Here is a 55,184-nt window from a genome sequence, read left to right on the forward strand (position 1 = left end):
CCCGCCCGCCTCGCCGCCCGCGCCGCGTCCGGTGGTCGCCGCCCAGCCGACGATCGCCACGCCCGAGGCGATCGCGCCCCTGGCGCCGCTGGTGATCAACGCCGGCAAGCGCTCGCCCCGCCTGGGCGCCCTGCCCGGCGGCGTCAGTGTCATCGCCTCGCCGCAGCTGCAGGACACCGGCGTCGGCGAGACCGCCTCGGTGGCCCGCCAGACGGCCGGCTTCATGACCACCAACCTGGGGGCGGCGCGCAACAAGATCCTGCTGCGCGGCCTGTCCGACGGCACCTTCACCGGCCGCACCCAGTCGACGGTCGGCACCTATCTCGACGAGGTGCCGGTCAACTACAACGCCCCCGACCCGGACCTGCGGCTGATCGATGTCGACCGGGTCGAGGTGCTGCGCGGTCCGCAAGGCTCGCTCTATGGCGGCGGCTCGCTGTCGGGCATCTACCGCATCGTCACCCGCCAGCCCGAGCTGGGGACCTATTCGGCCTCGGTCGGCTCGACCATCGCGACCACCGAGTCCGGCTCGAACAGCTATCGCGCCGAAGGCGTCGTCAACGCGCCGATCGGCCAGCTCTCGGCCGTCCGGGTCGCGGCTTACTACGATGTCGATGGCGGCTATCTCGACGACGTCAACCTGCGCCTGTCCAACGTCGACAAGACCACGCGCCGGGGCGGCCGCGCGGCCTGGCGCGTGAACCTGGGCGACTGGCAGGTCAAGCTGGGCACGGCCCTGCAGAGCGTCTCGTCCAAGGACACCCAGTACGTCACCCTGACGCCTGGCGGCCCCCGCCGCGCCAACCAGGTGCGCGAGATCCACCGCAACCGCCTGGCTCAGACCTCGGTCAAGGTCAGCGGCTCGGGCGACTGGGGCCAGTTCGAGTCGGTGACCGGCTACGTCACCCACCGCTACGCCAGCCGCTACGACGCCACCGTCTCGCTCAGCGAGTTCTCCGAAGAGGCCCTGGAGCTGGGCGTCTACGACGAATCCGCCCGTGTGCGCATGGTGGTGGAGGACATGATCTACACCGCGCCGGCCGTGGGTCGGCTGCGCTGGATGATCGGCGGCTTCCTTGCCACCAGCATCGAGGAAGGCGACTACGACCTGCGGGCCCGCGCCAACAACGTCACCCGCAGCGTCTATGACGAGAACCGCAAGGATCGGCTGAACGAGTACGCCCTCTATGGCGAAGCGACCTACGACCTGGGTCGCAACTGGAAGGTCGCGCTGGGCGGACGGTCGTTCAAGACCACGGTCCACACCCGCTCCTACGTCACCGCCCCAGCCCCAGGCCAGTCGCGCGACCTGGACCGCGAGGCCTCGTTCAGCGGCTTTTCGCCAAAGGTCTCGATCCAGCGCGACCTGGCGCGCGGCGGCATGATCTACGCCCTGAGTTCGGAAGGCTACCGCGCCGGCGGCTTCAATTCCGGGGGCCTGGCCACGCCGTCCGAGAACCGGCGCGTGTTCCAGCCCGACCACCTGCGCAACTACGAGATCGGCGCGACGCTGAACCCGTTCGACGGGCGGGTGAACCTGCGCGCGGCGCTGTTCTACGACGACTGGCGCGACATCCAGACCGATCAGTACTTCGCCTCGGGCCTGTCCTACACCGCCAATATCGGCGACGGCCGCAACCGGGGCCTGGAGCTTGAAGCGGGCTGGAAGGTCACGCCGCACCTGACCCTGAAGGGCAACGCCCTCTTCAACGCGCCGAAGCTGACCCGCATCGCGCCAGGCTACGGCATCACCGACAGCGCCAGCCTGCCCGGCGTGCCGGACGTCTCGTTCGGCAGCCTGGTCACCTACCAGCGGCCGATCACCGCCGACGCTAACCTGATGCTGACGGCCGAGACCGGATACATCGGCGAGTCCCGCCTGACCTTCGACCCGCGCTTCTCGCCGACCATGGGCGGCTACTACACCGGCAAGCTGTCGGCCCAGATGCTGACCGACCGCTGGCGCGCGGCCCTGTTCGTCAGCAATCCCTGGAACAGCTCCAGCGACACCTTCGCCTATGGCAACCCGTTCAGCTTCGGCCAGGTCCGCCAGGTGACGCCGCAACGCCCGCGCACGTGGAGCCTGGCCCTGTCGGCCAACTTCTAGGCGTCGCCGCCTCCCCCACTTTGGGGGCAATTTGTTGCAAAGCTTAAACATTTGTCATGCGCGGGACCGGAGGGCGGCCGCGTGCGGCGGCGTCTTCTCATCGAAGCGGCTGCGGGGGCGTGGTCGTTCGATCGAGGATACTGTGATGGCCAAGATTTCGGCCCTGATCTGCGTTCACAACGAAGAGCAGCGTCTGCACGCCTGCCTGTCGGCTTTGGCGTTCTGCGACGAGATCGTCGTGGTCGCCGACCGCTGCAGCGACGGCACCGAGGCCATCGCCCGCCACTATGGCGCCGTGGTGGTCGCCGGCATCTTCCCGATCGAAGGCCCGCGCAAGCACGCCGGCATCGCCCGCTGCACCGGCGACTGGATCCTGGAGCTGGACGCCGACGAAGGCGTCACCCCGGCCTTCGCCAAGGAAATCCGCGAGACCGTCGAGCGCGCCGACGCCGCCGACTGGTACCAGATCCCGATCGACAACTATGTCGGCGAGCAGCTCGTCCGCCACGGCTGGGGCGGCTCGTTCGGCACGGCCTCGGCCGCGCGTCTGTTCCGCCGCGGCGTCAAGTCGTGGAAGGCCGAGCGAGTCCATCCCGGCGCCAAGCTGGACGGCGCCTATGGCGGCCGCCTGAAGACGCCTCTGGTCCACATGGTCGACGAGGACATCGCCGACATGTTCGCGCGCCTGGGCCGCTACACTGCCCTGAAGGCCCAGGACCTGGCCGACAACGGCAAGATCAAGGGCCTGGCCGACGACGCCTTCCGCGGCGTGCGCCGGTTCTTCAAGTGCTACGTCTCGCGCAAGGGCTACAAGGAAGGCGACCTGGGCTTCCTCATTTCGCTGATGGCCGGCCTCTATCCGATCCTGTCGAACCTGCGGGCTCGCGAGATCCTGCGCACCCGCGCCAAGGCGGCCAAGGCCGAGCGCCCGGCCGCCGCCGCGCTGCCGCTGCGCCGCGTCGAGGCCGCCGGCCAGTAAGCCCTATGGCCGGTCTGCCGCTCGCCTTCCGCCTGGTCCTGGGGTCCGAGCTCGCGCTCTGGGCCAAGGCCGGCCATGCGCCGGTGCTGTGGTGGCGCGATGACGACGCCCGCGCGCCGACCGGCGCGCTGGAGCGGCTGATCAGCCTGTCGCGCCGCCGTGACGCGCCGCTGACCCTGGCCGCGATCGCTGGTCCCAACCTGCCGTCTCTGGCCCGCCGCCTGGACGACGAGCCGGACGTCGAGCTGGCGGTCCACGGCTTCACCCACGTCAACCGCCAGCCGGAAGGCCAGGGGTTCGGCGAGATCATCGACAGCGACGACATCGATTGGGTCCGCGCTCAACTACGCGCCACCGTGGCGGCCTTCCACCGCGCCGGCGCCGCCCCGACGCTGTTCGTGCCGCCGTGGAACAATCTGCAGCCGCAACTGCTGGAGGTCCTGCCCGACTCGTCCATTTCGGTGGTGTCAGCCTTTGACTTCAACAGCGGGTCGGACGGCGGCGTCACGCGTCTCGACGCACACCTGGACGTCCTACGCTGGAAGGGCGGCGGCCGGTTCCGGGGGACCTGGAAGTTCCTGATCCGGATGCGGCGGCTGCTGGCGCAACGTCGCGCCGCCGGCCAGTGGGATGAGCCCATTGGTCTTCTGACCCATCACCTGGATCACGACCAGGCGACGTGGCTGTTCCTGGAGAAGTTCCTTACGGCGTTCAGCGTCACCGCTCGCCGTCGGTTGACGCGCGAAACCGCCGTTCAGCGAGAAGCGCTCAGCGCTTAAAGGGAGCGGCTAGGCCAGCTCAGGACGGTCGCGCAGGCACTCGCCGATGGCGCGGAAGCAGCCCGGAATGCCCAGGGCGCCCATGAAGGACATGGCCACGGCGCAGACCAGCATGATCGGTTGGAAGATGCGCATTGGGAATCTCCACGCGGGCGTTCGTCTCAGGCACTGTGCCGGAACTGTAAGACGGAAACTTGACGGTCGTTCCGCGTCCGAATGAAAAAACTCAGGGTGCGGCGTTTTTGTCGCCCAGGCTGTAAGCGACCCGCGCCGCCTCGATCCTGTCCAGCTTGGCCTTCAGCGGCGCCCAGTCGTCGTGCTCGGCGATCGGCGCCCACAGGGCCTCCACTTCCTCGATGATCAGCTCCTCCGGCTCGGGGCGCTGGAAGACGGGATCGGCCAGGCGCTCGGGCCGGTCGGATTCGAAGTCGGCCAACCGTCGACGGAAGGTCTCAAACGTCTCGGTGCGGTAGAGCTGCGCGCGCGGACCATCCATCGCCCGGCCAGTCGAAGCCTCCCCGCCGAACCAGTCGAAGAAGAACGGCTCCCAGCGCAGCGCCTCGCCGCCCTCGGCCAGAGCGCGGAAGGCGCTGTTGACCAACTCAACGTCTTCGTCCGGGTTGCGGCCCTTCACGCCCAGCCGGTCCAGCATCGCGCCGCGCAGGGCCAGGCGATAGGCGTCGGAGAAGCCGTTCAGCGCCGCCAGGATTCCGGCCTGGTCGGTGACCAGGGTCAGGCAGGCGGCCAGCTGCTGCAGGTTCCAGAACACCGCCTCGGGCTGGCGGCCGAAGCTGTAGAGCCCTTGGTGGTCGAAATAGGCGGCCGTGAAGTTGGGGTCATTGCGCGGCAGGAACCGCCAGGGGCCGTAGTCGAAGCTCTCGCCCGTGACGACCATGTTGTCGGTGTTCAGCACCCCGTGCACGAAACCGGCCGTCATCCAGCGCGACAGCAGTTTCGCGCTGGCCGCCACGGTCGCCTCCAGCAGCGCCGCCGGCCGGTCGGGCGCGTCGGCCAGATGCGGGAAGTAGGTCTCGACCACGTGATCGACCAACTGAACGATCAGGTCGCGCCGATCGAAATAGGCCAGGCGCTGGAATGTGCCGAAGCGGATATGGCTGTGCGACAACCGGGTCAGCACCGCCGAACGGGTCGGGCTGGGCTCGTCGCCGCGCGTCAGGGCCTCGCCGGTCTCGACCAGCGAGAAGGCCCGCGAGGTCGGAACGCCCAGCGCCTCCAGCAGCGACGCGGCCAGGATTTCGCGCACGCCGCCCTTCAGGGTCAGCCGGCCATCGCCCGACCGCGACCAGGGCGTCTGGCCCGAGCCCTTGGTGGCCAGGTCCAGCAGGCGATCCGTCCCCTGCTCGCGCAGCTGGGCGAACAGGAAGCCTCGGCCGTCGCCCAGGTCGGGGTTGTAAACGCGGAACTGGTGGCCGTGATAGCGCATGGCCAGCGGCGTCGGCTGGTTGTCCGGCAGCGGCTCGAAGCGGCCGAAGCAGCGGACCCAGGCCTCGTCGCTCAGGCTCTCCAGTCCGACGGTCGCCGCCGCGCGCTGGTTACGGAATCGCAGGATCGTTTGAGGAAAGTCGGCGGCCTCGACCGGGTCGGCGAAGTCGCGGCCCAGGGCCTGGAAGCGCGGATCGGGGCGATAGGCGGGCGAGAAGCTCATGGGTCGCCAAATGAGACCCACTCGCCGCGCGCGCAAGCCACTTTCGAATTTTGATGACGGCGCGCGAGAGCTGTCGCTTCCCGGCAACAGAAATCGTCAGAACCTAGGACTCGCAAGGGATTTCGCTTGCCGATCCCGGAAGTGGCGCCTAACCCTTGGCTATCCATTCGAACAATCGTTCGACGGAACAACGAAAAACGAGCTGGGGGCGGGCAAGCGCTTTCGGCCGATAAACCGAGAGGTAGGAAATGCGCTTCACCCAGGTGCTTTGCGGCACTGCGTCCGCTGTTGTCCTCGCCGGTATGGGCGCTGCAAGCGCCGCGCAGGCTCAAGATCAACAAACCGTCGACAGCATCATCGTCACCGCCCAGAAGCGGGAACAGAACCTGCAGGACGTGCCGGTCGTGGTGACCGCCGTCGGCGCCAAGCTGCTGCAGGACACCGGCGTCCGCGACATCAAGGACCTGACGATCCTGACGCCGGGCCTGACCGTGACCTCGACCTCGTCGGAAGCCTCGACCACCGCCCGTATCCGCGGCGTCGGCACCGTCGGCGACAACCCCGGCCTGGAAAGCTCGGTCGGCGTCGTGATCGACGGCGTCTATCGCCCCCGCAACGGCGTCGGCTTCGGCGACCTGGGCGAAATGGAGCGCATCGAGGTGCTGAAGGGCCCGCAAGGCACCCTGTTCGGCAAGAACACCTCGGCCGGCGTCATCAACGTGGTGACCAAGGAGCCCGAGTTCGGCTTCGGCGCCTCGGGCGAAGTGACCCTGGGCAACTACAACGCCCACGGCGCGGCCGCCTCGGTCACCGGCCCGCTGTACAGCGACAAGCTGGCCGGCCGCCTGTACGTCGCCGCCCGCGAGCGCGACGGCTTCAACAAGGTGGTCACCGGCCGCGGTCCGTCCTCGCGCGACCAGGACGCCGACCAGGGCTTCTACACCATCCGCGGCCAGCTACTGTTCGTGCCGGACGACCAGGCCACGTTCCGCGTCATCGCCGACTATTCGAAGCGCGACGAGAACTGCTGCGGCGCCGTGCAGATCCGCACCGGCCCGACCGCCGCCGTCCTCGGCATCGTCTCCGGCCAGGCCCAGCCGCTGGCCACGACGGCCAAGCCGTTCGATCGCATCGCCTATTCGAACCGCGGCGCGCCCGCCACGATCGAGGACAAGGGCGTCTCGCTGCAGGGCGACATCGACCTGCCGATCGGCACCCTGACCAGCATCTCGGCCATCCGCAACTGGCGCACCGACAACGGCCAGGACGCCGACTTCAGCCTCGCCGACCTCGCCTACCGCAACAAGGACGGCACCAACTATTCGGAGTTCCGGACCTACACCCAGGAACTGCGCCTGGCCGGCAAGAGCGACAAGTTCGACTGGATGTTCGGCGCCTTCCTGGCGGACGAGCGTCTCGCGACCCGCGCCAACTTCCTCTATGGCAACGACTACGAGCAGTATCTGGGCCGCCTGCTGTCGGCCTCGGTCGCCCCGGGCGGCGTGGCCAACTTCGTGTCGCTGCTGACCGGCCGCGCCCCGAACACCACCTTCACGCCCGGCCAGGGCCTCTATGACCGTTACGACCAGCGCTCCACCACGGTAGCCCTGTTCACCAACGACACCTGGCACGTGACCGATGCGTTCGAGATCACCGCCGGCCTGCGCTACACCTCCGAAGAAAAGAAGCTCAACACCTTCCAGACCACCAGCGACGGCGGCATCGGCTGCGGCACGGCCCTGTCGCCGGCCGGCCAGGCCCGCATCGCCGGCATCGTCGGCGCGGCCGCCGCCCCGACCGTCATCGGCAACCTCTGCCTGCCCTGGGCCAACCCGCTGTTCAACAACCGCGGCACCAAGCAGCAGCGGACCGACAAGGAATGGACAGGCACGATCAAGGCCTCGTACCGCTTCTCGCCGCAGGTGTTCAGCTACGCCTCGTACGCGCGCGGCTACAAGGGCGGCGGCTTCAACCTGGACCGCACCCAGTCGTCGAACGGCCTGCCCTCGGGCGGCAACGGCGTGACGCCGATCTTCGACACCTCGTTCCCGGCGGAGTTCGTCGACAGCTATGAACTCGGCCTGAAGAACACCCTGTTCAACCGCACGGTGCTCTTCAACGTCAGCGGCTTCTATCAGAAGTTCACCGACTTCCAGCTGAACACCTTCCTGGGCACCTCGTTCGTGGTCCGCTCGATCCCGGAAGTGACGTCCAAGGGCGTCGACGCCGACTTCCTGTGGTTCACGCCGGTCAAGGGCCTGATGATCCAGAGCGGCCTGACCTACGCTCTGACCGAGTACGGCGACCAGGCGATCCCGAACGACCCGGGCAACGCTCTGGCCCTGCTGCCGGGCAGCCGCATGTCGCTGGCCCCGAAGTACTCCGCCTCGGGCTCGATGACCTATGAGACCCCGGTCGGCGGCAACCTGAAGGCCCGCTTCAACATCGGCGCCAAGTACAGCTCGTCCTACAACACCGGTTCGGACCTGTTCCCGCCGAAGGTCCAGAAGGCCTTCACCGTGGTCAACGGCCGCGTGGGCATCGGCGCGGACGACGACCGCTGGACCGTCGAGCTGTGGGGCATGAACCTGTTCAACGAGAAGTACTATCAGGTCGCCTTCAACGGCACCCTGCAGGGCTCCTCGGGCCTCAGCGCCACGCAGAAGACCTACAATCCGGCCCTGGACACCATCACCTACGATGCGTTCCTGGGCGCGCCGCGCACCTACGGGGTGACGCTGCGCTCCAAGTTCTAAATGGCAAAGTTCTAGCCGGGAGGGGGAACCGGCGGCGCGCACAAGGCGCCGCCGGCTTTCGGAAGAGGGAGGGCGATCCGGGCGACCGGGTCGCCCTTTTCTTTGGTCGGAGCTTTTCGAGAGGGGTTTGCGATCGCGGCGCATCACCTCAGCATGGGCTTTGGGGAATCGTTCACGCTCCGGAGCCACGCCATGAAGACGATCCGCTTCCTGGGTTTCTGGATCTGCCTGGCCATCGGCTTGGCGCTGGGCGTCTGGAGCCAGAGGACCCCTACGCCCGTCCCCGCCAGCGCTCCGGCCACGGACTTCTCGGCCGACCGCGCCATGGCCGACGTCACCACCATCGCCCAGAAACCGCACCCGACGGGCTCGGCCGAGATCGCCAAGGTCCGCGACCACCTGCGCGAACGGATCACTGAACTGGGGCTGCAGGTCTCGATCCGATCCGGCGAGGGCTTCTGGGCCAAGTCGCAGAACGGCCGCGGCCTGACCGTGGCCGCCGTCCAGAACCTGATCGGCGTCCTGCCCGGCAAGGATCCCAGCCTGCCGGCCATCCTGGTGATGAGCCACTACGACTCGGTCCACAATTCGCCCGGCGCCGCCGATGACGCCACCGGCACGGCCGCCGCGCTGGAGATCGCCCGCGCCCTCAAGGCCAATGGGCCGCACGCCCGCGACGTCATCTTCCTGTTCACCGACGCCGAGGAAGCGGGCCTGCTGGGCGCCGACGCCTTCTTCAACCGCGACCCGACGCTGGAGCGCGTGGGCCTGGTGGTGAACATGGAAGCGCGCGGCGACGCCGGCCGCGCGGCCATGTTCCAGACCGGCCCTGGCAACGGCGCGCTGATGAGCGTCTTCGCCCGCGAGGCCAAGGGCCCGTCGGCCAATTCGCTGGCCTCGACGGTCTATGAGAAGATGCCCAACGACACCGACTTCACCCACGCGGTGAAGAAGGGCCTGCCCGGGCTGAACCTGGCCTTCATCGACGACCAGCTCGCCTATCACACGCCGCTGGCCCGCCCTGATCACCTGGAGCGCGGCAGCCTGCAGCACATGGGCGACCAGGCCCTGCCGACCATCCGGGCCCTGGCCGACGCGCCGACCCTGCCGGCCAAGACGGACAACGCCATCTATTCGGACGTGCTGGGCCTGTTCCTGATCAGCTATCCGCCGGTCGTCGGCTGGGTGCTGCTGGGCCTCGCCGCCGTCCTGATCGTCTTCACCGCCTGGCGCACGCTGAGCCTCGGCGCGGCCAGCGGCTGGGAGATCGCCCGGGGCGTCACCGGCCTGCTGCTGACCGCGACCAGCGCCGCCACCGTGCTGCACCTGGCCGGCCGACTGATGATGATCGACGACGTCCAGCGCTACTACGGCATCCTGACCCGCTTCGACTACCTGCTGTGGGGCTGCGGCCTGCTGGTGGTCGCCGTCGGCCTGGGCGTGGCCACGGCCCAGGCGCGCGGCGCGCGGCGGATCATCCCCTGCGCCGTCGCCCTGGCGCTCGGCGGGGCGTGCAGCCTGGTCGGCGGCTTCGATCCCATTGGCCTCGGCCTCGGCGTCGCCGCCTGCGTGCTGGCCGCCCTGTCGCTGGGCTACAGGACCGAGGTGCTGGGCGCCTGGATCGGCGGGATGATCGTGCTGCTGCTCCTGGCCACCGCCGCCCAAGTCCTGGCCCCCGGCGCGACGGTGATGCTGACCTGGCCGCTGCTGGTCGCCGCCCTGGGCGCGGCGCTGGTCATCGGCGTCGGCGGCGCGCGCGACCGTCGGGTGGCGCTGGCGCTCACTTTCGCTGTCGGCCTCCTGGCCGTGCTGTCGACCGCCCAGCTGACCGCCTGGGGCTCGTGGACCTTCGCCGGCGTCGGACTGATGGAGCCGGCAGTCCTGGCCCTGTTCGCCATGCTGGCCGCGCCGGCCCTATCGCCCCTGGCCCATGACTTCGCCGCCACCCGCTGGGCCTGGCGCGCCGCCGGCGTGCTGGCCATCGCCGGGATCGCCCTGATCGCCAATGCCGCGCGCGGCGGCGGCGAGCCTGGCCGTCCGGCCGTGACCCAGGCCCTGCATGTCGCCGACCTCTCGACCGGCAAGGCCTGGCGCCTGACCGAGGCCGCGCGCCTGGACGCCTGGACCAAGCGTGTCCTGCCCGACGACGGCGGCTCGGCCCCAAAGCAATCGCCGCTGGCTCCGTTCTGGCGCAACCCGGTCTGGATGTCGGAGACCCGCGCCGTGCCGGTCGAGGCCCCGCAGTTGACCGTCGACCGCGCCGAGGACCGCCTGCTGGTCCGACTGATCCCCGCGCCGGGGGCCGAGATGGTCAGCATCCGCCTGCGTCCCAGCGGCCCGCTGGCCTCGCCGCGCCTGAACGGCCGGCCGATCACACTGAAGACCGAGGCCGGTCAGTGGTCGTCCGTGACCTATCACGCGCCCGACCCCAACGGCGTCACCTTGAGCTTCACGACCACGGGCGCCGGCAAGGTCGATGTCGCGGCGCTGGAATATCACGACGGCTGGCCCACCATGGCCAAGACCCCGCCCGCCAAGCCGGCCGACCTGATGGCCATGGGCATGTCGGACAAGACCGCCGTGCTGGTGCGCAGCGGGATGAAGTGGTGAGGCGCTAGACCGCGAACACCCCTTCGCCCGGCGTCTTGGCGTAGAGCGCCTCCACCCGCTCCGCCCGTCGATCCAGAGTACAGCGCTGGTTGACGTAGCCCTTGTCGGTGATCTCGCCGGCGTCGATCGAGGGGGGCTCGGTCAGGATCGTGAACCGCCCGATCCGTCGCGAAGACCCGCCGGCCCCCGCGTTGAACGCGCCCAACCGCTCGCGCAGGATCGCCACCAGCTTTTCCAGCGGCGTGCCCGGCCCCGGATCGGCGACCAGGGCCTGCAAGCCCGCCGGCGAAGGCCACAGCATCGCGCCGATGAACGGCTTGTCCTGGCCGGTGATCACCGCGTCGTGGATGTAGGGGCTGCAGGCGGCCACCAGGTCGGGACGCAGCACGCCGACGCTGACCCAGGTGCCGCTGTCGAGCTTGAAGTCCTCGGTCACCCGGCCGTCGAACACCAGGCCCTTGGCCGGGTCCTCCGGATCGACGAACCGCGCCGCGTCGCCCAGCTTGTAGAAGCCCTCCTCGTCGAAGGCCGCCGCCGTGCGCTCCGGGTCCTTGTGGTAGCCGGCGGCCACGGTCGGTCCCTTCACGCGGACCTCGTACTTGCTCCCATTGGGGGCCAGCTTCAGGGCTATGCCGGGGAGTGGGAGACCCACCAGACCGACGCGCTCGGTGATCCAGTGGGTGACGGTGATGCCTTGGGTCTCGGTCGCGCCGTACATGGTGGTCAGCGGGATGCGCTGGCCGGTCTCGGCCACCGCCAGGGCCTGCATCCGGTTGTAGACGTCGTTGCTGAGCGTCGCGCCGCCATAGCCCATGTAGCGCAGGTTCTTGAAGAACGAGGCCCGCAGCGCCGGGTCGCTCTCCATTGCCTCGGCCAGCATCGAGAAGGCGATCGGGGCCGAGCCGAACACGATCGGCGAGACCTCGTAGAGGTTCTTGATCGTCGTCTCGAACATGCCCGGCAGCGGCTTGCCCTCGTCGATGTGCAGGGTGCCGCCGGCCCACAGCACGCCGTTGAAGCCGATATTGCCGGCCGAGATATGGCTCCAGGGCATCCACTCCAGGCTCTGGGGGATCTCGCCCGTGGGTTCGTCGGTGCGGATGCCTTCCTGGCCGGCGATCACGCCCGCCATCATGCCGTGGGTCTGCGGCACCGCCTTGGGCAGGCCGGTCGAGCCGGAGGTGAACAGGTACTTGGCCACCGTCACCGGACCCAGGGTCTCGCGGGAGGCCTCCACGGCGGCCGTCGGCGTCGTGCCGGCCACCTCGGCGAAGGGGATGGTCCCCTCCGCCCCGTCGGCGGTGATCACCGCGATCGTCGGGTCGATGGCCTTCAGGGTTTCCAGCGCCTTGGCGAACATCGGCCCGCTCTGGGCGAAGACGACGCGCGGGGCGACCTTGTCGAAGCAGTGCCTCAGCTTGGCATGGTCGGTCGAGATCAGGCTGTAGGCCGGGCTGATCGGCGCGGCCGGGACGCCGGCGGTATAGGCGCCCAAGGTCATCAGGGCGTGCTCGATCGAATTGCCCGACAGGATCATGACGCTGTCGTCGTTGGTCAGCCCTCGGTCCAGCAGCCATTGGGCGATCCCCTCGACCGCTCGCAACGCCTCGCCGTAGCTGATCGCGCGCCAGGGACCGTGGCCGGGCTCGCGCTGCTTGATGTAGGGCCGGTCGGGATGCTCGGCGGCCTTCTGCGCGATCAGGTGGGCGATCGAGCGCGGGCCTTCGCCGGGCGCATGGTTGGAGGTGATGACGATCGAGCCGTCCGGCCGCCGCTCGACGCTGACGTCGGGGCCTTTCATGGCCAGGGGCTTGAACGGAACGCTGGACACGTCGCGGGAAGGCGACGCGCCATCTGGCGGCGTCATGGTCTCACTCCCTCAGGTCTTATTCTGTTGGGAATGACGGTAGCGGAAGCCGGGCGCGCGGCAAGGTTGCCGTTACGGCGTGACCTCAGGCCTTTCGCCGCCGCGCCGCCTTGGCCGCCGCCTCGGCTTGCGTCACCCGGGCGCTGAACGCCTCCAGGTCGAGGCCGAAGCGCGTCCCGCACGCCGGGCAGTCCAGCACCGGCAACATGCGCACGGCCTCGATGGCCGCGCGCACCTCCGCCCCGCACTCTGGGCACGGGAATTCCAGTTCAACGCCACCAACGTCCACGCCCGCCATACCGGTCGCCTCGCCGACTTCGTCTCCGACTCGCAGAGGAGACCATGCAAACGATGACACGGATACGACCGCTTAGCGCGCCTGCCGGGCCGCCCCGTCGAAGCGCTGGTCTTCGTCGGCGAAAGCCGAAACCGAACCCAGGGCCAGCACGACGCCGGCGACCGCGAAGACCGCCTCCATGGCAGTGCTCCGCAAAATCCTGAACCAGAAGAGCAGTCCAAGTCCGCCGAACGTCAACGCGTCTTGCCGAGCGCGGCGACCGCCTCGCCATTTTCTTCATCGCGGCCCGTAACCTTCCGGCCTCCTGGATCGAAGTCCTCAGCGGCCTGACCGAACGGTCGGCGGGCTCAGGAGAGGAAATGTCCATGGTTGCGTTCAAGTCCCGCGTCTGCGCGGCGTTCCTGCTGGCGCTGGCGCCCGTCGCGATCGGCCTCGCCGCCTCCCCCGCCGTCGCCGGCGTGACCGGCTCGACGGCGGCGATCAATGTCGACGAGAGCGGCCTTGGCCTGCGCGGCTATGACCCGGTCGCCTATTTCGACACCGGCAAGCCGACCCACGGCGACGCGGCCATCTCGGCCGCGTTCGGCGGCGCGCGCTACCTGTTCGCCTCCGAAGCCCATCGCAAGACCTTCCTGGCCTCGCCGGCGACCTATGTGCCGGCCTTCGGCGGCTTCTGCGCGGTCGGCACGTCGTACGGCCACAAGGTCGATGGCGATCCGGAGACCGGCAAGGTGGTCGACGGCAAGCTCTATGTGAACTTCAGCGACAAGGCCCAGGCCCGCTTCGACGCCGATCCCAAGGGCGTCATCGCCCGCGCCGGCGACAACTGGCAGACCGTCAAGGACCAGGCGTTTTGAGGCCGGCGGCGCGATCGGGCCTGCTGGCCCTGTCGGCGGTCGCCATCGTCCTGGCGACGTCGCCGGACGCCGGCGCGGCCGCGCCTTCCCCGCCCCTGCGGCGCGCGGACGGCCGGCCGCTGGACCTGGCCGCCCTGCGCGGCAAGACGGTCCTGGTCAACTACTGGGCCACCTGGTGCGCGCCGTGCCGGGCCGAGCTGCCCAGCCTCGACCGCCTGGCGGCGCGCCAAGGCGGTCGCCTGGTGGTGATCGCGGCCTCGGTCGACACCGACCCCGCCGCCGCCAAGGCCGCCTTCGCGGGCCGCTATCCGCACCTGAAGCTGGCCCACGCCTCATTGGCCGACCTCCAGCGCTTCGGCGCGCTGGGCGTGCCCTACACCGTCGTGCTGGACGGGCGCGGCGCGGAGGTCCGGCGCGTGCCTCGGGCCCTGGCCTGGGACGAGCGCGAGGGGGCGGCGGCGATCAGCGGCGCGAAGTAGCTTCCCGCGTAGGGCGTCAGCGCTTCTTGCCGAGCTCGGCGGCGATGTCCTTGGTCATCCGGCCGACCTTGCGATGGGCGGCGGTGATCTGGTCGCGGGTGACGCCCCAGCGCTTCATCCAGTACTCGACGGCCTGGCGCTCGGAGAGGTCCAGGCGATCCTTGTCGATGAAACCGCGCTTGTCCTTGAGTCCGGCCATTACTTCGTCATCCAGGGTTTGGAGTTGCCCGCCGCGATCTTCGAGGCTTGCTGTCGTTGGAACTTGCCGCCGCGCGGGGGTTTGGGGCGAGCGTCGAGCGCGGCCTGCTTCAGGCGCAGGGCGCGCTGGATCGGGGTCTCGTCGGGGCGTTCATCGCTCATGGTGGGGAGCGTATCTGAATCCCTCTTCCATAGGGAGAGGGAGGGGCCCGCCGCCGAAGGCGGTGGGAGGGTGAGGGGTTACACCGCCAACCGGCGCGCCGGCACGTAGCTCGCAACAGCGTCAAGATCGTCCACGGGCTTCGCCTGACCTCTCACCCTCCCACGCCTACGGCGCGGGCCCCTCCCTCTCTCAAAGAGAGAGGGTTTCCGGTAGGCGCCCTGCTTGTCGTGAAAAGACCTTCCTTCCAGGAAGGGCGCCAGCCTTACATCTCACGGCGAGACGATCGCCGGGCTGACCAGGTCACTATCTACTAGCCAAATATAGTAGCCTTGATGACCACCATCATTTGAGAAACGAGCATTCCAGAATCGCGAACAAACGTGGTACATACCTCCGAGGGGGAACCTCCGAAACTGGATCATCTATCTATGAGCAGAATTCGAGGCCGGAACGACGGCCCAAATGGACGCAACGAGCACTACGATGTTGGTGCGCGGCAGAATGTGCCTCGGCGAAACATCGTGGCTGAGATTAAGCGGGGTGAGCACCCAGGTACTCATGTCGTGACGATCAATGGCCGGGAATATGCCAGAGACAACCCCGACAGCTCGACAAGCGACAACGTCAACCGCGATTAGCAGACAAAGGGCGGAGCCTCACAGCCCCGCCCTCAGCAAACTCAATGCAAGCTGACTACTCCGCCGCCACCTTCGGCGCGTACCCGAGGATCGCCTTCGTCTCGAGGAACTCCCCGAAGGCGTGGTCGCCCCACTCGCGGCCGTTGCCGCTCATCTTGTAGCCGCCGAACGGGGCCATCAGGTCGGGGCTGGCGCCGTTCAGGTTCACCTGACCCGCGCGGAGCTTCGAAGCCACCTTCCGCACCGCCTCCGGGTCGCCGCCCGAGACATAGGCCGCCAGGCCGTACTCGGTGTCGTTGCCGACCGTGACGGCTTCCTCGACCGTGTCGTAGCCGAGGATCGAGATCACCGGGCCGAAGATCTCTTCCTTGGAGATCGTCATGTCGGGCTTCACATTGGCGAAGACGGTCGGCTTCACATAGTAGCCCTTGTCCAGGCCTTCCGGCCGGCCGACGCCGCCGGTGACCAGGGTGGCGCCCTCGTCGATGCCCTTCTGGATCAGGCCCTGGATCTTGTTCCACTGCACCTCGGAGACCACCGGGCCCATCTTGTGGTTGCCGTTCGGGTCGCCGACCGTGTGGCCCTCGGCGGCGGCCTTGGCGATGGCGATGACCTCGTCCATGCGCGCGCCGGGGACCAGCATGCGGGTCGGGGCGTTGCACGACTGGCCCGAGTTCATCATCACCGAGGCCACGCCGCCACCGACGGCGCGCGCGAAGTCGGCGTCGTCGAGGATGATGTTGGGGCTCTTGCCGCCCAGCTCCTGGTGGACGCGCTTGACGGTCGGGGCGGCGTTCTTGGCCACCTCGATGCCGGCGCGGGTCGAGCCGGTGAACGAGACCATGTCGACTTCAGGATGGCTGGACATCGCCGCGCCGACCGTGGGGCCGTCGCCGTTGACCAGGTTGAAGACGCCGGCCGGAACGCCGGCGGCGTGCAGGATCTCGGTCCAGATATAGCCGCTGAACGGCGCGATCTCGGACGGCTTCAGCACCATGGTGCAGCCGGTGGCGAGGGCGGGCGCGACCTTGCAGGCGATCTGGTTCACCGGCCAGTTCCACGGCGTGATGAAGGCGCAGACGCCGATCGGCTCCTTGACGATCCGGGTGGTGCCGCGATCTTCCTCGAACTTGTAGCCCTTGAGCACGGCGGCGGCGGTCTGGACGTGGCCGATGCCCATGGCGGCCTGGGCGCGCTGAGCCAACCAGGCGGGGGCGCCCATCTCCTCGGTGATGGCCTTGGCCATGTCCTCGAAGCGCTTCTGGTACTCGGCGATGATGCGCTCGAGGATGTCGATGCGCTCTTCGCGGCTGGTCTGGGAGAAGCTCTCGAACGCCTTGCGGGCGGCGCGGACCGCGCGGTCGACATCGGTCTCCGAGCCCATCGAGATCACGCCGGCGACCGCCTCGGTGGCCGGGTTGATGACGTCCAGGCGCTTGGGGGCGGCCGGATCGACCCAGGCCCCGTCGATATAGAACTTGGTGTACTCGCGCATGCCGTTCTCCTGCCCTTGGATGGTGGGTCCGCTCTGCGGGGCGGTTTCAAACAAGCATTTAATGTGATCGGCGTTCAGGTGGCTAGCCCTCACCACATCACATCTGGCTCCACGTCGCCCAGCGCCTCGGCGATCCGTCGCCGCGTGGCCTTGGTGGTCTCTTCCGGAAGGTCGGCCGGATCGAACCAGCCGACCGCGTGGATCTCGCCCTCGGCGTCCGAGGCGCAGGGCTCCCAGGCCTCGACGCGATAGACTAGCACGTGGTCGCCGGGGTGCAGCACCTCGTTGCTGTGGGCCGAGAGCAGGCGCGGACGCGACAGCGCACGCACGCCGGCCTCCTCCTGCAGTTCGCGAGCCACGGCGGTCTCGGCCGTCTCGCCGCGCTCGACCCCGCCACCGGGCAGGTACCAGCCCTTGATGTAGGTGTGTTGGATCAGCAGGACCTTGCCGGCCTGGTCCAGGACCACCGCCCGCACCCCCAGGGTCAGGCCTCGCCTCATCCGGAAGAAGGCGTAGACCAGCGGGCGGGTGAAGGGTTCGATGCGACGGCGCCAGAGCATGCGGCCGTTGTAGCGATACGCCGAGGAACCGAAAACCTCGTCCTTCGACAAGCTCAGGATGAGGTTTTCTATGGAACCGCCGCAACAGTAGCCCTCATCCTGAGCCTGTCGAAGGACGAGGGCTGCTCCACCGCTTGCGGTCCAGGCCGCGCACCGCTAAAGCCCCATCAACTGTCTTTCTTTCCGGAGCCGCGCCATGCTCGCGATCGGTGTCATCGCCATCTTCCTGGGCGTCATCCTCGCCCTGAACTACTTCGAGTTCGGCCGCATCGACTAACATGACCCAGACGGCGCGCGGCGCGGCCCTGGTCACCGGCGCGGGTCGCCGGATCGGCCAGGCCCTGGCTCTTGAAGCCGCGCGCGCCGGCTACGACATCGCCGTCCATCACCGAGGCCCCGCCGACGAGGCCGAGGAGACGATCGCCGCCGTGCGCGCCCTGGGCCGCCGCGCGATCCCGGTCCGCGCCGACCTTTCCGTCGAAGCCGATGTGCGCGGCCTGATCGGGCAAGCTTCCCAAGAAAGCTTAGGGGGGCTTGGCCCCGTCACCCTGCTGATCAACAGCGCCTCGGCCTTCCAGGACGACCGCGTCGGCGATCTTGCCCGCGAGACCTGGGACCTCCACCTCGAGACCAACCTGCGCGCGCCGATCGTGCTGGCCGAGACCTTCGCGGCGGCGCTGCCGGCCGAGGCTCACGGCCTGGTGGTCAATATCGTCGACCAGCGCGTCTGGCGGCCCAATCCGCAGTTCTTCAGCTACACCCTGGCCAAGGCCGGGCTGTGGTGGGCGACCCAGACCTTGGCCCAGGCGCTAGCGCCGCGCATCCGCGTCAACGCCATCGGTCCCGGCCCCACCCTGCCCTCGACGCACCAGGCCCCCGGCGAGTTCGAGGCCGAGGCGGCCGGCGTGTTGCTGGAACGCCGCGTCGCCCCCGACGACATCGCCGCGGCCCTGCGCTACCTCATTGACGCAAGGTCGGTGACGGGCCAGATGATCGCGGTGGACGGCGGCCAGCACCTGGGCTGGAAAACGCCCGACATCGTAGCGCCTTAGGAGGCCACGCTTGGCCGCAGCTCCGCTTCAAGACACCGCGCCCGCGCCTGCCCCCGCTCAAGACCTGGGACGCATCATCGTGACCAAGGTCTTCGTGCGCGGCTTGAAGGTCGAGGCCGGCATCGGTGTCTACGACCACGAATATGATCGCCTGCAGACCCTGATGATCGATGTCGAGCTGGACGTGGCCGCCAGCCATTTCGAGCGCCTGGGCGACACCGTGAATTACGAGACCATCGGCGAGGCCGCCCGCGCCATCGCCGCCGAGGGCCATGTCGGCCTGGTCGAGACCTTCGCCGAACGCCTGGCCCAGGCCTGCTTCTTCGATCCCCGCGTCACCCGCGCCCGGGTGCGGGTCGAGAAGCCCTCGGCCCTGGCCCCGCACGCGGCCGCCGCCGGCGTCGAGATCACCGCCGTCCGGTCCTAGATGGAACTCGTCCACCGCGCCCGGCTTGCTCCCTTCCAGCCCGAAACGGTCTGGACCCTGGAGGCCGGGACGCTGGTGGAGACGCGCGGCAAGGTCGAGCGCCGCTTTCCGCTGTCCAGCCTGACGCGCTACAGCCTGGCCACCGACAAGGCTGGCGGTCGCCGCCGCAGCCTGCTGCTGACCTTCGGCCGTCGTCGCTTGAGCATCGCCTCGCAGAGCTATGTCGGCCCCGGCCAGTTCGAGGATCGGCTGGAGAGCTTCTCGACCCTGGCTCGCGCCGTCGCCGCCGTCGGGGCGGACATGGCCCCCCGCGCCCGCTTCGGCTTGGCACGGTTCGACGCCCGCGCTGCCTTCACCTGGATGATCGGCCTGACCGCCTTCGGGGCGGCGGCGATGCTGCTGTTCTCCCTGACCGCCGGCATGGCCTCGGTCGGGATCGACATGGCCGCGCGGATGGGCTTTGTGCTGATCCTGATGTTCGCGGTGCTGCCCTGGCTGAACCGGGGGACGCCGTTCGACCCGCACGACCCGCCGCACGATCTCTTGCCTTAAGGCGCCGCGCGAGGCGCGCGGGGCTTGAATTAAGGCTTCTTCATGACGCCACCTTCATTTGCATCCCGCGTCGATCGGCGCGATCGTTGGGCCAACAACGTTCTCTTAGGCTCAAGCTCGTGTCCGACCCCAACCCCACAATCGACCCCGCCGTTCCGCAGCGCTTGCAGGACGACAAGACCCTGCCCGGCGCCGTCTACGCCCTGCATATCGCCGGCGTAGCCACCGGCGGCCTGACCTGCCTGATCGGGGCGATCATCGCCTATGTCAGCCGCAAGGACGCGCCCGAGTGGCTGGCCAGCCACTACGAGTTCCAGATCCGAACCTTCTGGCTGGCGATCGGTTTCAGCATCGTCGCCCTGCTGCTGACCCCGGTCGGCATCGGCATCGTCCTGCTGCCCGCCGTCGGCGTTTGGCTGGTCGTGCGCGGCGTCGTGGGCCTGTCGAACCTCTTTAAGGGCCAGCCCTACCCCACTCCCAAGAACTGGATGATCTGAAGACCATGACCGACACCACCGCCGTCACCACGCCCGTGGCCGAAGAGGACAAGGTCCTGCCGGCCGTCGTCTATGGCCTCTACCTGCTGGGCTTCACCAACGGCCTGACGTGGATCATCGGCCTGATCGTCGCCTATGTGAACCGCGACGCGGCCGGGCCGATCAACGAGAGCCACTTCACCTTCGCCATCCGGACCTTCTGGCTGTCGATCGCCTGGTTCCTGATCGGCGGCGCGCTGATCTTCTTCGGCATCCCGATGCTGATCGTTCTGGTCGGCCTGCCGATGATCATCGCCGGCGGCCTGATCCTGGGCGCGGTCGGCCTGTGGTTCGTGGCCCGCTGCGTGATGGGCATCTACTATCTGGCCCGTGGCGAGGCGTATCCGCGCCCGCGCGCGTGGCTGATTTAAAGGCGCCCAGCTCGCTGGGCGCCCGCTGAAAAGTCATCCGTTCGCCCCCCTTCCCCTGCCGGTTGAGACGGCTCGACGGAAGCGTGGCCATCGGATGACTTGTGCGGCCTGGCGGTTGGACACCTCTTTCGGGAGGTATGCGTTCGGGGGGACGTGATGCTGGCGCGACTGGTTGGGATCATCTTGGGGCTGATCCTGGCGACGTCGGGATACGTGGCGGCGGGTTGGGGCTCGCTGGGGAACTGGGCCACGAATCTCGATCTCGGACCGTTCGAGCCGCATCGACCGATCGTCGGTGTGGTGGCGGCGATGGTGGGCGGGGTGCTCATCGTCGCCGCCCTGCTGCCCCGTTCCAAACCCAAGAAGCGCAGGGTCACGCCGATGGCCTTCGGGCTGGAGCTGCAGGAGCCCGTGGCCCAGCCGGTGGTCGCGCCGCCACAGCCCACGCCGGCGCCGACGCTCGTGGCAATCGTACCGCTCGTGACGCCGCCCGTCATGCCCGTGGCGGCTCCCACGCCGGCGCCGGTCCCGCAGGCTCCGCCGCCCCCGCCCAAGCCCAAGACCTTCGCCGAACTGCGCGTCCGTCTCGTCTCGCTCAGCCGCGACGAGGCCTGGAGCGAGGCCGCCCGCACCCTGATGGCCATGAAGGCCGCCGCCGACACCGACGAGGAGCACGCGGTCGTCTATCGCGACCTCGGCGACTTCGCCCGCGCCCAGGGCCAGATGGACGACGCCGCCGAGGCCTATGACACCTCGGTCTCCTACGCTCGCCAGGTGCATCAGGCGCACGGCGCAGACGAGAGCGCCGAGCTGCTGGCCGGCTCGCTGTCGGGTGTCGGCGACGTAGCCGAGACCGAGGGCCGCCTGGACGCCGCCCTCTCGGCCTTCGAGGAGGCCTTGGCCCTGCGCCGCTCACGCGGCGGCCGCGAGGCCGGCGACGTCTGCGCCCAGCGCGCCTTGTCGGTGAACCTGGAACGCCTCGCCGACCTGCGCGAGGACCGTGGCCACCGCATGCGGGCCCTGGACCTCTACCGCGAAAGCTACGACATCGCCGGCCGCCTCGCCGCCGCCGACCCGACCAAGTTCGGGCCGGACCTGGCGGCGACGCGGGCGCGACTGAACGAGCTGGAAGCGAAGATCGCGACCTAGACGGCTACCAGGTAAACGTCGTCGCCGCCCGCGCCGGGATGCTCGCCTTGAAGCGCTTGCCGCCCTCGACGATCGCGAAATCAGCCGCTGCCTTGCCGGTGTTGAGCACCAGCAGCACCCGTCCGCCGTCGCGGTTCTGGAAGGCCACCGTGCGCAGGTCGCCGACCTTTTCCGGCGAGCCGATCCGCACCGCGCCGGGCTTCACGAAGCGGCTGGCTTGGCCGAAGGCGTAGTATTCCTGGGTGCGGGTGATCGCGCCGGTCGTGCTGTCGATCGTCACCACAGGACGGCAATTGCCGCAGCCGCCGGCGTGGGGGCCGAACTTCTCGTCCAGGGCCAGGTTCCACATCAGGACGCCCTTCGCGCCGCGACGGGTGGTGCCGATGATCAGCTGCTCGACCAGCCACGAGAAGCTGTCGTCGAACTTCGGGGCCCACTCCCCGCCCGAGCACTCAGTGAAGAACACCTCCTTGTCGGGATGGGCGGCGCGGACGGTCTCCATGGCGTCGACATTGCCGGCGTAGCAGTGCCAGGCGACGCCGGCGACGAAGGCCCTGGCCTTGGCGTCGGCCAGCACCGTCGTCGGCTGCTGCGGCTGGTCCCAGTTGTGGTCCCAGTCCAGCGCCTTGGTGGCGATCTTCTCGCGCTTGAACACCGGAGCCAGGTTCTCGCCGAAGAACTTGGCGCGATCCGCCGGCAGCCAGCGCATGCCCGGATAGCTGTCAGGCTCGAAGTCCGGCTCGTTCTGGATGCTGATGTAGTCGGTCGGCACGCCGACCTGCTTGGCCTCATGGATGTAGCGGGCGAAGAAGTCGGCATAGACCGGATAGGCGTCGGGCTTCAGTTGGCCCTTCACCAGCGAGCCGGTGGTCTTCATCCAGGCCGGGGCGCTCCACGGCGAGGCCATGACCTTGAGCTCAGGATTGATCTTCAGCGCCGCGCGGACGGTCGGGAAGACGTACTCCTGCGGCCGCTTCAGCGAGAAGTGCTCCAGCTTCGGGTCGGCCGCGCCGTTCGGGGCGTCGTCGAGGCTGTAGTGGTCCAGCGAGAAATCCGAAGCGCCGATGGTCAGCCGCGTGAAGCTGAAGCCGAGGCCGTCCTTGCCGCGTCCATAGAGCTCTTTCAGCAGGGCGTCCCGCTGAGCCGGAGCCAGCTTGTTCTGGATCAGCCAGGCCGAGGCGTCGGTGATCGCCGCGCCGAAGCCGACGATCGTCTGGTGGCGCTCCTTGGCGTCGACGGCGATGACCGGCAGGCCGTTGACCGCGTCGGCCGCTACGAGGCCGGACGGCGCCTGGGCGGCCAGCAGCTGGCTCTTGTCGCCGGTGGTCGTCCAGCTTTGCAGCTTGGGCGCGGCGACGGCGGGGGCCGCCACGACGAGCGTGGCGACGGCGAGGGTGAGGGCGAGCGTGCGCATCAGGGTTTCCGCGACCAGGCCTTGAGGTTGGCCTTGCCGGTCAGGGCCATGTCCCCGGCGTGGCTGCCAACATAGAGCGGATAGCTGCCGGCCGGGATCGTCCAGCCGGGCTTGGCGACGTCGTAGTCGGCCAGCAGGCGCGGCTCGACGGTCAGGGTCACGCGCTTGGTCTGGTCGGGGGCCAGGTCGACCTTCTCGAAGCCCGCCAGGCGGACCATCGACTTGCGCTGGCCGGCCGTGACGTAGAGCTGCGGGGTGTCGGCGCCGGCCACCTTGCCGGTGTTGGTGACGTCGAAGCTGACCTTCAGGCCCGCCGCGTCCTCGACCTTGAGGTTCTTGTAGGCGAAGGCCGTATAGGAGAGGCCGTAGCCGAACGGATAGAGCGGCTGGCGCTTCTCTTGCGCGTACCAGCGGTAGCCGACGGCGGCGCCTTCCGGATATTGCACGGTGAAGCCCTTGATGCCGTCGACCTTCTGGCCGGCGCGGCGGGCGTCGTCGATGGCGGCCTGCTCGGCGAAGCCCGGGGCGCTGGCGCGGGGGGCCTGGTTGGCGCTCTTCGGGAAGGTCATGGCCAGGCGGCCCGACGGGTTGACCTCGCCAAACAGCAGGCGGGCGATGGCCTGGCCGCCGCGCTGGCCGGGATACCAGGCCTGCAGCACCGCGCCGACGCGATCCAGCCACGGCATGGTCACCGGACCGCCGGTCTCCAGCACCACGATGGAGTGCTTGTTGGCGGCGGCGACGGCGTCGATCAGGGCGTCCTGGTTCTCAGGGAGAACGATCGAGGGCGCATCCTGGGCTTCGGTCTGCCAGTGCCAGGCGAAGACGATGGCGACGTCGGCGTCTTTAGCCGCAGCAGCGGCGGCGGCCGGGTCCTTGCCGTCGACATAGATCACCTGCGCGCCCGGTGCCGCGGCCTTGATGGCCTCCAGCGGCGAGGAGGCGTGCCAGGTGACGCGGACGAACGAAGCCGCCTCGCCGCCGTTCAGCGGGATCTCGACCGGCGCGCCGCCAACCGAACGCACCTGCGACGAGCCGCCGCCCGAGATCACGCCGACATCGGCATGGGCGCCGATCAGCACGATCTTCTTGGCCGTCTTGGCCAGCGGCAGCAGGTTCCCCTCGTTCCTCAGCAGCACCGAGCCGCGCTCGGCCACGGCCTGGGCGACCTTGGCGTGGGCGGCGTAGTCGATCGGCTGGGCCGTCGTCGGGGTCGGATTGTCCATCAGGCCCGAGGTGATCACCCCGTGCAGGATGCGACGGACCATGTCGTCCACGCGGGCCTGGCTGACCTCGCCCTTGGCCACGGCGGCCTTCAGGTCGTCGCCGAAGAAGATCTGGGTGTCCAGCTCCTGGCCGGACTGCTGGTCGAGGCCGGCGAGCGCCGCCTTCACCGTGCTGTGCACCGCGCCCCAGTCGGACATGACAAAGCCCGGATAGTTCCAGTCGCGCTTCAGCACCTTGTTCAGCAGGAAGTCGTTCTGGCAGGCCCAGTCGCTATTGACCTTGTTGTAGGCGCACATGACCGAGGCGGGGTTGGACTTCTCGATGGCGATCTGGAAGGCCAGCAGGTCGCTCTCGCGCAGGTCCGCCTCGCCGATCTGGGCGTCCATCACGTGACGGCCGGTCTCCTGGGCGTTGAGCGCGAAGTGCTTGATCGTCGAGATGATGTGGTTGGACTGCACGCCCTTGATCTGCTCGGCGCCCATCTCGGCGGCCAGCAGCGGGTCCTCGCCCAAATATTCGAAGTTGCGGCCCGCCCACGGGTCGCGGGTCAGGTTCATGCCGCCGGCCAGCAGGACGTTGAAGGTCTTGGCGCGGGCTTCGGCGCCGATCATCGCGCCGCCGGCATAGGCCAGCTTCGGCTCGAAGGTCGAGGCCAAGGCCAGGCCCGACGGGAGGGCGGTGGCGACGTCGCCCTTGCGTTGCTCGACCTGGTTGGCCACGCCCAGGCTGGCGTCGCTTTCACGCAAGGTCGGGATCTTCAGGCGCGGCACGCCCGGCACGTAGCCGGCCGAGGGGATCATGTCGGTCGGGGCCGGCTTGGTGTTCGGCGGGAAAAGGCCGTGCAGGTACGCGATCTTCTCGTCCATCGTCATCTGCTTGACGAGGGCGTCGGCGCGGGCCCAGGCGGCGTCGCCCTTGCGCGGCGCCAGCGGGGCGCTGTCCTTGGTCGGCATGACCTGGGCCAGCGCGCCCGAGACCGGAGTGAGGGCGAGCAGCGCCACGGCGGCGGTGGTCCGGCACAGGATCCGCAAGGCGGATGAAGGCTGGGCGGCGGTCGTCATGGCGTTACTCCGTGGAACTCAGGATGTCGGAACAGGGGTCGCGGCCAAGGAAGCCGCGAGGGGCGGCGCCTGGCAGGTCTTGGCCACGAACTCGGCATGGCTGGGCATCACGGCCAGGCATTTGCCGATCACGGTCTGGATGTTGCGAAGGTGGGCGGCGATGGCCTCGTCCGAATGGACGCGGACCAGCGGGTCATAGGACTTCGGGATGATCCCCTGGCCCAGGAACACCTGGATCCAGCTCTCCTCGGTGAAGAGCTCGTCGTCCTCGCGGAACACCCGTCCGTTGGCGCGGAAGAGATCGATCTTCCGCTGCAGGGTCGCGGGGACCTCCATGTCGCGGCAGTAGCGCCAGAACGGCGTGTCGTCGCGCTCGGTGGCCTTGTAGTGCAGGATGATGAAGTCGCGGATGCGCTCGTATTCGAAGTCGCTCTGGCGATTGAACTCGTCGATATTGGCCTGGTCGAAGCCGCCGTCCGGCAGCAGGCGAACCATGCGGATCACCGCCGACTGGATCAGGTGCAAGCTGGTCGATTCCAGAGGCTCCATGAACCCGCTGGCCAGGCCGATCGAGACGCAGTTCTTGTTCCAGATCTTCTTGCGCTTGCCGGTGGTGAACCGCAGGCGCATCGGGTTGGCGCGCTGGGCGCCGTCCAGATTGGCCAGCAGGACGCGCTCGGCCTCATCGTCGTCGATGTACTGGGACGAATAGACGTGGCCGTTGCCGGTGCGGTGCTGCAGCGGGATGCGCCACTGCCAGCCGGCGTCATGGGCGGTCGAGCGGGTATAGGGCGTGAAGTTCTCCGAGCGCTCGGTCGGCACGGCGATGGCCCGGTCGGCGGGCAGCCAGTGCGTCCAGTCCTCGTAGCCGGTCTTCAGCGCCTGTTCGATGATCAGACCGCGGAAGCCCGAGCAGTCGACGAACAGGTCGGCGGAGATGACCTCGCCGTCGTCCATGGTCACCGACTGGACGAAGCCGTCCTCGGGCCGCAGCGTGACGTCGACGATCTTGCCCTCGCGCCGCTGGACGCCACGCGCCTGGGCGTAGGTCGACAGGTGCTTGGCGTAGAGGCCGGCGTCGAAGTGGAAGGCGTGGGCGATGTGGCCGATCGGCGACTCGGCCATGTCGGCGCGGGCGCGCATGAACTTGTCCTGCCACGCCATGGCGTTGTTGATCGACAGGTCGTCGAACGCCGGGGCCTGGCCCAGCTCGCGCATCCGCAGCCAGTACTGATGAACCCGCAGCCAGCCCAGGTCCTGACCCAGCACGCCGAAGCCGTGCAGGTAGCTGTCGCCCTTGCGGAACCAGTTCCTAAACTCGATGCCCAGCTTGAAGGAGCCCTGCGTCTTGCGCAGGAAGTCGTCCTCGTCGATGCCGAGCAGCTCGTTGAATTTCTTGATGGCGGGGATGGTGGCTTCCCCGACCCCGACGGTGCCGATCTGCTCGGACTCGATCAGGACGATCTCGTAGAGACCCTGGAACAGGCGCGAGCACAGCGCCGCCGTCATCCATCCGGCGGACCCACCGCCGGCGATCAGTATCTTCTTGAGCGGTTGCAACCACCCGCCTCCCGTCTAGCTCAGAAGTCGGGGCCGCCGTTGGGCGACCCCGCCTCCGATTGGTTCTTGCCTGGCGAGCCGGCCCTTGCGGGGGAGCGCGGCCGGCTCAGCCTTCTGCTTAGAACCGATAGTTCACGCCGAACAGGAACTGTCGGCCGTACTTCTCGTAGGTTTCCGGCAGCGAGCCGCCGTTCTTGGTCTTGGCGCCGCCGCCATCGATACCGACGCGGGTCCGGTACGGCGAGTCCGTCAGGTTGTTGACCTGCAGCAGCACGCCCAGGTTCTGCAGCGGACCGTCCTCGAAGGTGTAGCCGACCTGGGCGTCCACCTGCTTGTCGGCCAGGATCTCGGTGAAGCCGCGCGTGGCGTACAGCTGCACCACTTCACCCTTGAAGGCCGAGCGGTAACGCTGGCTGATCCGCGCCTGGAAGCCGCCGCGCTCGTAGTAGCCGGTGACGTTGTAGACCGTCTTCGACAGGCCCGGGATGCGCGAGGGCGCGGCCGGGTTGCTGGTCGGGTTCAGGTCCGACTTGGTCAGCGACAGGCTACCCTGCACGCCGAAGCCCTTCAGCAGGTCGGCGAACTGGCCGAAGTCGACCGCGCCGCTGAACTCCAGGCCCTTCAGGCTGCCGCCGTTGCCGTTGGTCGGCAGGGTGATCTGGCCGGCGGTGCTGACGACCACATTGGCCGGCAGCGAGGCGCCGACCGGGATCGGCACGCCGGTGAAGTCGAACGGCAGGGTCTGGTTGTAGATGTAGGTGTCGAGCTTCTTGTAGAAGGCGGCCACCGACACGTAGGTCGCGGGGCTGACGTACCACTCGTAGGCCAGGTCGGCGGCCTTCGCCATCCACGGCTTGAGGTGGGCGTTGCCGCCCGAGGCGGTCCAGGGGTTCACCACCTGGCCCTCCTTGTCGCAGCTGGCCTGGGTGCTGCAGATCAGCGCGTTGAACGACGGAGTGACGTTGGCGCGCAGGTCGTCCATGCGCGGGCGCGCCATGGTCTTGGACAGCGAGCCGCGCAGGCGATGGCCGCCGCCCAGGTCGTAGATCAGGTTCAGGCTGGGCAGGACGTCGGTGTAGTCGTCCTTGGCGTTGACCTTGGTCGGGACGATCGGCAGCTTGACGCCGCCGACGGAACCGCCGTCGTTGATCTGGACGCCGCTCGACGCCTGCTTCTGCTGGACCACCTGCAGGCCGACATTGCCGCGCAGGTCGCCGGCCTGGAAGTTGGCGCGGGTGAAGAAGGTCGTGACCTCCTCGGTGATGTCCCAGTTCTTGTCGAAGAAGTTGGCGTCGAGGATCGGCGACCAGTTGTAGTACTTCCGCCAGCTGTCGCCGACATTGAAGCTGAGCACGCCGCCCAGGCCCGCGAAGCCCAGCTGGGTCGGGCTGACCAGGTCGCTCGCGGCGACCAGAACCTGCTGACGACCGTTCTTCAGGAACAGGTCGTTGTCGGAGACGGTCTTGCCTTTGTCGCGCTTGGTGTAGTTCACGCCGGCGCTGACCTGGGTGATGAAGCCGTCCAGGTCGTGCTCCAGGCGGACGTCGACCGCGGTGACGTCTTCCTTGACGTGCGGGAAGCGGATCGCGCCGTCGTGACCCCAGCCCCCCCACGGGGCGTGGTCGCCCAGCGAAACCTTGCTGGCGTCGGCGTAGTTCAGGCCTTCGTCATATTGCGAGAAGCCGTCGTCGGCGATCACAAAGCCGATCTTGTCGAACGTCCGGCCCACGTTCGGCGTGGCCCCGGTGACGCCGCCCACGCCCAGGCCGTAGCCCGCGTAGGTCTCCATGATCTGTTCTTTGCGCTTGTTCGACGAGTAGGACAGGTCGCCGATCAGGCGGGTCTTGTCGCTGATCTTGTACTCGGTGTTCAGGCCGGCCGAGAATAGCTGGTCCTGGCGCGTGTTGTAGTCGTTGCGCAACTGGAAGGCGCCGTTGTTCAGCACGCCGCTGCGCGCGAACTTGGTGCCGCCCAGGTCCTCGGTCTTCACCGAGGTGAATTCCGCGCCAACGTCGGCGCCGGGGTTGGAGAACCACTGCGCGCCGCGCGTCACTTCATGCTGCTTGAAGGTCGAGTAGTACAGGTCGGCGGTCGCGTGGAAGCGGTCGGTAGGCTCCCACTCGAAGATGCCGATCACCGCATCGCGCTTGTTGTTGCGCGAGGTGGCGAAGACTTCCTGGCCGTTCAGCATCAGGGCGCCGTCCGAGCTGTCCGGAATCGGACGGTCCCTCGGGTCGGCCGGGAAGGCGGCGGCCGACGTGGTCTTCAGCGGGTCGAAGGCCTCGTAGCCGTAGGCCTTGTAGTGCTTCACCTGCGACGGCGAATCCAGGTGCGCGTAGCCCAGGGCCACGCCGATCGTGTCGTCGGCGAACTGGTTGATGTAGCTGGCGCTGAAGCGGCCGCCCGTGTTGCGGGAGTCGTCGTTCAGCTTCTTGCCCGAGGTCTTTTCGCCGCGAAGGTTCAGGGCCAGGACGCGCTTGCCGTATTCCAGCGGACGCACGGTGCGCAGGTCGGCGGTGCCCGACAGGCCCATGCCCGAGACCTGGGCGTCGGGGGTCTTGTAGATCACGACGCTGGACAGCAGTTCCGACGGATACTGGTCGAACTCGACGGCGCGGTTGTCGCCCGAGCTGGCCTGCTGGCGGCCGTTCAGCAGCGTGGTGGTGAAGTCGGGCGCGAGACCACGGATCGAGATGACCTGGGCGCGGCCGTTGACGCGCTGGGCCGCCAGACCCGGCAGGCGGGCGATCGATTCGGCGATCGAGACGTCCGGCAGCTTGCCGATGTCTTCGGCCGAGACGGCTTCGACAATCGAGGTTTCGTTCTTCTTGATGTTGATCGAGTTCTGGATGCCGGCCTTGATGCCGGTCACCACGATGGCGTCGACCGTGTCGTCGGCCTGCGGCGCCGGAGCGGCGGCCTGCTGGGCCGTGGCCGAACCCGCCAGGGCCAGCGTGATCGCGGCGGCGGAAGCGGTGACGTAGAATTTCTGGATGTGCGGGCGCATGCCGCTCTTGCGGTGTCGCATCGTAAAGTTCTCCCCTCTGAAGCCGCTCCTGCGCGAGCGACTGTCTTTCTTGTCGTGAGACCAACCTTGGCCGTGGAAGCGCTTCCATGGAAGCGCTTCCACTAACCTCGGAGCCGACAACGTTGTCAAGGTCGAAACAATTGGATTTGGGGACGGCTCCGCAGTGCGTCCCGGCGCGTGGCTATTGGGCCGCGGTGGTCTGCCGGGAGACGACCGCATGCTCCAGTTGCTGGAACACCGGTCCTGACGCCGTGGTGGTTCCGTTCAGGCGGGCCACCAGCATCTCGACGGCGCGCTGGCCCAGCACCTTCACCGGCTGATGAACGGTGGTCAGGGGCGGCCAGACGATGGCGGCGACGGGGGCGTCATCGAAGCCGGTGATCGAGAGGTCGCGCGGAATGCTGAGGCCTCGCGCGTGGGCCGCCGAAAGCACCCCGGCGGCCATGTCGTCATTGGCGCAGACCAGGGCGGTGGGGGCCAGCGGATGGTCCAGTAGTCCCGGCGCCAGGTGCGTGCCCGAGCGGAAGGTGAAGTCGCCGCGCACCATGGTCCAGGCGTCGTCGCCAAGGCCTTGCTCGGCCAGGGCGCGCTCGAACCCCTTCATGCGGCGGTCGGCCGAAAGGTGGCCTTCCAGCCCGGCGATAAAGCCAAAGCGACGATGGCCCAGGCGCAAAAGCTCGCGGGCCATGTCGTAGCCGCCAGCCTCGTCATCGACACCGACGCCGTCGGCGATCCCCCGTCCCGGCCCGCCCGGCGACACCGTCACCACCTTGCAACCCTGAGCCAGGGCCGCCTGAATCAGCGAGACGTCATCACTATAGGGCGGCGACAGGATCAGGCCCTCGCAGCGCTGGCTGGTGATCAGGTCCAGCACCCGCTTCTCGCGGTCGGGGGTTTGCTGCGGGACGTTCTGGACCAGCACCTGATAGCCCAGGGTCAGGCAGGCCCGCAGAGCCCCCAGCTCCAGAGCGGATTCGTAATAGGAGTTCGGATCGTTCTCGAGGTCCGAGGCGAAGACGAAGGCCAAGAGGCGGCTGGCGCCGCCCGCCAGGCTGCGGGCCTGCGAATTGACCTTGTAGTCCAGCTGCTCGATGGCCTGCATGACCCGGGCCCGGACCTCGTCACGGACATTGGGGCCGCCGTTCAGCACTCGAGACACCGTCACGCGCGCCACGCCCGACACGCGGGCGACGTCGTCGATGGTCGGTCTCTTGCCGGTCAAAGCACACTCCACTGGATGCAGGAACATGTCGGGGATGGCCCGATCGCACAAGCGGCCTACGTCCTTAAGGCGAAGGTTCGCGCGACACGGTTCGCATAATTGGTCGAGCCAATCAATATAATTGGCCTTACCAAATGACCCTAGGCGCGCTCGCGGATCAGGTTGATCAGTGCCCGGAGCTTGGCGGGGACCAGCCGGCGGCCGGGAAAGTAGAGGCTGAGGCCCGGGTAGGACGCGGTCCAGTCGTCCAGGACGGTGACCAGCCGGCCGTCGGCCAGCGGCGCAGCCAGGGTGCGCGCCTCCAGATAGGCCAGGCCCGCGCCCGCCAGCGCGGCCTGGGCGATCAGGTCGGTGGCGTCGAAGGTCAGGGCCGCCGGCGCGTCGATCACCACCGCCTGGCCGCGCCGCTCGAACTCCCAGCGATAGATGCGCCCGCCGCCCATGCGCATGCCGATGCAGTCGTGGCTCAGCACGTCGCCGGGGACCGCCGGCGCCGGATGCGCGGCCAGATAGGCCGGCGAGGCGACCACCACCGAGCGCAGGGTCGGGATGATCGGCACGGCGATCATGTCGGCCGGGATCGCCTCGGCGATGCGCACCCCGGCGTCGAAGCCCAAGGCGTTGACGTCCACCAGGGCGTTGTCGGTGGCGATCTCCAGCTGAACGCGCGGATAGCGGCGGGCGAACGCCAGCCACAGGTCCATCAGCATGGCCGCCGCGCCCTGGGCCATGTTCAGCTTGAGAGTCCCGGACGGTTCGGCCGCGTGGACGCCGATCGCTTCGACCGCCTCGTCGATGGTGGCGAGCGCCGGAGTCACCGCCGCGACCAGGGCCTCGCCGGCTTCGGACAGCGCCACGCTGCGGGTGGTGCGGTTGAAGATGCGCACGCCCAGCCGCGCCTCCAGCGAAGCCACCGCATTGCTCAGCGCCGAGGACGATACGCCCAGCTCCCGCGCGGCGGCGCGGAAGCCGCCGTGACGAGCCACGGCGGCGACGGCTTCCAGCTCGGACAAGGTCGGCTTCATTGCGCGATATTGATTATCAGTTCGTGCGGATTTGGGCGACTTATTCCATCAGCGCCACAGGCCTAGTTGAGGCTCCAGCCCGCACTGGAGACCCTCATGCGCGACATCGACCAGATCTATATCGACGGAGCGTTCGTCACTCCGCACGGCGACGCTGTCGCCCCCTTGTTCAATCCTTCGACCGAAGAGCCGATCGGCACGGTCCGCCTGGGCGACGCCGCGGACGTCGATCTCGCGGTGGCCGCCGCCCAACGCGCCCTGCCCGCCTTCGCCAACACCACGCCGGCCGAACGCGCCGCGCTTCTGCGCCGTCTGAGCGAGGCCGTTACAGCCCGCGCCGACGCCCTGGCCGCCGCCATGCGCCTGGAGTACGGCGCGCCCGCCGGCTTCGTGGAGTTCGCCGCCCGCCGCGCCGGCGGGGTGTTCCTGGACATGGCCAAGGTGGTCGAGACCTATCCCTTTCGCCGGACGATCGGCCGAGCCGAGGTCGAGATGCGCCCCTCGGGCGTCGCCGCCGCGATCACGCCGTGGAACAGCAATATCGGCTTCATCTGCGCCAAGCTGGCCACGGCCGTGGCGGCCGGCGCGCCGATCGTCATCAAGCCCTCGGAGATGAGCGCGACCCAGACCCAGGTACTGCTGGAGGCCCTGCACGAGGCCGGCCTGCCGCCCGGCGTGCTGAATATCGTCAACGGCTATGGCGACGTGGTCGGGGCGGCGCTCAGCGGCCATCCGGGCGTGCGCAAGGTGACCTTCACCGGCTCCACGCCCGTGGGCCGCACGATCCTGCGCACCGCCGCCGACAGCTTCAAGCGCGTGACCCTGGAACTGGGCGGCAAGAGCCCCAGCCTCATTCTGGAGGACGCCGACCTGGACCTGGCGATCCCGCAGGTGCTGGCGGCCGGCTTCATCAACAGCGGCCAGGCCTGCATCGCCGGCACGCGGATTCTGGCGCCGCAAGGCCGCTTGGCAGAGATCCAGGCGCGGCTGGTGGAGGGGATCGGCGCCTTCAAGGTCGGCCGCCCGAACGATCCGGAAGCTCGCATCGGCCCGCTGGTCAGCGCCAGGCAGTGGGAGCGGGTGCAGGGCTACATCCAGCTGGGCCTCGACGAGGGCGCCACGCTGCTGGCCGGCGGCCTGGGCCGTCCCGAGGGACTGGAGCGCGGCTGGTTCGTGCGCCCGACCCTGCTTACGGCGACCAACGCCATGCGCATCGCCCGCGAGGAGATCTTCGGACCGGTGCTGTGCCTGATCCCCTATGCCGACGAGGAAGAGGCCATCGCGATCGCCAACGACACCGACTATGGCCTGCACGGCTATGTGTTCGGGATCGACGCGCGAAGGGCCCGCGCGGTCGCCGGGCGGATCGAGGCCGGGCGGGTCTCGATCAACGGCGCGCCGCACGAGCCCCTGGCGCCATTCGGCGGCGTCAAGCAGTCGGGCATCGGTCGCGAGTTCGGTGAATTCGGCCTCGAGGCCTTCCTGGAACCTCAAGCCATCATCGCCTGAACAACGGAGGCGGGCCTAGCGGCCCGCCTCCTTGGGTGATCAGCGGGCGACCTTGCGGTCCAGGAAGTCGCGGATCAGTGGGGCCATCTCGTCCAGCTTGTCCTCCAGGGCGAAGTGGCCGGTGTCGAGGATGTGCATCTCGGCGTCGGGCAGGTCGCGCTTGTAGGGATAGGCGCCCTCGGCCGGGAAGATCTTGTCGTTCTTGCCCCACACCACCAGGGTCGGCGGCTTGCGGTCACGGAAGAACTGCTGGAATTGCGGGTAGAGCGGCACGTTGGTGCGGTAGTCGTAGAACAGGTCCAGCTGGATGTCCTTGTTGCCGGGGCGATCCAGCAGGGCCTGGTCGTGGGTCCAGTTGTCGGGGCTGATGCGGCTCAGGTCCTTGACGCCATCCGTGTACTGAAACTTCGTCGTGTCCAGGGTCAGGACGCCCGACAGCGCCTCGCGGTGGGCGGCCGAGCCGTCGGCCCAGTAGGCCTTGATCGGGTTCCAGAACTCGCGCAGGCCCTCTTCGTAGGCGTTGCCGTTCTGGACGATCAGGCCGCTGACCCGCTCGGGGTGTTTCAGGGCCAGGCGGTAGCCGACCGGCGCGCCGTAATCCATCACATAGAGGGCGTAGCGCTCGGCCTTCAGCTGGGTCAGCAGCGTGTCGGTCATGTCGGCGAAGTGGCCGAAGCTGTATTCGAACTTGGTGTGGTCCGGAGCGTCGCTCTGGCCATAGCCCGGATAGTCGGGCGCGATGACGTGGTACTTGTCGGCCAGCAGCGGGATCAGGTTGCGGAACATGTGCGACGAGGTCGGGAAGCCGTGCAGCAGCACGACGACCGGCGCGTCGGCCGGGCCGGCTTCGCGGTAGAACATCTTCACGCCGTCGATGGTGGCGGTGCGGTAGTGGACCACCGGCGGAGCGACGCGGACGGCGGCGGCCGGGGCCTTGGGCGCGGCGGTGGCGGCGCTGATCGGGGCCAGGGCGGCGGTGGCCAGCAGGACCGAAACAAGCAGGCTTTTCATGGCGGATCTCCTCTGAGCGAGGTGATCGGCCGGTCGCCGTCGCCTCATGACGAGGAAGATATTGCTGCTCGAAATTTCTTGAATTGGCGCAATGCGGAAGGGATTATTTCATTCTGCGCAACAGACCGCCAACAGCGCCATGGAAGCGATCTCGGTCGTGGAAAGCCCGCGCGCGACCCTCGGCAAACCCTTGCTCCACAAGTTTTTGCGACACGCGGCCAGGGCGGCCGCACCTGGAAGGCATACCCAAGTTTCAATTATTCATCATTTGATCAACCAGACATGACACCGGCGGACAAACCCATCTCGCTTTTGCGAAATTGATAGATCCTATCTATCCTGAGCATGAGTTTTATCAATTTGATCAATCGAGAGTCGGGCCGCTAACAGGGCGCATCTTCTTCCAACCGGAGCGCCTCATGTCGCTGATCAACACCGAGATCAAACCCTTCACCGCCCAAGCCTACAAGGACGGCAAGTTCGTCACGGTCAGCGAAGCGGACACCAAGGGCAAGTGGTCGGTCTTCTTCTTCTACCCCGCCGACTTCACCTTCGTCTGCCCGACGGAGCTGGAAGACCTGGCCGACAACTATGACGTCTTCACCCGCCTGGGCGTCGAGATCTACTCGGTGTCGACCGACACGCACTTCTCGCACAAGGCCTGGCACGACAGTTCGCCGGCCATCGGCAAGATCAAGTACACGATGATCGGCGACCCGTCGGGCGTGGTGACCAACAACTTCGAGATCATGCGTCCCGGCGTCGGCCTGGCCGACCGCGGCACCTTCCTGGTCGACCCGCAAGGCGTGATCCAGTTCATGGAAGTCACCGCCGAAGGCATCGGCCGCAACGCCATCGAGCTGCTGCGCAAGATCAAGGCCGCCCAATACGTGGCCAGCCACCCGGGTGAAGTCTGCCCGGCCAAGTGGGAAGAGGGTGAAAAGACCCTCGCCCCGTCGCTGGACCTGGTCGGCAAGATCTAAGTCCTTCGACCCTGGCCGCCGCTCCGGTTCCAGCCCGAACCGGGGCGGCGCGCCTCTCTACCGAACTACCGACTATCTGATCGTCCGCCGCGTTCGATCCCTCCCCCCAGACAATCGAACGCCTACCTTTTCTCCCCCTAGCTTTTTGGGAGCGCGCCTCATGTTGGACGCCGGTCTGAAGACCCAGCTGACCACCTATCTGCAGAACCTGCGCCAGCCGATCGAACTGGTCGCCTCCCTCGACCAGAGCGCGGGCGCCAAGGAGATGCTGGCCCTGCTGGAAGACGTCGTGTCGACGTCGGACAAGGTCAGCCTGAACCTGTCGGGCGACGACGCCCGCAAGCCCTCGTTCGCGATCACGCGCGCCTCGGGCGATGCGGATGTGCGCTTCGCCGGCCTGCCCCTGGGCCACGAATTCACCTCGCTGGTGCTGGCCCTGCTGCACGTCGGCGGCCACCCGCCGCGCATCGACGCCGAGGTCATCGAACGGATCAAGGCGCTGGACGGCGACTACCGCTTCGAGACCTATTTCTCGCAGTCCTGCCAGAACTGCCCCGACGTGGTGCAGGCGCTGAACACCATGAGCGCGCTGAACCCGCGCATCACCCACGTCGCCATCGACGGCGCCCTGTTCAAGGAAGAGGTCGAGGCTCGCCAGGTCATGGCCGTGCCGACCATCCTGCTGAACGGCGAAGCCTTCGGCCAGGGCCGCATGGACGTCGAGCAGATCCTGGCCAAGCTGGACACCGGCGCCGGCGACCGCGCGGCTGAGAAGATCAAGACCAAGGACGCTTTCGAAGTGCTGGTCATCGGCGGCGGCCCAGCCGGCGCCGCGGCCGCTGTCTACGCCGCCCGCAAGGGTATCCGGACTGGTGTCGCGGCCGAGCGCTTCGGCGGCCAGGTGCTGGACACCATGGCCATCGAGAACTTCATCTCGGTCCCTCACACCGAGGGTCCGAAGATGGCCTCGGCGCTGGAGCAGCACGTCAAGGAATACGACGTCGACATCATGAACCTGCAGAAGGCCGTCGGTCTGGTCCCGGCCAAGACCCCGGGCGGCCTGATCGAGGTCAAGCTGGAGAACGGCGCCAGCCTGAAGTCGCGCACCGTCATCCTGTCGACCGGCGCCCGCTGGCGGAACGTCAACGTCCCCGGTGAGGCCGAGTACCGCAACAAGGGCGTGGCCTACTGCCCGCACTGCGACGGCCCGCTGTTCAAGGGCAAGCGCGTGGCGGTGATCGGCGGCGGCAACAGCGGCGTCGAGGCGGCCATCGACCTGGCCGGCATCGTCGCCCACGTGACGCTGATCGAGTTCGACAGCCAGCTGCGCGCCGACGCCGTCCTGCAACGCAAGCTGGCCAGCCTGCCGAACGTCAAGATCGTCACCTCGGCCATGACCACCGAGATCCACGGCGAGAACGGCAAGGTCTCGGCCCTGTCGTACAAGGACCGCAACCACGACAGCGTCCACCGCGTGGACCTGGAAGGCGTCTTCGTCCAGATCGGGCTGGTGCCCAATACCGAGTGGCTGAAGGACTCGGGCGTCGCCCTGACCAACCGCGGCGAGATCGAGGTCGACTATCGCGGCGAAACCTCGCTGCCCGGCGTCTTCGCCGCCGGCGACGCGACGGTGACGCCGTACAAACAGATCATCATCGCCATGGGCGAAGGCGCCAAGGCCTCGCTCTCGGCCTTCGACTACATGATCCGCCAGGTCCCGGCGAACGAGGAGCAGGAGGCGGCTTAAAGCCCCTCTCCTTCGCGAGATCGAAATCAGGCCGTCCGGGAGCGATCCCGGGCGGCCTTTTCGTTTGCCTGGTTGACGCCCGTCGATTCTCGCAACATATGAAGTTACATGAGACAGAACAGCCAGCTGTCGGGGGTGCTGCACGTGTTGCTGCACATGGCCGAGCACGATCGCCCCTCCACGTCCGAGGACCTGGCCAAGGCCATGGCCACCAATCCGGTGGTCGTCCGGCGCATCCTCGGCGGCCTGCGCGACTCAGGGCTCGTGGCGTCGGAGAAGGGCCACGGCGGCGGTTGGGTGATCGCCCGGCCGCTCAGCGAGATCACGATGCTGCAGGTGCACGAGGCCCTGGGCTCGGCGGAACTGCTGGCGATCGGCAACCGTACCGAGGCCCCGCAGTGCCTGGTCGAGCAGGCGGTCAACAACGCCTTGGGCGCGGTCTTCGACCAGGCCGAGGCGGTGCTGCGAGCCGGCTTCGGCGCCGTGACCCTGGCCATGCTCAGACAGGATTTCCACGCCGGCATGGTCGCCCGTGGCCAGGAGACGCCCCATGCGCACTGAAGACGGTTCGAAACAGTTCCTGGCCGCCTTCTCCGATCCCGAGGCGGTCGCCAAATATGCCGACGGCCCGCGCCGCTTCGTGCCGGGCTTCGAGGCCATGCATCAGATGTGCGGCCTGCTGCTGGCCGAGCGCGCCCCGGAGATCGCCCGGGTGCTGGTGGTCGGCGCGGGCGGCGGGCTGGAGCTGAAGGCCCTGGCGACGGCGCATCCGGGCTGGACCTTCGTCGGCGTCGACCCGGCCGGCGAGATGCTACGCCAGGCCGAACGGACCCTCGGTCCGCTGATGGACCGGGTCGAGTTGGTCGAGGGCTATGTCGAGGACGTCGTGGCCGGCGGGTTCGACGCGGGCACCTGCCTGCTGACCCTGCACTTCCTGCAGCACGCCGAGCGCGTCGACACCGCCGCCGCCATCCGCGCGCGCCTCAAGCCTGACGCGCCGTTCGTGGCCGCCCACGGCAGCTTCCCGCAAGGCCCCGGCGAGCGCGACCTCTGGCTGGACCGCTACGCCGCCTTCGCCATCTCGCAGGGTGTCGAGGCGGAGAAGGCCCTGGGCGCGCGCTCGGCCGTGGCCAGCATGGCCGCCATGATCGCGCCGGAAGAGGACGAAGCCATCCTGCGCGAGGCCGGCTTCCACGACGTGGCGATGTTCTGGGCCGCCTTCACATGGCGCGGCTGGGTCGCCTACGCCTGACCCAAGAAAAACGCCGCCCGGATCGCTCCGGGCGGCGTCGTCATTCCAGTGACCAACGTCAGCCTCAGGCCGGCGTCAGTTCCTCGTTGCGGACCAGGGCCGCGTAGGTGTCCATCAGGTCCAGCGACAGCTTGCCGGGCGTGAACTTGAACTCGCCGATTTCCGAGACCGGGGTCACCTCGGCGGCGGTGCCGACGATGAAGCACTCGGTGAAGGTCGACAGCTCTTCCTTCTGGATGTGGCGCTCGACGATCTCGATCCCCTTGCCGCGCGCGATGTCGATCACCGTGCGGCGGGTGATGCCGTCCAGGAAGCAGTCGGGCTTGGGCGTGTGCAGCGCGCCGTCCTTGACGAAGAACACGTTCGCGCCCGTGGCCTCGGCCACATAGCCGCGATAGTCGAGCATCATCGCGTCGGCGTAGCCGTCCTTCTCGGCGGCGTGCTTGGAGATGGTGCAGATCATGTAGAGGCCGGCGGCCTTGGCCGCGACCGGGGCGGTCTTGGGGTCCGGGCGCTGGTACTTGGCCCAGGTCAAGCGGATGCCCTTGGCCTTGGTGGCCGGGTCGAAATACGACGGCCAGTCCCAGACGGCGATGGCGACGTGGATCTTGGTCTGTTGCGCCGAAACACCGATCATTTCGCTGCCGCGCCAGGCGATCGGACGGACATAACAGTCCTTGAGGCCATTCTTGGCCGCCGTCGCCTTGCAGGCCTCGTCGATCTCGGCCACCGTGTAGGGGATCTTGAAATCGAGGATTTCGGCCGACTTGAACAGGCGCTCGGTGTGCTCGGTGAGCTTGAAAATCTCGCCGCCGTACATGCGCTCGCCCTCGAAGACGGACGAGGCGTAGTGCAGGCCGTGAGTCAGTACGTGCACCTTCGCTTCGCGCCAAGGAACGAACTGGCCGTCCAGCCAGATCCAACCGTCACGATCGTCGAAGGGAACCAGAGACATCGGCCCAAGACCTCCTTATTTGGGAACCCGGCCCTTAGACGCCCCGAGGGCCAACGCGTCAAATAAAATGGACTCCATGCGATGATAGCCCCGCTGCAGCCCGGTTCGGACGATCCCCGTCTGATCCTCCGCGAGGAGGAGCTGGACGGCGGGCTGGAGCTGATCCTGCTGGCCGAGGCCTCGCTGTGGGCCGCCGTCGATGCGGCGCTGGAGGCCGAGACCCTGGGCCTGGGTCGCTCGCACTGGCGCGCGGCGTTCCTGCTGCGCCGCCGGCCGGGCATCGGGGTGCAGGACCTGTCCAAGCTGACCAGTCTCTCGAAACAAGCGGCCAGTCGCACCCTGGCCGATCTGCAGAAGGCCGGCCTGGTCGAGCGCGGCTCGGGCGACATGGACGCCCGCCGGCGTCCGGCGACCCTGACCCCCGAGGGCGTGGCGTTCGAGCAGCGCACGGCCGAGCGGCTGCGGGCGCTGCTGGCTCGGGCCTATCGCACGGGCGGGCTGGACGGCGTGGCCGGCGCCCGGCGGATCCTGGCGGCGCTGGCGGGACCGCGACAAGGGGTCGGCGCCGTCCGCCGCCAAACCTGATAGAGTTGTCGTCATGACTCCTGAGGAACGCCGCGAGCGCCACATCCTGGTCGTCGATGACGACGACCGCTTGCGCAAGCTGATCAAGGAATTCCTGACCCGCGCCGGCTTCCGGGTCACCGCCGCCGCCGACGCGGCCGGGGCCGACCGCCTGTTCGGCGCGCTGGACTTCGACCTGATGGTGCTGGACGTGATGATGCCGGGCGAAGACGGCATGGCCTTCACCAAGCGCCTGCGGTCCAAGGGCGGCGAGAGCGGCCGCACGCCGATCCTGATGCTGACCGCCCGCGACCAGACCGCCGACCGCATCGAGGGCCTGTCCAGCGGCGTCGACGACTATCTGGGCAAGCCGTTCGAGCCGCAGGAACTGCTGCTGCGCATCGAGGCCATCCTGCGCCGCTCGGCCGCCCGGCCGGTGGGGCCCAAGGCGCTGGTGTTCGGCCGCTGCAGCTTCGAGTCCGACCGGGGCGAGCTGACCTGCGACGGCGAGGTGATCCGCCTGACCGAGGCCGAAGTGACGCTTCTCCGCCGTCTGGCCCGCTCGGCCCACGAGCCGGTCGACCGCCTGGAGCTGGCCCGCGACACCGCCGACGCCACGGGCCGGGCGGTGGATGTCCAGGTCACCCGCCTGCGCCGCAAGATCGAGCCCGACCCCAAGAACCCGCGCTATCTGCAGACCGTGCGCGGCATCGGCTACCGGCTGGCGCCGGACTGATCGATGCGCCCCTGATGCGTCTCCGGACCAAGCTCTACATCCCGCTGTTCATCAAGCGGTGGCTGCCGACCAGCCTGTTCGGCCGTAGCCTGCTGATCATCGTGCTGCCGGTGGCGGTGATGCAGATCGCCGTGACCTGGGCCTTCTTCGACGCCCACTGGCAGTCGGTGACCAGCAAGCTGTCGGAGGGCCTGGCCGGCGACATCGCCTGGGCGGTGCAGTCGTACGATGACGATCCCAGCCCCGCCGCCATGGAGAAACTGGCCAAGCGGGCCGAGGACTCGATGTCGCTGTCGATCGCCTTCCAGAAGGGCAAGACGCTGCCGACCGGCCACCGGCCGTCGCTGTTCGCCGCGCTGGACCGCTCGCTGGACAGGGCCCTGGACGAGCGGCTCGACAACCCGTTCTGGTTCGATACCACCCGCTACACCGCCTATATCGACATCCGCGTGCAGGTGAAGGACGGGGTCCTGCAGATCTACGCCCTGCGCGACCGGGCCTACGCCACGCAGGGCCACATCTTCATCCTGTGGATGGTGGTGGCGACCATGCTGCTGACCGGGATCGCGATCCTCTTCATCCGCAACCAGGTGCGGGCCATCGAGCGCCTGGCCGACGCCGCCGACGCCTTCGGCCGGGGCGAGGACCACGACTTCAAGCCGCATGGCGCGCGCGAGGTGCGCCAGGCGGCGATGGCCTTCATGGCCATGAAGGCCCGCATCGTTCGCCACATCGAGCAGCGCACGGCCCTGCTGGCCAGTGTCAGCCACGACCTGCGCACGCCCTTGACCCGCCTGAAGCTGGAAATGGCCATGTCCGAGCCCAGCGAACAACTGGAGGCCATGAAGGGCGACCTCTCCGAGATGGAGCACATGATCGACGAGTACCTTGCCTTCGCCCGCGGCGAAGGCGGGGAGACCGCTCAAGTGGCCAATCTGTCGGAACTGGTCGAGGGCGTGGTCGCCGACGCCGAACGCGGCGGGGCGATGGTCGAGACCGAGATCACCCGCGACCTGGAGGCGCGGCTGCGGCCGCTGGCCTTCCGGCGGGCGCTGGCCAACCTGATCGACAACGGCGTGGCCCATGCCGATCGGGTGAAGGTGACGGCCACCGCGCGCCTGACCGGCGGCGTCGAGGTGGCGGTCGACGACGACGGTCCGGGCATCCCCGAGGACCGCTACGAAGAGGCCTTCAAGCCGTTCTCGCGGCTGGACGAGAGCCGGAACCAGAACGAGAAGGGCGTCGGCCTGGGCCTGGCCATCGCGCGGGACATGGCGCGCGGGCTGGGCGGGGATCTGGTGCTGTCGCGGTCGATGATGGGGGGCTTGAGGGCGTCTATCCGGTTGCCGGGTTAGAAGCCGGCCCCGATCTTGCCGAGCCGGTCGGCCATCTGCTTCAGGCGCTTGTCCAGTTCGGCCATCGTGCGGTTCAGCGCGCCTTCGTCGTCGCGCCAGACCTGGACCACGCGCGCCCAGACGGCGGTCATCGCGGCCAGGCGCGGGGCGGTGGCCTCGATGCCGGCGGCTTCCAGGACGGCGCGGGCGATGCGGGGGAAGCGGGCCGCCGAGGTCAGGACGCCTTCGGATTTCGCGATGGCGATCAGGGCGGCGCGGTGGGGCTCCATGGCTTCCAGGCGCGCCATGGCGGCGTCGAACAGGCGGTCGTGAACGTCGGCGGTCTCGGCGTAGTCGACGCCCAGCGCGGCGCGGTCGAAGCGGGCCGAGAGGTGAGCCAGCACCGCGTGCTTGCTGTCGGCCAGGCCGTAGAGCTCGGCGAACGGCACCTCGGCCTTCACGGCGATGTCGCGCAGGGCGATGGCCGGCCACGGCTTGTCGGCGGCCAGGGAAAGCGCGGCGGCGGCGGCGCGGTCGAGGATGTCGTCAGCGGCGGTCATGGACTCTGACATGGCGTGGGAAGGTGGCGGAGACAAGACTGCGAACGCAGCGCTGCCCCCTCAGTCGCTCCGCGACAGCTCCCCCAGCGGGGGAGCAGAATGGCGCAGCTCTCCTCCCTCTCTGGGGGAGAGGTGGGCCGGAGGGTCGGAGGGGGCAGCGCCGACGTTAGCCGCCGAGTTCCTTGGAACGCGCTACCGCCGCGTCCAGCGCCTTCGGCAGCAGCTCGCCGAACCCGCCCTCGCCCATCAGCACGCTCAGCGCCGCCGCCGTCGTGCCGCCCGGCGAGGTCACCTGCTTGCGCAGTTCGGCCGGTTCCTCGCCGCCCTTCTCCATCAGGGCCGCCGCGCCGATGATCGTCGCGCGGGCCAGTCGAGCGCTGTCCACCCCGTCCAGCCCTTGCGCGGCGCCGGCGGCTTCGAGCGCCTCGACGAAGGCGTAGAGATAGGCCGGCGCCGAGCCCGACACGGCTGTAGCCGCGTGCATCAGGTCTTCGTTCGGCAGGTCGACCACCGTCGCGACCGGCGCGAACAGCGCACGGGCCGCCGCGCGGGCCGCGTCATCCTCGGCATAGATGCTCGCCGTGCCCCGGCCGATGGCCACGGCCGTGGTCGGCATCACCCGCGCCACGCGCCGGCCGCCGAAGGCTTCGGCGATATCCGCCGCGCGCACGCCCGCCGCGATCGAGACCACAACCGCGTCGGCCGCCAGGTGCGGGACCACGTCCTTGACCGCCTCGCGCCAGATCTGCGGCTTCACGGCCAGCAGCACGGTCTTGGCCGCGCCCAGGGCTTCCAGCGGCGGATTGACCACCGCGCCTTCGAAAGCGGCGGGATCGACGTTCGGATCACGGATGATCAGGTCGGCGGTCGAGAAGGCGCCGGCGTCGCGCCAGCCCTCGGCCAAGGCCCCGCCCATGCGGCCCGCGCCGAGAAGAAGAATGGGGGTCATGCTCGACCTCATAGGGAAAGGGCTCCGACGATGATCTCGTCGGAGCCCTTAAGCTTCCAGAACCGCTCGGCCAAGGGCCAAGAAGGCGATCAGGCCTGGCCCACGGTCTCGAACATGCAGGCGGCCATGGCTTCGTCCGGGGTCTTGGCGCCCTGGAGCAGGAATTCGAAGGCCGGGAAGAAACGATCGGCGGCTTCCACCGCCGCGTCGATCATCGAGGCGGCCTGGGCCATGGTCGGGCGCTCGCCGGCCGGCAGGGCCAGGGCGTGGCGGAACACCACCTCGCCGTCCTCGGTCCAGACCTCGAAGTGGCCCAGCCAGACGCGCTGGTTGATCAGGGCCAGCAGTTCATAGGCGTTGGCGCGCTTGGACTTCGGCGCGCGCAGGTCCAGCGACAGGCACAGCTGCAGGCAATCGGCCTCGGGCCGCCAGGCGAACCACAGCTCGTAGTCCTTCCAGTCGCCCTTCAGCGCGAACGCCAGATCGCCGTCTTCGGTGCGATCGAAGGTGAGATTCTCGGCCGACAGCACATGCTCGACCACCTCGAGGGGATCGAGAGCCATCAGGACGTCGTCGTCTTCCGGTTGGGTGTCCATGAAAAACCTACGTCCCCGCCCGCGACGGCGGGGGGAGCCCCCGCCATGAATCGCTCACGTGCCAAGGGACACTAATCTGCTTCGTTGCGTTCGTCTCAACTCGCTTCACGCCGCGAGCGAGCGGTGATTCGCTTATTCGCCTGCGGACGAAGTTTTCTTCGCCGGCGCCTTCTTGGCCGCCTTCAGCTCGGCGACCTCTTCGCGCAGCGCCGCGACCTCGGCCTTCAGGGCCTCGAAATCGTCGCGACGGATCAGGTCGAACTCGGCCGCCAGACGATCGGCCTGCGCCCGCATGGCCGTCTTGGCCTCTTCGCTGGCCGTCTGGGCGATGCCCATGGCCGCCTGGGTCAGCTTGGCGAATTCGTCGAGGAAGGGGTTCTGGCTGTGCATCGCAATTCCGAGGGGCCCGTTAGGTGGGCGAGCGCTCTATATATGGGAAACGGGGGATGAAAGCGAAGCCCGAACGCTATAGTGGTGCGACCATCTGTCCCGCACGGAGCCGCGCGTGATCTTCCCGAACATCGATCCGGTCGTCCATATCGGCTCGTTCGCCCTGCAATGGGGGCCGCTGGCCCTGCGCTGGTACGCCCTGGCCTATGTGGCCGGCATCCTGCTGGGCTGGCGCTTCGCCGTCCGCATGACCCGTACGCCCAGCCTGTGGGGCGGCCGTACGCCGACCGCCACGCCGTTGCAGATCGACGACCTCGTCCTCTGGATCACCTTAGGCATCATCCTGGGCGGACGCATCGGCTACATCCTCTTCTATATGCTGATGAACGCCGACCAGCGCGCCTGGCTGCTGGCGCACCCTCTGGACGTCTTCAAGATCTGGGAAGGCGGCATGTCCTTCCACGGCGGCTTCCTGGGCGTCTGCGCGGCGATCGCCCTGTTCGCCCGCCAGCAGAAGATCGACGTGCTGAAGCTGGGCGACCTGATCGCGCCGGTGGCCCCGATCGGCCTGTTCTTCGGCCGCATCGCCAACTTCATCAACGGCGAGCTGTGGGGCCGCCATACCGACGGCCCGTTCGGCGTCATCTTCTGCAACGAGACCATCCAGGCGGCCAATCGCGGGGGCTGCCCGGCCGGCGGCGCGCCGCGCCATCCCAGCCAGCTCTATGAAGCGGGCCTGGAGGGCCTGCTGCTGTTCCTGATCCTGGCCTTCGCCGTCTATCGCCTGAAGTGGCTGCAACGGCGCGGCGCGATCGTGGCGACCTTCCTGATCGCCTATGGCCTGTTCCGGCTGTCGCTGGAGAACGTGCGCAATCCTGACGTCGGCATGCCGAACTTCCCGTTCGGCCTGACCATGGGGATGATGCTGTCGATCCCGATGTTCCTGGTCGGCGGCTGGCTGATGTGGAAGGCGCTGAAGGAGCCGGTGGTCGAAGAGGCTCATGAGCCTGCTTGATCGCCTGAAGGCGCAGATCGCCCAGGACGGGCCGATCGGCGTTCCCGAGTTCTTCACCCGCTGCCTGCACGACCCGCGCGACGGCTACTACGCCCTGCGGCCCGATCTGGGGGCCGGCGGCGACTTCATCACCGCCCCGCTGGTCAGCCAGATGTTCGGCGAACTGATCGGCCTGTGGGTGCTCGAGACCTGGACGCGCATGGGTCGGCCCTCACCGTTCCGCCTGGTCGAGATGGGGCCGGGCGACGGCACGCTGATGAGCGACCTGCTGCGGGCGGGGAAGCTGGACCCGGACTTCCTGGCGGCCGCGCAGGTGTGGTTGGTTGAAGTGTCGGCCCCGCTGCGGGCTCGACAGGCCGAGCGACTGGGCGACACGCCCCGCTGGGTTGGACGGCTGGATGAAGTGCCGGCCGGTCCGATGATCCTGGTGGCCAACGAGCTGCTCGACTGCTTGCCGGCGCGGCAGTTCGTGAAGACCAAGGACGGCTGGGCCGAGCGGGTGATCGGCCTTTCCGAGGACGGCGAGCTGGCGTTCGGGCTGCGCGGCCTGGGCAAATCGCCTGACGCGGCCCCGCTTCACCTTCCCGAAGCGGATGAAGGCGGCATCTGGGAATCCTCTCCCGCCCAGGCCGCCCTGGCCTCGGACATCGCCCATCGCCTGACGACCGACGGCGGCGCGGCGCTGCTGATCGACTATGGCCGCGACGTCCCCGAGGCCGGCGACACGCTGCAGGCCGTGCGCAACCATCAGAAGGTCGACCCGCTGACCACGGCCGGCCTGGCCGACCTCACCGTCTGGGCCGACTTCCCGTCGGTGGTCGCCGCCGCGCGGGAAACCGGGGCGAAAGCCGGGCCGATCCTCAGCCAGGCCGAGTTCCTGCTGGCCCTGGGGATCGAGGCCCGCGCCCAGGCGCTGGCGGCCGCCCGCCCCGATCGCTCCGAACAGATCGCAAGACAGCTTGATCGCCTCGTCGGCAAGGCGCAGATGGGCGCTCTGTTCAAGGTCGCGTGCCTGACCGCGCCCGACCTTTCGCCCCCCCTCTTCGAGGACGCGACATGACCAAGAAGCCCGACCTGCCGACCATCCAGTCGCCGCTGCTGTCCAGCCTGCCGGGGATCAAGCACGCCTTCTTCACCCGCAAGGGCGGGACCTCGACGGGCATCTACGACAGCCTGAACGTCGGGCGCGGCAGCAAGGACGATCCGGCCGACGTGGTCGAGAACCGCGCCCGCGCCGCGCGCTGGTTCGGCGGCGATCCGGAAGACCTCAACACCTGCTACCAGATCCACTCGACCATCGCGATCAAGGCCGACGGCTCGTGGGGCGATGTCCGTCCGCAAGGCGATGCGGTCGTGACCCGGACGCCGGGCGTGATCTGCGGGGCCCTGGCGGCCGATTGCGCGCCGGTGCTGCTGGTCGATCCCGAAGCCCGGATCGTGGCCGCCGCCCACGCCGGCTGGCGCGGGGCCCTGGACGGCGTCGTCCAGGCCGCCGTCGACACCATGGTCGAGCTGGGCGCCAGGCCCGAGCGGATCACCGGCGTCGTCGGCCCCTGCATCGGTCCGAAGTCCTACGAGGTCGGGCTGGAGTTCCTGCAGAAGTTCGAGGCCGACTGCCCCGGCTCGGGCCGGTTCTTCAAGCCGGGCGCGAGCGACGACAAGCGCTTCTTCGACCTGCCGTCGTTCGTGCTGGACCGGCTGGAGACCGCCGGCGTCGAGCGCCGCGAATGGGTCGGCCGTGACACGCGGGCGGAAGAAGAGTGGTTCTTCTCCAACCGCCGCGCCTTCCTAAACGGCGAGGGCGACTATGGTCGTCTGCTGTCGGCGATCAGCATCGAAGCGTGAGGCGCCGAAACCACGCGGACGATCCTCCGCGTACGGAAGCGAGAAAGTCTGGTCGTTAACACTTGCCCCCGGGCCGATCGCTGCTAGAAGGCCCCGCATCGGCCGCCCCCCACCCCGAGATATCCCCATGAAGCTGCTGTCCGGCAACTCCAACCGCCCGCTGTCCCAGGCGATCGCGGAATATCTCGACATGCCGCTGACCCGCGCCCAGGTGCGCCGGTTCGCCGACCTCGAGGTGTTCGTCACCATCGACGAGAACGTGCGGGGCGAGGACGTCTTCGTCATCCAGTCGACCAGCTATCCGGCCAACGACAACCTGATGGAGCTCTTGATCTGCATCGACGCCCTGAAGCGCGCGTCGGGCAAGCGGATCACGGCCGTGCTGCCCTACTTCGGCTATGCTCGCCAGGACCGTAAGACCGGCGGCCGCACGCCGATCTCGGCCAAGCTGGTCGCCAACCTGATCACCCGCTCGGGCGCCGACCGCGTCCTGACGATGGATCTGCACGCCGGCCAGATCCAGGGCTTCTTCGACATCCCGACCGACAACCTGCTGCCCTCGCGCCTGATGGCCGACGACATCCGCAAGCACTATCCGATGGGCCCCGACCTAATGGTCGTCTCGCCGGACGTCGGCGGCGTGGTGCGCGCCCGCGCCCTGGCCAAGCGCCTGGACGACGCCGACCTGGCCATCGTCGACAAGCGCCGCTCGGGTCCGGGCCAGTCGGAAGTCATGAACATCATCGGCGACGTCAAGGATCGCCGCTGCATCCTGTTCGACGACATCGCCGACTCGGCCGGCACCCTGTGCAACGCCGCCCAGGCTCTGATGAGCCACGGCGCCAAATCGGTCAGCGCCTACATCACCCACGGCGTCCTGTCGGGCGCGGCGGTGGACCGCGTCGCCGGCTCGGTCCTGACCGAACTGGTGGTCACCGACTCGATCGAAGCCTCGGACCAGGCCAAGACCTGCCCGAAGATCCGCTACGTCTCGTGCGCCCCGCTGATCGGCGAGGCCATCCGCCGGATCGCCAACGAAGAGTCGGTTTCGAAGCTCTTCGACTAAAGCCTATCGGGCGAGAGGCGAGCCCGTACTCGCCTCGCGCACGGCCCCGCTTGTAAAAGCTTGGTTAACGGGGCGACAGTCACATTGTCGCCGACCTGGCTTGCTAAGCGCGCCACCAAGACTTGATGGGGAACTTCTAGAAATGCGTCTTCAATCGCGTACGCGCGTCGTCCTGACGACGACCGTCGTGGCGCTGGCCGCCCTGATGGCGGCCTGTAGCTCCCCTGCGCCCGCCCCGCCGCCGCCGGTCGTGCAGGCGCCGCCGCCGCCGCCGCCGATCACCCTGTCGGCCAGCATCGTCGAGCGCGCCAGCGCCTTCCGCGGCTACATGGCCCGCGCCGCCGCCGTCTCGCCGACCTTCCAGAACGGCGACCAGATCCAGGCGTCGCTGAAGTTGGGCGCGGCCTACGAGACCAAGTCGTTCATGAACGGCGCGGTGGCCTACGCCGCCGTCCTGGCCCTGCAGGACCCCACCTTCGTCGCCTCGGTGCGCGAGGTCGCCAAGGACCCCGCCCAGCGCCAGACGATGATCACCAACATCTTCTCCAACCCGTCGTACGCGGCCGTGTTCAAGGGCAGCGACAGCGCCGCCGGCCTGATCATCGACACGATCGGCACGGACGGCCTGAAGGTCTACATGGCCGGCAAGGCCGTGAAGCAGTCGGCCTATGACGTGCAGAAATCGACCTGGTCGAAGGGCGCGGTCGTCGATCGCGACGGTCGCCTGGCGTCCGCCAAGAGCCTGTCGGCGACCCCGGCCCTGGCCGAGAGCGCCGACGTGGCCGTGCTGCAGCAGGCCTCGACCGGCGGCCAGTCGCTGGGCCTGACCCCGCGCGCGGCGCCGGCTCCGTATCAGCCCGTGGTCATCCGCGGCCTGGCCGTGGCCGCCCTGGCCGCCCTGGGCGCGGCCGGCGACAACAACCTGGCCTCGATCGACGCCCTGAGCGCCGACTGGGCCACGGCCAACTGCCTGAACATGGCCAAGCTGAACCTCTATCAGTGCCTGGCCGTGGCCAAGCCGCACTACGAGGACATCTTCTGCCTGGGTCAGCACATCCTGATCGACACCGGCGCCTGCGTGGTGAAGGCCTCGGGCGCGACCCTGCCGCCCGAACCGCCCCCGCCGCCCAAGGCCGAGCCGGTCAAGAAGACGGTGGCCAAGAAGGCTCCGGCCAAGAAGCCGGCCGCCAAGAAGGGCTGATCTTCCACCCTATTCCAGCCGAAAGGGCCGGGCGTTGCGTCGCCCGGCCCTTTTGTGTATGTAGCGCGACCCTAAAACGACCGGGCGAGCGTGGCGATCCAGCCATAGGCGCGAGGTCACAGAAGAGAGCATCCGGCTCTCTAGAAAGACAGTCCCATGGCCGAGATCATCCTGAACGTTGAAGTCCGCGAAGGCGCCGGCACCGGCAACGCCCGCGCCACCCGCCGCGAAGGCAAGGTCCCCGGCACCCTGTACGGCGGCGGCAAGGCCCCGGTGAACATCGCCGTGAAGATCAACGAATTCCGCAAGTCGCTGTACACCGGCAAGCTGCTGGGTCACCTGGTGACGCTGCAACACGGCGACGAAAAGCAATCGGTCATCGCCAAGGCCGTGCAATTCCACCCGGTCACCGACGAGCCGGTCCACTTCGACCTGTTCCGCGTCAGCGAGCACCAGCTGATCAAGATCGAAGTGCCGGTGCACTTCAAGAACCACGAAACCTCGATCGGCATGAAGAAAGGCGGCTCGCTGGAAGTCATCCGTCACGTCGTCGAGCTGGCCTGCCCGGCCGACCAGATCCCGGAAGAGCTGGTCATCGACCTGGCCTCGCACGACATCGGCGACACCATCCGCATCTCGGAAGTGAAGCTGCCGGAAGGCGTGAAGCCGGCCACGGACCGCGACTTCGTGATCGCGACCCTGAAGGCCTCGTCGGCCGCTCAGTCGGGCGCCGGCGACACCACCACCGAAGGCTAATCGCCTCTCGGTCGGGTCACCGATCTGATCTAAAGAGCGGGCGGGCCTCATGGTCCGCCCGTTTTTGTTTGTCCCCTTGAGACCTTTGCGATGCTGATCCTCGCCGGCCTGGGCAATCCCGAGCCCAAGTACGAGAAGAACCGCCACAACGTCGGCTTCATGGCCGTCGACGCCCTGGCCCGCAAATGGGGCACGGCCCCGTGGCGCGCGCGCTTCCAGGGCCTGGCCTGCGAGGGTCAGGTCTCGACCCCGGACGGCGTGGTCAAGCTGCTGCTGCTCAAGCCCAAGACCTATTACAACGAGAGCGGCCGCGCCGTGGGCGAGGCCATGAAGTTCTTCAAGCTGCAGCCCTCCGACGTCATCGTCTTCCACGACGAGATCGACATGGCCCCGGGCCGTTTCCGCATGAAGGCCGGCGGCGGCGCGGCCGGCAACAACGGCATCCGCTCGGTGACCAGCCAGGTCGGCGACGCCTTCCGCCGCGGCCGCATCGGCGTGGGTCATCCGGGCCACAAGGACGCGGTCATGCACTACGTGCTGGGCGACTTCCACAAGGTCGAGCACCAGTGGCTGGACCCGATGCTGGACGCCATCGCCGACGCCCTCCCCTTCGCCGCCGTGGGCGACGACGAACGCTACCAGGCCGAGGTCATGCGCCTGGCCCCCGCCCCGAAGGCCGACCCGCGCAAGCCCGCCAAGGAGGACTAAAGGATGTTCTCGCTGCCTCTGCCGCTGATCGGCCTGTCGTTCCTGTTCGCCATCATCCTGTGCGTCCACGTGGTCCGCACCGGCCAGCAGATGTACTGGCTGTGGATCATCCTGGCCTTCCAGCCGATCGGCGGGATCGTCTATTTCGTGGCCGTCATCGCCCCGCCCTGGTTCGGCGGCCGCACGGCCCAGAAGATGGGCCAGGCCGCACGCAAGGCCATCGACCCGCAGCGCGAGTACCGCGAGGCCGCCCGCGCCGTCGAGGACACCGCCACCGTCGCCAACCGTGTCCGCCTGGCCGTGGCCGCCACCGAGCTTGGCAAGCACGCCGAGGCCGAGAAGCTCTACGCCGACAGCCTGACGGGCATGTACGCCGATGACCCGCAACTGCTGCTGGGCCGCGCCAACGCCCTGATCGAGCTTTCCCGCCCCAACGACGCCCTGCCGCTGCTGGAAAAGCTGGCCGAGTCGCCCACCGGCGGCCGCACCGCCCACGTCATGCTGGCCCTGGGCCGCGTCTACCACGCCCTGGGCCGCGAGGAGCAGGCCGAGACCGCCCTGCACTGGGCCGCCGACAACTATCCGGGCTTCGAGGGCATCGCCCGCTACGCCGTCTTCCTGGCCCGCATGGACCGCAAGGACGAGGCCCGCGTCCAACTGGCCGAGATCGACAAGCGCCTGTCCAAGACCCACGCCCACTTCCGCAAGGAGGCCAAGAGCTGGCGGGACTTCGCGGCGGCGGCGGTGGGCGGCTAGGCGGATCGAAATTCAAGTCAGCGGGAACCGACCGCGCCCAGGCGATTTCTTCTAGCGTCCGGACAGCGCCTTTCGCGGCTCTGGGGACACGAGCGGCCCGGCTAGACGCGCCCCCCCGACGAATGCCGGGCCGCTCCTTCTTTCTCCACAGCTTTCGCTGACCCATAAGCGCGTCTCGCGCGTTCTATGCGGATGGCAAGACCCCCCAAGCCGCCGCATACCGGCCAAGGCGAACTGACGATCGCACGTCAGGTTCACCCCGTGACCTTCTCGCTGCACTATCTGGACAACCGGGGCCTGCGCTCCGCCAAGGGCGGCCTCACCGGCGAGCCGGAGGCGATGCGCGAGGCGTTCCGGCGCGGCCGCGTCCATCTGGCGCTGGATGACGGCAAGACCTTCGAGGTCGCCATCGTCGCCCACGCCGAAGGCAGCCCCACGGCCTATTTCGAGAGCGCGGTCGATATCCGCTAGCGCGCCTTAGAACCGGCCGCGCTGGAAGTCCTCGAACGCCTGCAGGATCTCCTCGCGGGAGTTCATGACGAACGGGCCGTGCCAGAACACCGGCTCCTTGATCGGACGACCGGCCAGCAGCAGCACGCGGGCGTCGGTGACCGCCTCAACGCGGACGGTGTCGCCTCGGCCGAGGAACACGCCCGACAGCGCGTCCACGGTGTCGTGAGCGACGCGGACCTGGCCTTCATAGACGGCCAGCATCGTGTTGCGGTCATCGCCGACCGGCTCCTCGAACACGGTCCCCGCCGGCAGCACGACGTCGAAGTACAGGGCGTCGACCGCGCCGCCGCCGATCGGGCCGGCCGTGCCCGCGTCCGTGACGCCGGAGATCACCTTCACGGTGACGCCGTCGTCACGCGCCTCGACCGGGATCGCGTCGCTCTCGAACTCCGAATAGCCGGGTTCGCTCATCTTCAGTCTGGCGGGCAGGTTCACCCACAGCTGGAAGCCCCGCATGCGACCTTCGGCCTGCTCGGGCATCTCGGAATGGACGATGCCCTTGCCGGCCCGCATCCACTGGATGCCGCCGGGGCCGATGATGCCCTCGCGGCCGGTGTTGTCCTTGTGACGCATCCGGCCTTCCAGCATGTAGGTCACGGTCTCGAAGCCGCGGTGCGGATGGTCGGGGAAGCCGCCCATGTAGTCGGACGCCTGGTCGTTGTCGAAACAGTCCAGCATCAGGAACGGGTCGAACATCTGAGCCTCGGGCGTGCCCAGCATCCGGGTCAGCCGCACGCCGTCGCCATCCGAGGCGGGCATGCCCTTCACGATCTTCAGAACGGGACGAACGCTCATGGGGGTGCTCCTTTGCGCCTTTGATATCTGATGCGGTTGCAGTTCTTGCAAGGGGCTGAGGCTGTTCGCGTTTCCCGCCCATCCGTGGTAATCGCCCGCCCAACGAAATCCACGAGAGTTCCATGGCCCTTAAAGTCGCCATCGTCGGCCTGCCCAACGTCGGCAAGTCCACCCTGTTCAACGCCCTGACCCAGACGGCGTCGGCCCAGGCCGCGAACTATCCGTTCTGCACGATCGAGCCCAACACCGGCGAAGTCGCCGTGCCCGAGCCGCGCCTGGACGCCCTGGCCAAGATCGCCGGCTCCAAGGAAATCATCCCGGCCCGCATCACCTTCGTCGACATCGCCGGCCTGGTGCGCGGCGCGTCCAAGGGCGAAGGCCTGGGCAACCAGTTCCTGGCCAACATCCGCGACTGCGACGCCGTGGCCTTCGTGGCCCGCTGCTTCGAGGACGGCGACATCGTCCACGTCGAGGGCCGCATCGACCCGATCAGCGATCTCGAGATCATCGAGATGGAGTTGATGCTGGCCGACCTGGAAAGCCTGGAAAAGCGCGTCCCCGCCCTTGAGAAGCGCGCCAAGGTCGGCGCCGACAAGGAAAGCGCCAACACGCTGCGCCTGGCCAATATCGCCCTGGCCCTGCTGCGCGAAGGCCGTCCGGCCCGCGCCGCCAAGATCGACGCCGACGACGAGAAGGCGTGGCACATGCTGCAGCTGCTGACCTCGCTGCCGGCGCTGTACGTCTGCAATGTCGACGAAGGCTCGGCCGACAAGGGCAACAAGTATTCCGCCCTGGTCGCCGAACGCGCCGCCAAGGACAACGCCAAGAGCGTCGTCATCTCGGCCCAGATCGAGAGCGAGATCGCCCTGCTGGACTCCGAGGAACGCGCCGAGTTCCTGGAAACCCTGGGCCTGGAAGAGCCGGGCCTGAACCGCCTGATCCGCGAGGCCTACACCCTGCTGGACCTGCAGACCTATTTCACGGTCGGCCCCAAGGAAGCCCGCGCCTGGACCATCCACGTCGGCGACACCGGCCCGCAGGCGGCCGGCGTCATCCACACCGACTTCGAGAAGGGCTACATCCGCGCCGAGACCATCGCCTACGAAGACTTCGTCAAGCTGGGCGGCGAAGGTCCGGCCAAGGAAGCCGGCAAGATGCGCGCCGAAGGCAAGGAATATGTCGTCAAGGACGGCGACGTGATGCACTTCCGCTTCAACGTCTAGAACGGTGCGGCGCCTCGCTCTTGCCGGGGCGCTGCTGCTGACGGCCTGCGGTTCGCCGCAGGCCGCGACGCCCGCTGTGGCCGCCTCGAGCGTCGACCGCATCGTGGTCGAGAAGGCCGCCCACCGCATGACGCTGTACGTCGGCGCGCGGGCGGTGCGCACCTACAAGGTCTCGCTGGGACGCGGCGGCCTGGCGCCCAAGACCCGGTCCGGCGATCGCCGTACGCCCGAAGGCGACTACCGCATCACCGGCCGCAACCCCGGCAGCGCCTATCACCGCGCGTTGCGCATCGGCTACCCGACGCCCGCCCAGAACCAGGCCGCTCGCGCCCGAGGGATCGATCCCGGCGGCGACATCATGATCCACGGCCTGCCCAACGGCCGAGGCCATCTGGCCTCCCTCTACAAGCGCCAGGACTGGACCGACGGCTGCATCGCCGTCACCGATCCCGAGATCGAGGAGATCTGGCGCCTGACCCGCGACGGCGCGGCGGTAAGGATCGTCCCGTGAGTGCGGAGGCCGCGCTCGAGGTTCGTCCATCCCGACTGAAGGCCGCCGGCTGGCTCGGCGCCTTCGTCCTGCTCATGATCGGCTTTGGCGTCTTCGGCGATCACAAGACCTGGCCGCTCTATCTCGGCTCGGC

Annotated in this window: 53 protein-coding genes and 1 pseudogene (1 of these 54 running past the window's edge); 33 read left to right on the forward strand and 21 right to left on the reverse strand. The window is 68.4% G+C overall.

Annotation, left to right across the window (positions count from 1 at the left end; genetic code table 11):
- From AC07YH_RS09415 to AC07YH_RS09425, 3 genes are all read left to right on the forward strand, one after another.
- Positions 1–2,107, forward strand: a 2,107-nt coding sequence (locus AC07YH_RS09415) for a TonB-dependent receptor (protein WP_494746749.1), incomplete at its 5' end; no start/stop codon positions are given.
- Between the two features lie 145 nt (positions 2,108–2,252).
- The gene (locus AC07YH_RS09420; RefSeq protein WP_494746750.1) at positions 2,253–3,086 is read left to right on the forward strand and encodes a glycosyltransferase family 2 protein; all 834 of its coding nucleotides are present in this window, start codon (positions 2,253–2,255) and stop codon (positions 3,084–3,086) included.
- A 5-nt stretch (positions 3,087–3,091) separates the two neighbouring features.
- The gene (locus AC07YH_RS09425; protein ID WP_494746751.1) at positions 3,092–3,865 is read left to right on the forward strand and encodes a polysaccharide deacetylase family protein; all 774 of its coding nucleotides are present in this window, start codon (positions 3,092–3,094) and stop codon (positions 3,863–3,865) included.
- Between the two features lie 9 nt (positions 3,866–3,874).
- Here AC07YH_RS09425 and AC07YH_RS09430 read toward each other — a convergent pair whose 3' ends face one another.
- Both AC07YH_RS09430 and AC07YH_RS09435 read right to left on the reverse strand, forming a co-directional pair.
- A complete protein-coding gene (locus AC07YH_RS09430) occupies positions 3,875–4,000 on the reverse strand; it encodes a hypothetical protein (RefSeq protein ID WP_494618783.1) in 126 nt (41 codons plus the stop codon).
- Between the two features lie 91 nt (positions 4,001–4,091).
- Entirely contained in the window at positions 4,092–5,531 is a 1,440-nt protein-coding gene (locus AC07YH_RS09435; RefSeq protein WP_494746752.1) for a protein adenylyltransferase SelO, read from the reverse strand.
- A 248-nt stretch (positions 5,532–5,779) separates the two neighbouring features.
- Between AC07YH_RS09435 and AC07YH_RS09440 the strand changes: the two genes are divergently transcribed.
- Together AC07YH_RS09440 and AC07YH_RS09445 are read left to right on the forward strand one after the other, a co-directional pair.
- Positions 5,780–8,287 carry a TonB-dependent receptor gene (locus tag AC07YH_RS09440; protein WP_494746753.1) on the forward strand — a complete coding sequence of 836 codons (2,508 nt, stop codon included), beginning with the start codon at positions 5,780–5,782 and terminating at the stop codon, positions 8,285–8,287.
- Positions 8,288–8,479: 192 nt separating this feature from the next.
- On the forward strand, positions 8,480–10,897 hold the full coding sequence (locus AC07YH_RS09445) for a M20/M25/M40 family metallo-hydrolase (protein WP_494746754.1): 2,418 nt from the start codon (positions 8,480–8,482) through the stop codon (positions 10,895–10,897).
- A 4-nt stretch (positions 10,898–10,901) separates the two neighbouring features.
- Here AC07YH_RS09445 and AC07YH_RS09450 read toward each other — a convergent pair whose 3' ends face one another.
- Together AC07YH_RS09450 and AC07YH_RS09455 are read right to left on the reverse strand one after the other, a co-directional pair.
- Positions 10,902–12,764 carry an AMP-binding protein gene (locus AC07YH_RS09450; RefSeq protein WP_494746755.1) on the reverse strand — a complete coding sequence of 621 codons (1,863 nt, stop codon included), beginning with the start codon at positions 12,762–12,764 and terminating at the stop codon, positions 10,902–10,904.
- An 85-nt stretch (positions 12,765–12,849) separates the two neighbouring features.
- The gene (locus tag AC07YH_RS09455; RefSeq protein ID WP_494746756.1) at positions 12,850–13,062 is read right to left on the reverse strand and encodes a hypothetical protein; all 213 of its coding nucleotides are present in this window, start codon (positions 13,060–13,062) and stop codon (positions 12,850–12,852) included.
- A gap of 359 nt (positions 13,063–13,421) precedes the next feature.
- Between AC07YH_RS09455 and AC07YH_RS09460 the strand changes: the two genes are divergently transcribed.
- Both AC07YH_RS09460 and AC07YH_RS09465 read left to right on the forward strand, forming a co-directional pair.
- Complete coding sequence (locus AC07YH_RS09460; RefSeq protein ID WP_494746757.1) at positions 13,422–13,919, forward strand: YHS domain-containing (seleno)protein; 498 nt, start codon at positions 13,422–13,424, stop codon at positions 13,917–13,919.
- Positions 13,916–14,398: a TlpA family protein disulfide reductase gene (locus AC07YH_RS09465; RefSeq protein ID WP_494746758.1), complete on the forward strand. Its 483-nt coding sequence runs from the start codon at positions 13,916–13,918 to the stop codon at positions 14,396–14,398. The genes AC07YH_RS09460 and AC07YH_RS09465 overlap by 4 nt, the downstream gene beginning before the upstream one ends.
- 16 nt (positions 14,399–14,414) lie before the next feature.
- Here the strand turns inward: AC07YH_RS09465 and AC07YH_RS09470 are convergent, their stop codons facing one another.
- The 4 genes and pseudogenes from AC07YH_RS09470 to AC07YH_RS09485 form a co-directional block, all read right to left on the reverse strand.
- Positions 14,415–14,597, reverse strand: a complete 183-nt coding sequence (locus AC07YH_RS09470; RefSeq protein ID WP_047413801.1) for a DUF3606 domain-containing protein — start codon at positions 14,595–14,597, stop codon at positions 14,415–14,417.
- A pseudogene (locus AC07YH_RS09475) lies at positions 14,597–14,833 on the reverse strand (hypothetical protein); the annotation flags it as partial. The pseudogene AC07YH_RS09475 and the gene AC07YH_RS09470, both read right to left, overlap by 1 nt.
- Positions 14,834–15,452: 619 nt before the next feature.
- Positions 15,453–16,892, reverse strand: a complete 1,440-nt coding sequence (locus AC07YH_RS09480; RefSeq protein ID WP_494746759.1) for an aldehyde dehydrogenase family protein — start codon at positions 16,890–16,892, stop codon at positions 15,453–15,455.
- 89 nt (positions 16,893–16,981) lie between these two features.
- Entirely contained in the window at positions 16,982–17,452 is a 471-nt protein-coding gene (locus AC07YH_RS09485; protein WP_494746760.1) for an NUDIX domain-containing protein, read from the reverse strand.
- Positions 17,453–17,730: 278 nt separating this feature from the next.
- Between AC07YH_RS09485 and AC07YH_RS09490 the strand changes: the two genes are divergently transcribed.
- From AC07YH_RS09490 to AC07YH_RS09515, 6 genes are all read left to right on the forward strand, one after another.
- Complete coding sequence (locus AC07YH_RS09490; RefSeq protein ID WP_494746761.1) at positions 17,731–18,504, forward strand: SDR family oxidoreductase; 774 nt, start codon at positions 17,731–17,733, stop codon at positions 18,502–18,504.
- Positions 18,505–18,514: 10 nt separating this feature from the next.
- On the forward strand, positions 18,515–18,931 hold the full coding sequence (gene folB / locus AC07YH_RS09495; RefSeq protein ID WP_494746762.1) for a dihydroneopterin aldolase: 417 nt from the start codon (positions 18,515–18,517) through the stop codon (positions 18,929–18,931).
- Positions 18,932–19,483: a hypothetical protein gene (locus AC07YH_RS09500; protein WP_494746763.1), complete on the forward strand. Its 552-nt coding sequence runs from the start codon at positions 18,932–18,934 to the stop codon at positions 19,481–19,483. It abuts the gene before it with no gap.
- Between the two features lie 119 nt (positions 19,484–19,602).
- Complete coding sequence (locus tag AC07YH_RS09505; RefSeq protein WP_494746764.1) at positions 19,603–19,980, forward strand: DUF4870 family protein; 378 nt, start codon at positions 19,603–19,605, stop codon at positions 19,978–19,980.
- 5 nt (positions 19,981–19,985) lie between these two features.
- Entirely contained in the window at positions 19,986–20,390 is a 405-nt protein-coding gene (locus tag AC07YH_RS09510) for a DUF4870 family protein (RefSeq protein ID WP_494746765.1), read from the forward strand.
- 156 nt (positions 20,391–20,546) lie between these two features.
- Positions 20,547–21,539, forward strand: coding sequence for a tetratricopeptide repeat protein (locus tag AC07YH_RS09515; protein WP_494746766.1), 993 nt, complete (start codon positions 20,547–20,549; stop codon positions 21,537–21,539).
- Positions 21,540–21,543: 4 nt separating this feature from the next.
- Here the strand turns inward: AC07YH_RS09515 and AC07YH_RS09520 are convergent, their stop codons facing one another.
- From AC07YH_RS09520 to AC07YH_RS09545, 6 genes are all read right to left on the reverse strand, one after another.
- The gene (locus AC07YH_RS09520) at positions 21,544–22,953 is read right to left on the reverse strand and encodes a glycoside hydrolase family 30 protein (protein WP_494746767.1); all 1,410 of its coding nucleotides are present in this window, start codon (positions 22,951–22,953) and stop codon (positions 21,544–21,546) included.
- On the reverse strand, positions 22,953–25,241 hold the full coding sequence (locus AC07YH_RS09525; protein WP_494746768.1) for a beta-glucosidase family protein: 2,289 nt from the start codon (positions 25,239–25,241) through the stop codon (positions 22,953–22,955). The genes AC07YH_RS09520 and AC07YH_RS09525 overlap by 1 nt, the downstream gene beginning before the upstream one ends.
- An 18-nt stretch (positions 25,242–25,259) precedes the next feature.
- Positions 25,260–26,801, reverse strand: coding sequence for a tryptophan halogenase family protein (locus AC07YH_RS09530; RefSeq protein ID WP_494746769.1), 1,542 nt, complete (start codon positions 26,799–26,801; stop codon positions 25,260–25,262).
- Positions 26,802–26,919: 118 nt separating this feature from the next.
- Complete coding sequence (locus tag AC07YH_RS09535; protein WP_494746770.1) at positions 26,920–29,829, reverse strand: TonB-dependent receptor; 2,910 nt, start codon at positions 29,827–29,829, stop codon at positions 26,920–26,922.
- A 181-nt stretch (positions 29,830–30,010) separates the two neighbouring features.
- Positions 30,011–31,051: a LacI family DNA-binding transcriptional regulator gene (locus tag AC07YH_RS09540; RefSeq protein ID WP_494746771.1), complete on the reverse strand. Its 1,041-nt coding sequence runs from the start codon at positions 31,049–31,051 to the stop codon at positions 30,011–30,013.
- 140 nt (positions 31,052–31,191) lie between these two features.
- Complete coding sequence (locus tag AC07YH_RS09545; RefSeq protein ID WP_494746772.1) at positions 31,192–32,064, reverse strand: LysR family transcriptional regulator; 873 nt, start codon at positions 32,062–32,064, stop codon at positions 31,192–31,194.
- Between the two features lie 108 nt (positions 32,065–32,172).
- On the opposite strand from AC07YH_RS09545, the gene AC07YH_RS09550 reads away from it, so the two are divergent.
- Positions 32,173–33,585, forward strand: a complete 1,413-nt coding sequence (locus tag AC07YH_RS09550) for an aldehyde dehydrogenase family protein (RefSeq protein ID WP_494746773.1) — start codon at positions 32,173–32,175, stop codon at positions 33,583–33,585.
- A gap of 39 nt (positions 33,586–33,624) precedes the next feature.
- Here AC07YH_RS09550 and AC07YH_RS09555 read toward each other — a convergent pair whose 3' ends face one another.
- Entirely contained in the window at positions 33,625–34,596 is a 972-nt protein-coding gene (locus AC07YH_RS09555; protein WP_494746774.1) for an alpha/beta fold hydrolase, read from the reverse strand.
- Between the two features lie 419 nt (positions 34,597–35,015).
- Here AC07YH_RS09555 and ahpC point away from each other — a divergent pair, with 419 nt between their 5' ends.
- The 4 genes from ahpC (at position 35,016) to AC07YH_RS09575 (ending at position 38,578) form a co-directional block, all read left to right on the forward strand.
- Entirely contained in the window at positions 35,016–35,579 is a 564-nt protein-coding gene (ahpC, locus tag AC07YH_RS09560) for an alkyl hydroperoxide reductase subunit C (RefSeq protein ID WP_099581443.1), read from the forward strand.
- A gap of 160 nt (positions 35,580–35,739) precedes the next feature.
- A complete protein-coding gene (ahpF, locus tag AC07YH_RS09565) occupies positions 35,740–37,326 on the forward strand; it encodes an alkyl hydroperoxide reductase subunit F (RefSeq protein WP_494746775.1) in 1,587 nt (528 codons plus the stop codon).
- 108 nt (positions 37,327–37,434) lie between these two features.
- The gene (locus AC07YH_RS09570; RefSeq protein ID WP_494746776.1) at positions 37,435–37,887 is read left to right on the forward strand and encodes an RrF2 family transcriptional regulator; all 453 of its coding nucleotides are present in this window, start codon (positions 37,435–37,437) and stop codon (positions 37,885–37,887) included.
- The gene (locus AC07YH_RS09575) at positions 37,877–38,578 is read left to right on the forward strand and encodes a class I SAM-dependent methyltransferase (RefSeq protein WP_494746777.1); all 702 of its coding nucleotides are present in this window, start codon (positions 37,877–37,879) and stop codon (positions 38,576–38,578) included. Before AC07YH_RS09570 ends, AC07YH_RS09575 begins: the two co-directional genes overlap by 11 nt.
- A gap of 64 nt (positions 38,579–38,642) precedes the next feature.
- Here the strand turns inward: AC07YH_RS09575 and AC07YH_RS09580 are convergent, their stop codons facing one another.
- Positions 38,643–39,533 (reverse strand): branched-chain amino acid aminotransferase, encoded by an 891-nt coding sequence (locus AC07YH_RS09580; protein ID WP_494746778.1) that lies wholly within the window; start codon positions 39,531–39,533, stop codon positions 38,643–38,645.
- Between the two features lie 81 nt (positions 39,534–39,614).
- Between AC07YH_RS09580 and AC07YH_RS09585 the strand changes: the two genes are divergently transcribed.
- From AC07YH_RS09585 to AC07YH_RS09595, 3 genes are read left to right on the forward strand one after another with little or no spacing between them, the layout of a single operon-like run.
- Complete coding sequence (locus tag AC07YH_RS09585; protein ID WP_494746779.1) at positions 39,615–40,118, forward strand: MarR family winged helix-turn-helix transcriptional regulator; 504 nt, start codon at positions 39,615–39,617, stop codon at positions 40,116–40,118.
- 13 nt (positions 40,119–40,131) lie between these two features.
- Positions 40,132–40,833, forward strand: coding sequence for a response regulator (locus AC07YH_RS09590; RefSeq protein WP_494618815.1), 702 nt, complete (start codon positions 40,132–40,134; stop codon positions 40,831–40,833).
- 14 nt (positions 40,834–40,847) lie between these two features.
- Positions 40,848–42,188 (forward strand): ATP-binding protein, encoded by a 1,341-nt coding sequence (locus AC07YH_RS09595; RefSeq protein ID WP_494746780.1) that lies wholly within the window; start codon positions 40,848–40,850, stop codon positions 42,186–42,188.
- Here the strand turns inward: AC07YH_RS09595 and AC07YH_RS09600 are convergent.
- From AC07YH_RS09600 to AC07YH_RS09615, 4 genes are all read right to left on the reverse strand, one after another.
- Positions 42,185–42,727, reverse strand: coding sequence for a TetR family transcriptional regulator (locus AC07YH_RS09600; RefSeq protein ID WP_494746781.1), 543 nt, complete (start codon positions 42,725–42,727; stop codon positions 42,185–42,187). The genes AC07YH_RS09595 and AC07YH_RS09600 overlap by 4 nt on opposite strands.
- 166 nt (positions 42,728–42,893) lie before the next feature.
- The gene (gene proC, locus AC07YH_RS09605) at positions 42,894–43,676 is read right to left on the reverse strand and encodes a pyrroline-5-carboxylate reductase (protein ID WP_494746782.1); all 783 of its coding nucleotides are present in this window, start codon (positions 43,674–43,676) and stop codon (positions 42,894–42,896) included.
- Positions 43,677–43,765: 89 nt separating this feature from the next.
- Positions 43,766–44,272, reverse strand: a complete 507-nt coding sequence (locus AC07YH_RS09610) for a type III secretion system chaperone family protein (RefSeq protein WP_125156682.1) — start codon at positions 44,270–44,272, stop codon at positions 43,766–43,768.
- Between the two features lie 132 nt (positions 44,273–44,404).
- The gene (locus tag AC07YH_RS09615; protein ID WP_494746783.1) at positions 44,405–44,662 is read right to left on the reverse strand and encodes an accessory factor UbiK family protein; all 258 of its coding nucleotides are present in this window, start codon (positions 44,660–44,662) and stop codon (positions 44,405–44,407) included.
- A 115-nt stretch (positions 44,663–44,777) separates the two neighbouring features.
- On the opposite strand from AC07YH_RS09615, the gene lgt reads away from it, so the two are divergent.
- From lgt to AC07YH_RS09660, 9 genes are all read left to right on the forward strand, one after another.
- On the forward strand, positions 44,778–45,677 hold the full coding sequence (gene lgt / locus AC07YH_RS09620) for a prolipoprotein diacylglyceryl transferase (protein WP_494746784.1): 900 nt from the start codon (positions 44,778–44,780) through the stop codon (positions 45,675–45,677).
- Complete coding sequence (locus AC07YH_RS09625; RefSeq protein ID WP_494746785.1) at positions 45,664–46,737, forward strand: class I SAM-dependent methyltransferase; 1,074 nt, start codon at positions 45,664–45,666, stop codon at positions 46,735–46,737. Before lgt ends, AC07YH_RS09625 begins: the two co-directional genes overlap by 14 nt.
- On the forward strand, positions 46,734–47,522 hold the full coding sequence (gene pgeF, locus AC07YH_RS09630) for a peptidoglycan editing factor PgeF (protein WP_494746786.1): 789 nt from the start codon (positions 46,734–46,736) through the stop codon (positions 47,520–47,522). Before AC07YH_RS09625 ends, pgeF begins: the two co-directional genes overlap by 4 nt.
- Before the next feature lie 127 nt (positions 47,523–47,649).
- Positions 47,650–48,588 carry a ribose-phosphate pyrophosphokinase gene (locus tag AC07YH_RS09635; RefSeq protein ID WP_494746787.1) on the forward strand — a complete coding sequence of 313 codons (939 nt, stop codon included), beginning with the start codon at positions 47,650–47,652 and terminating at the stop codon, positions 48,586–48,588.
- Positions 48,589–48,730: 142 nt separating this feature from the next.
- Positions 48,731–49,789, forward strand: a complete 1,059-nt coding sequence (locus AC07YH_RS09640) for a hypothetical protein (RefSeq protein WP_494746788.1) — start codon at positions 48,731–48,733, stop codon at positions 49,787–49,789.
- 156 nt (positions 49,790–49,945) lie between these two features.
- On the forward strand, positions 49,946–50,545 hold the full coding sequence (locus AC07YH_RS09645; RefSeq protein WP_494746789.1) for a 50S ribosomal protein L25/general stress protein Ctc: 600 nt from the start codon (positions 49,946–49,948) through the stop codon (positions 50,543–50,545).
- Positions 50,546–50,635: 90 nt separating this feature from the next.
- The gene (gene pth, locus AC07YH_RS09650; protein ID WP_494746790.1) at positions 50,636–51,253 is read left to right on the forward strand and encodes an aminoacyl-tRNA hydrolase; all 618 of its coding nucleotides are present in this window, start codon (positions 50,636–50,638) and stop codon (positions 51,251–51,253) included.
- A gap of 3 nt (positions 51,254–51,256) precedes the next feature.
- Positions 51,257–52,009, forward strand: coding sequence for a tetratricopeptide repeat protein (locus AC07YH_RS09655; protein WP_494746791.1), 753 nt, complete (start codon positions 51,257–51,259; stop codon positions 52,007–52,009).
- A 192-nt stretch (positions 52,010–52,201) separates the two neighbouring features.
- Positions 52,202–52,480 carry a hypothetical protein gene (locus tag AC07YH_RS09660; protein WP_494746792.1) on the forward strand — a complete coding sequence of 93 codons (279 nt, stop codon included), beginning with the start codon at positions 52,202–52,204 and terminating at the stop codon, positions 52,478–52,480.
- A 6-nt stretch (positions 52,481–52,486) separates the two neighbouring features.
- Here AC07YH_RS09660 and AC07YH_RS09665 read toward each other — a convergent pair whose 3' ends face one another.
- A complete protein-coding gene (locus AC07YH_RS09665; protein ID WP_494746793.1) occupies positions 52,487–53,317 on the reverse strand; it encodes a pirin family protein in 831 nt (276 codons plus the stop codon).
- A gap of 122 nt (positions 53,318–53,439) precedes the next feature.
- Here AC07YH_RS09665 and ychF point away from each other — a divergent pair, with 122 nt between their 5' ends.
- The 3 genes in view from ychF to AC07YH_RS09680 are tightly spaced (at most 4 nt apart) and all read left to right on the forward strand, a layout consistent with a single transcriptional unit that may run on beyond the window.
- Complete coding sequence (gene ychF / locus AC07YH_RS09670) at positions 53,440–54,540, forward strand: redox-regulated ATPase YchF (protein WP_494746794.1); 1,101 nt, start codon at positions 53,440–53,442, stop codon at positions 54,538–54,540.
- A gap of 4 nt (positions 54,541–54,544) precedes the next feature.
- Positions 54,545–55,051 carry a L,D-transpeptidase family protein gene (locus tag AC07YH_RS09675; protein WP_494746795.1) on the forward strand — a complete coding sequence of 169 codons (507 nt, stop codon included), beginning with the start codon at positions 54,545–54,547 and terminating at the stop codon, positions 55,049–55,051.
- Positions 55,048–55,184 carry the beginning of a hypothetical protein gene (locus tag AC07YH_RS09680; RefSeq protein WP_494746796.1) on the forward strand. The gene runs 349 nt beyond the window's last position, so the window shows 137 of its 486 coding nt (coding positions 1–137); it begins with the start codon at positions 55,048–55,050; the stop codon falls past the right edge of the window. Before AC07YH_RS09675 ends, AC07YH_RS09680 begins: the two co-directional genes overlap by 4 nt.

It is taken from the genome of Caulobacter sp. GW456-12-1-14-TSB4, from assembly GCF_059424195.1.

Bases quoted from the DNA above. Each gene is read 5' to 3' on its own strand.
- AC07YH_RS09645 (WP_494746789.1), top strand. From the start codon at position 49,946: ATGGCCGAGATCATCCTGAACGTTGAAGTCCGCGAAGGCGCCGGCACC.
- AC07YH_RS09640 (WP_494746788.1), top strand. From the start codon at position 48,731: ATGCGTCTTCAATCGCGTACGCGCGTCGTCCTGACGACGACCGTCGTG.
- AC07YH_RS09515 (WP_494746766.1), top strand. From the start codon at position 20,547: ATGCTGGCGCGACTGGTTGGGATCATCTTGGGGCTGATCCTGGCGACG.
- AC07YH_RS09635 (WP_494746787.1), top strand. From the start codon at position 47,650: ATGAAGCTGCTGTCCGGCAACTCCAACCGCCCGCTGTCCCAGGCGATC.
- AC07YH_RS09555 (WP_494746774.1), bottom strand. From the start codon at position 34,596: ATGAAAAGCCTGCTTGTTTCGGTCCTGCTGGCCACCGCCGCCCTGGCC.
- AC07YH_RS09535 (WP_494746770.1), bottom strand. From the start codon at position 29,829: ATGCGACACCGCAAGAGCGGCATGCGCCCGCACATCCAGAAATTCTAC.
- AC07YH_RS09500 (WP_494746763.1), top strand. From the start codon at position 18,932: ATGGAACTCGTCCACCGCGCCCGGCTTGCTCCCTTCCAGCCCGAAACG.
- AC07YH_RS09470 (WP_047413801.1), bottom strand. From the start codon at position 14,597: ATGGCCGGACTCAAGGACAAGCGCGGTTTCATCGACAAGGATCGCCTG.
- AC07YH_RS09430 (WP_494618783.1), bottom strand. From the start codon at position 4,000: ATGCGCATCTTCCAACCGATCATGCTGGTCTGCGCCGTGGCCATGTCC.
- ychF (WP_494746794.1), top strand. From the start codon at position 53,440: ATGGCCCTTAAAGTCGCCATCGTCGGCCTGCCCAACGTCGGCAAGTCC.
- AC07YH_RS09590 (WP_494618815.1), top strand. From the start codon at position 40,132: ATGACTCCTGAGGAACGCCGCGAGCGCCACATCCTGGTCGTCGATGAC.
- ahpF (WP_494746775.1), top strand. From the start codon at position 35,740: ATGTTGGACGCCGGTCTGAAGACCCAGCTGACCACCTATCTGCAGAAC.
- AC07YH_RS09575 (WP_494746777.1), top strand. From the start codon at position 37,877: ATGCGCACTGAAGACGGTTCGAAACAGTTCCTGGCCGCCTTCTCCGAT.
- pgeF (WP_494746786.1), top strand. From the start codon at position 46,734: ATGACCAAGAAGCCCGACCTGCCGACCATCCAGTCGCCGCTGCTGTCC.
- AC07YH_RS09655 (WP_494746791.1), top strand. From the start codon at position 51,257: ATGTTCTCGCTGCCTCTGCCGCTGATCGGCCTGTCGTTCCTGTTCGCC.
- AC07YH_RS09610 (WP_125156682.1), bottom strand. From the start codon at position 44,272: ATGGACACCCAACCGGAAGACGACGACGTCCTGATGGCTCTCGATCCC.
- AC07YH_RS09420 (WP_494746750.1), top strand. From the start codon at position 2,253: ATGGCCAAGATTTCGGCCCTGATCTGCGTTCACAACGAAGAGCAGCGT.
- proC (WP_494746782.1), bottom strand. From the start codon at position 43,676: ATGACCCCCATTCTTCTTCTCGGCGCGGGCCGCATGGGCGGGGCCTTG.
- AC07YH_RS09665 (WP_494746793.1), bottom strand. From the start codon at position 53,317: ATGAGCGTTCGTCCCGTTCTGAAGATCGTGAAGGGCATGCCCGCCTCG.
- AC07YH_RS09480 (WP_494746759.1), bottom strand. From the start codon at position 16,892: ATGCGCGAGTACACCAAGTTCTATATCGACGGGGCCTGGGTCGATCCG.
- AC07YH_RS09580 (WP_494746778.1), bottom strand. From the start codon at position 39,533: ATGTCTCTGGTTCCCTTCGACGATCGTGACGGTTGGATCTGGCTGGAC.
- AC07YH_RS09510 (WP_494746765.1), top strand. From the start codon at position 19,986: ATGACCGACACCACCGCCGTCACCACGCCCGTGGCCGAAGAGGACAAG.
- AC07YH_RS09570 (WP_494746776.1), top strand. From the start codon at position 37,435: ATGAGACAGAACAGCCAGCTGTCGGGGGTGCTGCACGTGTTGCTGCAC.
- pth (WP_494746790.1), top strand. From the start codon at position 50,636: ATGCTGATCCTCGCCGGCCTGGGCAATCCCGAGCCCAAGTACGAGAAG.
- AC07YH_RS09435 (WP_494746752.1), bottom strand. From the start codon at position 5,531: ATGAGCTTCTCGCCCGCCTATCGCCCCGATCCGCGCTTCCAGGCCCTG.
- AC07YH_RS09550 (WP_494746773.1), top strand. From the start codon at position 32,173: ATGCGCGACATCGACCAGATCTATATCGACGGAGCGTTCGTCACTCCG.
- AC07YH_RS09520 (WP_494746767.1), bottom strand. From the start codon at position 22,953: ATGCGCACGCTCGCCCTCACCCTCGCCGTCGCCACGCTCGTCGTGGCG.
- AC07YH_RS09425 (WP_494746751.1), top strand. From the start codon at position 3,092: ATGGCCGGTCTGCCGCTCGCCTTCCGCCTGGTCCTGGGGTCCGAGCTC.
- AC07YH_RS09525 (WP_494746768.1), bottom strand. From the start codon at position 25,241: ATGACGACCGCCGCCCAGCCTTCATCCGCCTTGCGGATCCTGTGCCGG.
- AC07YH_RS09600 (WP_494746781.1), bottom strand. From the start codon at position 42,727: ATGACCGCCGCTGACGACATCCTCGACCGCGCCGCCGCCGCCGCGCTT.
- ahpC (WP_099581443.1), top strand. From the start codon at position 35,016: ATGTCGCTGATCAACACCGAGATCAAACCCTTCACCGCCCAAGCCTAC.
- AC07YH_RS09595 (WP_494746780.1), top strand. From the start codon at position 40,848: ATGCGTCTCCGGACCAAGCTCTACATCCCGCTGTTCATCAAGCGGTGG.
- AC07YH_RS09585 (WP_494746779.1), top strand. From the start codon at position 39,615: ATGATAGCCCCGCTGCAGCCCGGTTCGGACGATCCCCGTCTGATCCTC.
- AC07YH_RS09445 (WP_494746754.1), top strand. From the start codon at position 8,480: ATGAAGACGATCCGCTTCCTGGGTTTCTGGATCTGCCTGGCCATCGGC.
- AC07YH_RS09460 (WP_494746757.1), top strand. From the start codon at position 13,422: ATGTCCATGGTTGCGTTCAAGTCCCGCGTCTGCGCGGCGTTCCTGCTG.
- AC07YH_RS09485 (WP_494746760.1), bottom strand. From the start codon at position 17,452: ATGCTCTGGCGCCGTCGCATCGAACCCTTCACCCGCCCGCTGGTCTAC.
- AC07YH_RS09490 (WP_494746761.1), top strand. From the start codon at position 17,731: ATGACCCAGACGGCGCGCGGCGCGGCCCTGGTCACCGGCGCGGGTCGC.
- AC07YH_RS09450 (WP_494746755.1), bottom strand. From the start codon at position 12,764: ATGACGCCGCCAGATGGCGCGTCGCCTTCCCGCGACGTGTCCAGCGTT.
- AC07YH_RS09455 (WP_494746756.1), bottom strand. From the start codon at position 13,062: ATGGCGGGCGTGGACGTTGGTGGCGTTGAACTGGAATTCCCGTGCCCA.
- AC07YH_RS09440 (WP_494746753.1), top strand. From the start codon at position 5,780: ATGCGCTTCACCCAGGTGCTTTGCGGCACTGCGTCCGCTGTTGTCCTC.
- AC07YH_RS09625 (WP_494746785.1), top strand. From the start codon at position 45,664: ATGAGCCTGCTTGATCGCCTGAAGGCGCAGATCGCCCAGGACGGGCCG.
- AC07YH_RS09615 (WP_494746783.1), bottom strand. From the start codon at position 44,662: ATGCACAGCCAGAACCCCTTCCTCGACGAATTCGCCAAGCTGACCCAG.
- AC07YH_RS09660 (WP_494746792.1), top strand. From the start codon at position 52,202: ATGGCAAGACCCCCCAAGCCGCCGCATACCGGCCAAGGCGAACTGACG.